The 57,671-nt window shown below is 62.7% G+C and carries 52 protein-coding genes, 1 tRNA gene and 1 other RNA gene (2 of these 54 only partly in view); 20 read left to right on the forward strand and 34 right to left on the reverse strand.

The window, feature by feature from the left end; all coding sequences use genetic code 11:
* The 7 genes from KYT97_RS25195 to KYT97_RS25225 all read right to left on the reverse strand — a co-directional run.
* Window positions 1-857, reverse strand: partial view of an alkane 1-monooxygenase gene (locus KYT97_RS25195; RefSeq protein ID WP_045067164.1) — the 5' portion only. The gene continues 304 nt to the left of window position 1, outside the view; the window shows 857 of its 1,161 coding nt (coding positions 1-857); the start codon lies at window positions 855-857; its stop codon lies beyond the left edge, outside the window.
* Between the two features lie 347 nt (window positions 858-1,204).
* A complete protein-coding gene (locus KYT97_RS25200; protein WP_092808550.1) occupies window positions 1,205-1,978 on the reverse strand; it encodes a fumarylacetoacetate hydrolase family protein in 774 nt (257 codons plus the stop codon).
* 100 nt (window positions 1,979-2,078) lie between these two features.
* The gene (locus KYT97_RS25205) at window positions 2,079-3,092 is read right to left on the reverse strand and encodes a 3-isopropylmalate dehydrogenase (RefSeq protein ID WP_033236585.1); all 1,014 of its coding nucleotides are present in this window, start codon (window positions 3,090-3,092) and stop codon (window positions 2,079-2,081) included.
* 72 nt (window positions 3,093-3,164) lie between these two features.
* Window positions 3,165-4,757, reverse strand: a complete 1,593-nt coding sequence (gene serA, locus KYT97_RS25210; RefSeq protein WP_033236586.1) for a phosphoglycerate dehydrogenase — start codon at window positions 4,755-4,757, stop codon at window positions 3,165-3,167.
* A gap of 250 nt (window positions 4,758-5,007) precedes the next feature.
* A complete protein-coding gene (ilvC, locus tag KYT97_RS25215; protein WP_172937779.1) occupies window positions 5,008-6,009 on the reverse strand; it encodes a ketol-acid reductoisomerase in 1,002 nt (333 codons plus the stop codon).
* A gap of 52 nt (window positions 6,010-6,061) precedes the next feature.
* Window positions 6,062-6,565: an acetolactate synthase small subunit gene (ilvN, locus tag KYT97_RS25220; RefSeq protein ID WP_033236588.1), complete on the reverse strand. Its 504-nt coding sequence runs from the start codon at window positions 6,563-6,565 to the stop codon at window positions 6,062-6,064.
* Window positions 6,562-8,502, reverse strand: coding sequence for an acetolactate synthase large subunit (locus tag KYT97_RS25225; protein ID WP_033236589.1), 1,941 nt, complete (start codon window positions 8,500-8,502; stop codon window positions 6,562-6,564). Before KYT97_RS25225 ends, ilvN begins: the two co-directional genes overlap by 4 nt.
* 267 nt (window positions 8,503-8,769) lie before the next feature.
* Between KYT97_RS25225 and KYT97_RS25230 the strand changes: the two genes are divergently transcribed.
* Window positions 8,770-9,297: a PH domain-containing protein gene (locus KYT97_RS25230; protein ID WP_045067163.1), complete on the forward strand. Its 528-nt coding sequence runs from the start codon at window positions 8,770-8,772 to the stop codon at window positions 9,295-9,297.
* Between the two features lie 114 nt (window positions 9,298-9,411).
* Window positions 9,412-11,253 carry a dihydroxy-acid dehydratase gene (ilvD, locus tag KYT97_RS25235; protein ID WP_033236590.1) on the forward strand — a complete coding sequence of 614 codons (1,842 nt, stop codon included), beginning with the start codon at window positions 9,412-9,414 and terminating at the stop codon, window positions 11,251-11,253.
* A 60-nt stretch (window positions 11,254-11,313) separates the two neighbouring features.
* On the opposite strand, the gene KYT97_RS25240 is transcribed toward ilvD, so the two are convergent.
* Genes KYT97_RS25240 through KYT97_RS25260 form a run of 5 tightly spaced genes read right to left on the reverse strand, consistent with a single transcriptional unit; the run spans window position 11,314 to window position 16,456 of the window.
* Window positions 11,314-12,210: an STM4011 family radical SAM protein gene (locus KYT97_RS25240; protein WP_219110930.1), complete on the reverse strand. Its 897-nt coding sequence runs from the start codon at window positions 12,208-12,210 to the stop codon at window positions 11,314-11,316.
* Window positions 12,207-13,547 (reverse strand): STM4012 family radical SAM protein, encoded by a 1,341-nt coding sequence (locus KYT97_RS25245; RefSeq protein ID WP_219110933.1) that lies wholly within the window; start codon window positions 13,545-13,547, stop codon window positions 12,207-12,209. Before KYT97_RS25245 ends, KYT97_RS25240 begins: the two co-directional genes overlap by 4 nt.
* Entirely contained in the window at window positions 13,544-14,398 is an 855-nt protein-coding gene (locus KYT97_RS25250) for an STM4013/SEN3800 family hydrolase (RefSeq protein ID WP_245005920.1), read from the reverse strand. Before KYT97_RS25250 ends, KYT97_RS25245 begins: the two co-directional genes overlap by 4 nt.
* The gene (locus KYT97_RS25255) at window positions 14,395-15,471 is read right to left on the reverse strand and encodes an STM4014 family protein (RefSeq protein ID WP_245005921.1); all 1,077 of its coding nucleotides are present in this window, start codon (window positions 15,469-15,471) and stop codon (window positions 14,395-14,397) included. Before KYT97_RS25255 ends, KYT97_RS25250 begins: the two co-directional genes overlap by 4 nt.
* Before the next feature lie 31 nt (window positions 15,472-15,502).
* On the reverse strand, window positions 15,503-16,456 hold the full coding sequence (locus KYT97_RS25260) for an STM4015 family protein (protein ID WP_219110935.1): 954 nt from the start codon (window positions 16,454-16,456) through the stop codon (window positions 15,503-15,505).
* Window positions 16,457-16,851: 395 nt separating this feature from the next.
* Here KYT97_RS25260 and KYT97_RS25265 point away from each other — a divergent pair, with 395 nt between their 5' ends.
* A complete protein-coding gene (locus KYT97_RS25265) occupies window positions 16,852-18,387 on the forward strand; it encodes an amino acid permease (RefSeq protein WP_092808555.1) in 1,536 nt (511 codons plus the stop codon).
* 74 nt (window positions 18,388-18,461) lie between these two features.
* On the opposite strand, the gene KYT97_RS25270 is transcribed toward KYT97_RS25265, so the two are convergent.
* The gene (locus tag KYT97_RS25270) at window positions 18,462-19,289 is read right to left on the reverse strand and encodes a DoxX family protein (RefSeq protein WP_033236595.1); all 828 of its coding nucleotides are present in this window, start codon (window positions 19,287-19,289) and stop codon (window positions 18,462-18,464) included.
* 89 nt (window positions 19,290-19,378) lie between these two features.
* On the opposite strand from KYT97_RS25270, the gene KYT97_RS25275 reads away from it, so the two are divergent.
* The 3 genes from KYT97_RS25275 (at window position 19,379) to KYT97_RS25285 (ending at window position 23,344) form a co-directional block, all read left to right on the forward strand.
* Window positions 19,379-20,539, forward strand: a complete 1,161-nt coding sequence (locus KYT97_RS25275) for a PQQ-dependent sugar dehydrogenase (protein ID WP_219110937.1) — start codon at window positions 19,379-19,381, stop codon at window positions 20,537-20,539.
* A 109-nt stretch (window positions 20,540-20,648) separates the two neighbouring features.
* A complete protein-coding gene (locus KYT97_RS25280) occupies window positions 20,649-22,172 on the forward strand; it encodes an HNH endonuclease signature motif containing protein (RefSeq protein WP_219110939.1) in 1,524 nt (507 codons plus the stop codon).
* A 125-nt stretch (window positions 22,173-22,297) separates the two neighbouring features.
* The gene (locus KYT97_RS25285; protein ID WP_219110941.1) at window positions 22,298-23,344 is read left to right on the forward strand and encodes an NAD(P)-dependent alcohol dehydrogenase; all 1,047 of its coding nucleotides are present in this window, start codon (window positions 22,298-22,300) and stop codon (window positions 23,342-23,344) included.
* 80 nt (window positions 23,345-23,424) lie between these two features.
* On the opposite strand, the gene gatB is transcribed toward KYT97_RS25285, so the two are convergent.
* From gatB to KYT97_RS25305, 4 genes are all read right to left on the reverse strand, one after another.
* Complete coding sequence (gatB, locus tag KYT97_RS25290; RefSeq protein ID WP_219110943.1) at window positions 23,425-24,936, reverse strand: Asp-tRNA(Asn)/Glu-tRNA(Gln) amidotransferase subunit GatB; 1,512 nt, start codon at window positions 24,934-24,936, stop codon at window positions 23,425-23,427.
* A gap of 25 nt (window positions 24,937-24,961) precedes the next feature.
* Window positions 24,962-25,993: an ATP-dependent 6-phosphofructokinase gene (locus KYT97_RS25295; RefSeq protein WP_033233152.1), complete on the reverse strand. Its 1,032-nt coding sequence runs from the start codon at window positions 25,991-25,993 to the stop codon at window positions 24,962-24,964.
* 107 nt (window positions 25,994-26,100) lie between these two features.
* The gene (locus KYT97_RS25300; RefSeq protein WP_219110945.1) at window positions 26,101-26,763 is read right to left on the reverse strand and encodes a response regulator; all 663 of its coding nucleotides are present in this window, start codon (window positions 26,761-26,763) and stop codon (window positions 26,101-26,103) included.
* A gap of 9 nt (window positions 26,764-26,772) precedes the next feature.
* The gene (locus KYT97_RS25305; protein ID WP_033233150.1) at window positions 26,773-27,981 is read right to left on the reverse strand and encodes a sensor histidine kinase; all 1,209 of its coding nucleotides are present in this window, start codon (window positions 27,979-27,981) and stop codon (window positions 26,773-26,775) included.
* 167 nt (window positions 27,982-28,148) lie between these two features.
* On the opposite strand from KYT97_RS25305, the gene KYT97_RS25310 reads away from it, so the two are divergent.
* The 3 genes from KYT97_RS25310 to KYT97_RS25320 are packed head-to-tail and all read left to right on the forward strand — an operon-like array spanning window position 28,149 to window position 30,989.
* On the forward strand, window positions 28,149-28,832 hold the full coding sequence (locus KYT97_RS25310; protein ID WP_245005922.1) for a hypothetical protein: 684 nt from the start codon (window positions 28,149-28,151) through the stop codon (window positions 28,830-28,832).
* The gene (locus tag KYT97_RS25315) at window positions 28,829-30,112 is read left to right on the forward strand and encodes an alpha/beta-hydrolase family protein (protein ID WP_172936665.1); all 1,284 of its coding nucleotides are present in this window, start codon (window positions 28,829-28,831) and stop codon (window positions 30,110-30,112) included. The genes KYT97_RS25310 and KYT97_RS25315 overlap by 4 nt, the downstream gene beginning before the upstream one ends.
* Window positions 30,113-30,137: 25 nt before the next feature.
* A complete protein-coding gene (locus tag KYT97_RS25320; RefSeq protein ID WP_033233197.1) occupies window positions 30,138-30,989 on the forward strand; it encodes a spermidine synthase in 852 nt (283 codons plus the stop codon).
* A gap of 8 nt (window positions 30,990-30,997) precedes the next feature.
* Here the strand turns inward: KYT97_RS25320 and KYT97_RS25325 are convergent, their stop codons facing one another.
* From KYT97_RS25325 to KYT97_RS25335, 3 genes are all read right to left on the reverse strand, one after another.
* Entirely contained in the window at window positions 30,998-34,009 is a 3,012-nt protein-coding gene (locus KYT97_RS25325; RefSeq protein WP_095885950.1) for a bifunctional [glutamine synthetase] adenylyltransferase/[glutamine synthetase]-adenylyl-L-tyrosine phosphorylase, read from the reverse strand.
* Window positions 34,009-35,349 (reverse strand): glutamine synthetase family protein, encoded by a 1,341-nt coding sequence (locus KYT97_RS25330; protein ID WP_033233146.1) that lies wholly within the window; start codon window positions 35,347-35,349, stop codon window positions 34,009-34,011. The genes KYT97_RS25325 and KYT97_RS25330 overlap by 1 nt, the downstream gene beginning before the upstream one ends.
* A gap of 107 nt (window positions 35,350-35,456) precedes the next feature.
* Window positions 35,457-37,040, reverse strand: coding sequence for an alpha/beta hydrolase (locus tag KYT97_RS25335; RefSeq protein WP_219110947.1), 1,584 nt, complete (start codon window positions 37,038-37,040; stop codon window positions 35,457-35,459).
* A gap of 196 nt (window positions 37,041-37,236) precedes the next feature.
* Here KYT97_RS25335 and panB point away from each other — a divergent pair, with 196 nt between their 5' ends.
* Genes panB through pip form a run of 3 tightly spaced genes read left to right on the forward strand, consistent with a single transcriptional unit; the run spans window position 37,237 to window position 39,539 of the window.
* Window positions 37,237-38,082 carry a 3-methyl-2-oxobutanoate hydroxymethyltransferase gene (panB, locus tag KYT97_RS25340; RefSeq protein WP_033233144.1) on the forward strand — a complete coding sequence of 282 codons (846 nt, stop codon included), beginning with the start codon at window positions 37,237-37,239 and terminating at the stop codon, window positions 38,080-38,082.
* Between the two features lie 54 nt (window positions 38,083-38,136).
* Entirely contained in the window at window positions 38,137-38,568 is a 432-nt protein-coding gene (locus tag KYT97_RS25345; RefSeq protein WP_033233135.1) for a lipoprotein, read from the forward strand.
* Window positions 38,568-39,539: a prolyl aminopeptidase gene (gene pip, locus KYT97_RS25350; RefSeq protein ID WP_219110949.1), complete on the forward strand. Its 972-nt coding sequence runs from the start codon at window positions 38,568-38,570 to the stop codon at window positions 39,537-39,539. Before KYT97_RS25345 ends, pip begins: the two co-directional genes overlap by 1 nt.
* Window positions 39,540-39,546: 7 nt before the next feature.
* Here the strand turns inward: pip and KYT97_RS25355 are convergent, their stop codons facing one another.
* The 3 genes from KYT97_RS25355 to rnpB all read right to left on the reverse strand — a co-directional run bounded on the left by KYT97_RS25355 (window position 39,547) and on the right by rnpB (window position 41,943).
* The gene (locus tag KYT97_RS25355) at window positions 39,547-40,998 is read right to left on the reverse strand and encodes an RNB domain-containing ribonuclease (RefSeq protein ID WP_219110951.1); all 1,452 of its coding nucleotides are present in this window, start codon (window positions 40,996-40,998) and stop codon (window positions 39,547-39,549) included.
* Between the two features lie 9 nt (window positions 40,999-41,007).
* Complete coding sequence (locus tag KYT97_RS25360) at window positions 41,008-41,193, reverse strand: hypothetical protein (RefSeq protein WP_033233133.1); 186 nt, start codon at window positions 41,191-41,193, stop codon at window positions 41,008-41,010.
* A 336-nt stretch (window positions 41,194-41,529) separates the two neighbouring features.
* Window positions 41,530-41,943, reverse strand: an RNA gene (gene rnpB / locus KYT97_RS25365) — RNase P RNA component class A.
* A 54-nt stretch (window positions 41,944-41,997) separates the two neighbouring features.
* On the opposite strand from rnpB, the gene KYT97_RS25370 reads away from it, so the two are divergent.
* Window positions 41,998-42,525 (forward strand): DUF1697 domain-containing protein, encoded by a 528-nt coding sequence (locus KYT97_RS25370; RefSeq protein WP_033233132.1) that lies wholly within the window; start codon window positions 41,998-42,000, stop codon window positions 42,523-42,525.
* A complete protein-coding gene (locus KYT97_RS25375; protein ID WP_219110953.1) occupies window positions 42,522-43,757 on the forward strand; it encodes an SLC13 family permease in 1,236 nt (411 codons plus the stop codon). Before KYT97_RS25370 ends, KYT97_RS25375 begins: the two co-directional genes overlap by 4 nt.
* On the opposite strand, the gene KYT97_RS25380 is transcribed toward KYT97_RS25375, so the two are convergent.
* The 4 genes from KYT97_RS25380 to cobC form a co-directional block, all read right to left on the reverse strand.
* The gene (locus KYT97_RS25380) at window positions 43,758-44,921 is read right to left on the reverse strand and encodes a bifunctional RNase H/acid phosphatase (RefSeq protein WP_033233129.1); all 1,164 of its coding nucleotides are present in this window, start codon (window positions 44,919-44,921) and stop codon (window positions 43,758-43,760) included.
* Window positions 44,918-45,655 carry a zinc ribbon domain-containing protein gene (locus KYT97_RS25385; RefSeq protein WP_219110955.1) on the reverse strand — a complete coding sequence of 246 codons (738 nt, stop codon included), beginning with the start codon at window positions 45,653-45,655 and terminating at the stop codon, window positions 44,918-44,920. The genes KYT97_RS25380 and KYT97_RS25385 overlap by 4 nt, the downstream gene beginning before the upstream one ends.
* An 80-nt stretch (window positions 45,656-45,735) precedes the next feature.
* A complete protein-coding gene (locus tag KYT97_RS25390) occupies window positions 45,736-46,866 on the reverse strand; it encodes a Nif3-like dinuclear metal center hexameric protein (protein WP_219110957.1) in 1,131 nt (376 codons plus the stop codon).
* Window positions 46,863-47,912 (reverse strand): Rv2231c family histidinol phosphate aminotransferase CobC, encoded by a 1,050-nt coding sequence (cobC, locus tag KYT97_RS25395; protein ID WP_219113129.1) that lies wholly within the window; start codon window positions 47,910-47,912, stop codon window positions 46,863-46,865. Before cobC ends, KYT97_RS25390 begins: the two co-directional genes overlap by 4 nt.
* A gap of 56 nt (window positions 47,913-47,968) precedes the next feature.
* On the opposite strand from cobC, the gene KYT97_RS25400 reads away from it, so the two are divergent.
* The 3 genes from KYT97_RS25400 to KYT97_RS25410 are packed head-to-tail and all read left to right on the forward strand — an operon-like array spanning window position 47,969 to window position 50,062.
* A complete protein-coding gene (locus KYT97_RS25400) occupies window positions 47,969-48,655 on the forward strand; it encodes an HAD-IA family hydrolase (RefSeq protein WP_219110959.1) in 687 nt (228 codons plus the stop codon).
* The gene (locus KYT97_RS25405; protein ID WP_116103072.1) at window positions 48,642-49,118 is read left to right on the forward strand and encodes a low molecular weight protein-tyrosine-phosphatase; all 477 of its coding nucleotides are present in this window, start codon (window positions 48,642-48,644) and stop codon (window positions 49,116-49,118) included. Before KYT97_RS25400 ends, KYT97_RS25405 begins: the two co-directional genes overlap by 14 nt.
* A 50-nt stretch (window positions 49,119-49,168) precedes the next feature.
* A complete protein-coding gene (locus KYT97_RS25410) occupies window positions 49,169-50,062 on the forward strand; it encodes an SURF1 family cytochrome oxidase biogenesis protein (protein ID WP_095885941.1) in 894 nt (297 codons plus the stop codon).
* On the opposite strand, the gene KYT97_RS25415 is transcribed toward KYT97_RS25410, so the two are convergent.
* Both KYT97_RS25415 and KYT97_RS25420 read right to left on the reverse strand, forming a co-directional pair.
* Window positions 50,003-51,007 carry a cobalamin biosynthesis protein gene (locus KYT97_RS25415; RefSeq protein ID WP_219110960.1) on the reverse strand — a complete coding sequence of 335 codons (1,005 nt, stop codon included), beginning with the start codon at window positions 51,005-51,007 and terminating at the stop codon, window positions 50,003-50,005. The two genes, KYT97_RS25410 and KYT97_RS25415, sit on opposite strands and share 60 nt — an antisense overlap.
* A 34-nt stretch (window positions 51,008-51,041) precedes the next feature.
* On the reverse strand, window positions 51,042-52,097 hold the full coding sequence (locus KYT97_RS25420) for a type III polyketide synthase (RefSeq protein ID WP_033233112.1): 1,056 nt from the start codon (window positions 52,095-52,097) through the stop codon (window positions 51,042-51,044).
* Window positions 52,098-52,248: 151 nt separating this feature from the next.
* Here KYT97_RS25420 and KYT97_RS25425 point away from each other — a divergent pair, with 151 nt between their 5' ends.
* Together KYT97_RS25425 and KYT97_RS25430 are read left to right on the forward strand one after the other, a co-directional pair.
* Window positions 52,249-53,562: a nucleotide disphospho-sugar-binding domain-containing protein gene (locus KYT97_RS25425; RefSeq protein ID WP_219110962.1), complete on the forward strand. Its 1,314-nt coding sequence runs from the start codon at window positions 52,249-52,251 to the stop codon at window positions 53,560-53,562.
* Window positions 53,563-53,573: 11 nt separating this feature from the next.
* Complete coding sequence (locus KYT97_RS25430) at window positions 53,574-54,251, forward strand: YceI family protein (protein ID WP_045067125.1); 678 nt, start codon at window positions 53,574-53,576, stop codon at window positions 54,249-54,251.
* On the opposite strand, the gene mhpA is transcribed toward KYT97_RS25430, so the two are convergent.
* Window positions 54,224-55,786, reverse strand: coding sequence for a bifunctional 3-(3-hydroxy-phenyl)propionate/3-hydroxycinnamic acid hydroxylase MhpA (gene mhpA / locus KYT97_RS25435; RefSeq protein ID WP_219110963.1), 1,563 nt, complete (start codon window positions 55,784-55,786; stop codon window positions 54,224-54,226). The two genes, KYT97_RS25430 and mhpA, sit on opposite strands and share 28 nt — an antisense overlap.
* Window positions 55,787-55,939: 153 nt before the next feature.
* Between mhpA and KYT97_RS25440 the strand changes: the two genes are divergently transcribed.
* Window positions 55,940-56,260 carry a hypothetical protein gene (locus tag KYT97_RS25440; RefSeq protein WP_219110964.1) on the forward strand — a complete coding sequence of 107 codons (321 nt, stop codon included), beginning with the start codon at window positions 55,940-55,942 and terminating at the stop codon, window positions 56,258-56,260.
* 54 nt (window positions 56,261-56,314) lie between these two features.
* Here KYT97_RS25440 and KYT97_RS25445 read toward each other — a convergent pair.
* The 4 genes from KYT97_RS25445 to KYT97_RS31030 form a co-directional block, all read right to left on the reverse strand.
* Window positions 56,315-56,386, reverse strand: a tRNA-Val gene (locus KYT97_RS25445).
* Window positions 56,387-56,418: 32 nt separating this feature from the next.
* Window positions 56,419-56,883, reverse strand: coding sequence for a peroxiredoxin (locus KYT97_RS25450; protein ID WP_033233192.1), 465 nt, complete (start codon window positions 56,881-56,883; stop codon window positions 56,419-56,421).
* Between the two features lie 104 nt (window positions 56,884-56,987).
* Entirely contained in the window at window positions 56,988-57,413 is a 426-nt protein-coding gene (locus tag KYT97_RS25455; protein ID WP_033233108.1) for a DUF3052 domain-containing protein, read from the reverse strand.
* A gap of 177 nt (window positions 57,414-57,590) precedes the next feature.
* Window positions 57,591-57,671 carry the end of a hypothetical protein gene (locus tag KYT97_RS31030; RefSeq protein ID WP_245005924.1) on the reverse strand. 489 nt of this gene lie beyond the right edge of the window, so the window shows 81 of its 570 coding nt (coding positions 490-570); its start codon lies beyond the right edge, outside the window; the stop codon is at window positions 57,591-57,593.

Below are 57,671 nucleotides of genomic sequence, written 5' to 3' on the forward strand. Positions count from 1 at the left end.
AGCAACCCGTAATGCTCGAGGTAGTTCGCTGTTTCCAGGAAGGTGAATCCGGCAATGGCCTGCACAACGAGCCACGGCGCGATCTCCCAGCCGAATACCGCGATGAGCGAGCCGAACAACACCACACTCATCGCCCATCCATTGAGGATGTTGTTCTTGTAACTCCAGGTACTCACTCCCGCACGTTCGAGGCGAGCGCGCTCGATCTGCCACCCGGAGCGCAGCCCCCCGATAACGCTCCGCGGCAAGAAGAACCAGAAATTCTCGCGGTACCGCGAACTTGCGGGATCTTCGGGTGTTGCAACCCGCACGTGGTGACCGTGATTGTGTTCGACAAAAAAGTGGCCGTAGAAAGACTGCGCCAGTGCGATTTTGGCCAACCACTTTTCGAGCTTCTCACTCTTGTGGCCCATTTCGTGCGCCGCGTTGATTCCAACGCCGGCAACGACTCCGACGGTCATCGCGAGCGCGAACTTCTCCCCCGACGCCATCGGCGAATTCACCCAGCACCAGCACGCAAACACGAGGCCGATGTATTGCAACGGCAGAAACAGGTACGTGCACCAGCGGTAGTAACGATCGGCCTGCAACTCCGGAATCTTCTCGTCCGGCGGACTGTTCCCGTCCTCACCGGCAAGCAGATCGACAAGCGGAATCACAATCACGATCAGCCAGGCCCCGACAGCCCAGAACAGACCCAGCGTCAGCTTCTCTACCAGGAACCATGCCGCGAACGGACTGAGCGGTACCAGTAGACCTAGCGGCCACAGATATCGCTTCTTGTCGCGCCACTTCGGTGCTGCGGACTCACTCGGCCCGATCGACCGAGTGCGCCGGTACGCAGTAAAGGCGCCCATGTGCCACAGCCTCCATTTTCCGAAATCTCATTAATACCCCACTGGCATCACACCAGTTATCGACCAGAATACGGATGAACGTTACATTGGCAAACCCAGGGTTATCATCTATACGATTTGCCCTTTTGGTCGTATTTGTTCCTATTCTGGCGATAAACATGCAGGTAAAAATACACATTCAGGAACTTCTCATTGCGCGTCCGTAACGCTGATTCGACGCAATTGTGATGATAACTACCTCATAACTATTTCACTCCTGCAAAGGCGGGACAGACAGTTATCAAACCGACAAGAAATCGAAAAGGGGCCTCACCCGTACGGATGAGACCCCTGATCGAACGTGATGGTCAGCGTTTTGCGATCACCGGGTTGGTGAGCGTGCCGATCCCGGACACCGTGACCGAGACGGAATCGCCGGCAACGATCGGACCGACCCCGGCCGGGGTGCCCGTGAGGATGACGTCGCCCGGGAGCAGAGTCATGACAGCCGAAATCCACTCGATGATCTTCGGAATGTCGTGCAGAAGGAAAGCAGTGCTGCTGTCCTGCTTGACTGCGCCGTTGACCTCGGTCTTGATGTCGACGTCCGACGGATCCAAAGCCGTTTCGATCCACGGACCGAGCGGGCAGAACGTGTCATGACCCTTTGCTCGGGTCCACTGACCGTCGTGGCGCTGGTGATCGCGCGCAGACACGTCATTGGCAACGGTGTATCCGAGAACAACACTCAGGGCCTTTGCGGCCGGAACGTCCTTGCACGGCTGCCCGATGACGATCGCGAGTTCACCCTCGAAATGCACTTCGGTTGAACTGGGCGGCAACACGATCGGCGCACCGGGGCCGACGATGGATGTGTTGGGCTTGAGGAAGATCACCGGATCTGCCGGCGCCTCGCCGCCCATCTCGGCAACATGATCCGCATAGTTCTTGCCGATGCAGATCACCTTGCTGGCAAGGATCGGCGCCAACAGGCGCACATCGGCTAGTGGCCAACTACGGCCGGTAAAGGTGGGGTTTCCGAACGGGTGCTCGGCAATTTCCTTGGCGACGAGGGCATCCTCTTCACCTTCGATACTGACAAACGCAACACCATCGGGACTGGCAATTCGACCAAGACGCATGTTGGCAAGTCTATCGGGATGCCGGAAACGACTGACGCGCGCAAGCCGTAAGGCTTACGCGCGTCAGAGCCGTGAGACGAATCTTACAGAGCGGCGGTGCTTACAGTGCTGCAGTAATGCGGTCGCCGATCTCGGTGGTGGAGATCGGGCCGTCGCCGCGGGTAGCCAGGTCAGCAGCGACCACAGCCTCGACGCGAGCGGCGTCGTCCTCGCGTCCGAGATGGCGAAGAAGCAGTGCGGCAGAGAGGATCGCGGCGGTGGGATCTGCGATTCCCTTGCCTGCGATGTCCGGGGCACTGCCGTGAACGGGCTCGAACATCGACGGGTTGGTACCGGACGCATCGATGTTTCCGCTTGCGGCCAAACCGATTCCGCCGGTCACCGCGCCGGCCAGGTCGGTGATGATGTCACCGAACAGGTTGTCCGTCACGATGACGTCGAAGCGCGACGGGTCGGTCACCATGTAGATGGTGGCAGCGTCGATGTGGCAGTACGCCGTCTCGACGTCCGGGAACTCCGCTCCGACGGTCTCGATCGCACGCGTCCAGATCGCTCCCGCGTTGGAAAGCACGTTGGTCTTGTGGATCAGCGTGAGGTGCTTGGAACGCGTCTGCGCCAACGCAAATGCGTAACGAACAACACGCTCGGCGCCGAACCAGGTGTTGATCGACACCTCGGTCGCGATCTCGTGATCGGTGCCGACGCGGATGGCGCCGCCGTTACCGGTGTACGGGCCCTCGGTGCCTTCACGAACCACGACGAAGTCGATCTCGGGCTGCGCCGCGAGCGGCGACGTGGCACCCGGGTACAGCTGCGCCGGACGGAGGTTGACGTGATGATCGAGCTGGAAACGCATGTTCAGCAGCAAACCGCGCTCGAGGATGCCCGGCGCAACGATCCGCGGATCGCCGATGGCGCCCAACAGGATTGCGTCGTGCTGACGGATCTGGTCCAGCTCGTCTGCAGGCAGCAGTTCACCGGTGGCGTTGTAGCGACGGGCACCGAGATCGTATTCGGTGGTTTCCAGATCGGGGACCAACTTGCCGAGCACCTTGAGTGCTTCAGCTGTGACCTCGACACCGATTCCGTCACCGGGAATGACCGCAAGCTTCATTGAATCCTCATTCGGTAGAACTGTGCGCCTTCATCAACCGCAAGGGTTGACAAAGGCGCACAGTGAAAACAATCAGGAAAGGTCGACCTGGGCAACGCGGGCGTCGAGCTGCGAGACGATTGCCTCGACATCGGCGTCGGAGACAACCTTGTCGACGCGCAGGATCGCCGTTGCGCCTTCGCCTTCGGCGTCCTGGCTCAGTGCTGCGGCGAGGATGTCGATGCCGGAGTTACCGAGGACGGTACCGAGCACACCGAGAACACCCGGGCGATCGCCGTAGTGGACAACGATGTTGTGACCCTCGGCGCGCAGGTCGAAGCTGCGGCCGTTGATGCTGACGATCTTCTCGACCTGCTGCAGGCCGGTGAGTGCGCCCGTGACGGAGGTGACGGTGCCGTCGGCGGCAACTGCACGAACCTCGACTGCGCTGCGGTGAGCGAGTGCCTCGGAGTGCTTTTCGACGGACACGGTGACGCCGCGCTGCTCGGCGAGTGCCGGAGCGTTGACGAACGTGACAGCCTCGTCGCTGCTTGCGGAGAACACGCCGCGCAGAGCAGCGAGGCCGAGGATGTCGACGGTTTCAGCGGACAGCTCGCCGGAGGCGACAACCTGGACCGTCTGAACAGCTTCGGGAGACAGCGTCGCAGCAAGGAGACCGAGCTTGCGGACGAGCTCGAGCCACGGAGCAACTTCTTCGCCGACCGGGCCACCGGAGACGTTGACTGCCTCGGGGACGAAGTCGCCGGCCAGAGCCAGGAGAACGCTCTTGGCGACGTCAATGCCTGCACGGTCCTGAGCTTCGGACGTCGAAGCACCGAGGTGCGGGGTGACGACGACGTTCTCGAGGCCGAAGAGCTTGGAGTCGGTGCAAGGCTCGGTGTTGAACACATCGAGACCGGCGCCGCGAACCTTGCCGGAGACCAGAGCGTCGTACAGCGCATCTTCGTCGATCAGTCCACCGCGAGCGGCGTTGACGATGATGACGCCGTCCTTGGCGCGGGAGAGACGCTCGGCGTTGATCAGGCCGGCCGTTTCCTTGGTCTTGGGGAGGTGAACGGAGATGAAGTCCGCACGCTCGACGAGCTCGTCGATGGTGACCAGTTCGATGCCGAGCTGCGCTGCGCGAGCTGCGGGCAAGTAGGGGTCGTACGCGATGATGGTGGTTTCGAACGCGGCGAGACGCTGTGCGAACAGCTGGCCGATGCGGCCGAGGCCGACAACGCCGACGGTCTTGCCGAGGATCTCGACGCCGTTGAACTTGCTGCGCTTCCAGGTGCTTTCGCGCAGGGTCTTGTCTGCGGCGGGGATCTGGCGAGCCGTCGACATGAGCAGAGCAACTGCGTGCTCGGCTGCCGAGTGGATGTTGGAGGTCGGTGCATTGACGACCATCACGCCGCGCTCGGTGGCTGCGGGGATCTCGACATTGTCCAGGCCGACACCGGCGCGGCCGATGATCTTCAGCTTGGTGCCTGCGGCCAGAACCTCGGCGTCGACGGTGGTGGCGGAGCGAACAAGAATCGCGTCGGCATCGGGCACAGCTGCGAGCAGGGCAGCGCGGTCGGGTCCGTCGACCCACCGCACCTCCACACCGTCGCCGAGTGCCTCGACTGTGGACGGCGCGAGCTTGTCTGCGATCAGAACAACGGGGCGGCCAGGCTGGCTCACGTGCAAACTCCCTGATTAGGTGGGTGTGGGGGTGGTTTAACCCCCAGTAGTTTAGTGCGCGCCGTCTCGGCGTCCACAACTCGGTAGGCAATACCACATAGTGGACACTTTTGCGGGCGAATTCTCAATGAGAATTACGGCGGGCTTCAGTTGGCCCGGCAAAGACCTCCGGCCCAATGCCACTCCGGTCCAAGATAATTGGACCGAAGCAGGCATCAGGCCGGAGTGAAGACAAGCTGAAACAGCTTGATTACGCCGTTTCGGTGATCGGACGATCGACCCAGCTCATCAGGTCGCGCAGCTTCTTGCCGGTGACCTCGATGGGGTGCTCGGCGTTAGCCTTGCGCAGGCCTTCGAGTTCGGTGTTGCCGTTCTCGACGTTGGCAACCAGACGACGGGTGAACTCGCCGGACTGGATGTCGGCCAGGATCGCCTTCATGCGCTCCTTGGTGCCTGCATCGATGACGCGCGGGCCGGACAGGTAGCCACCGAACTCAGCGGTGTCGGACACCGAGTAGTTCATGCGGGCGATGCCGCCTTCGTACATGAGGTCGACGATGAGCTTGAGCTCGTGCAGAACCTCGAAGTACGCCATCTCGGGTGCGTAGCCGGCCTCGACCATGACCTCGAAACCGGTCTTGACCAGTTCCTCGGTGCCACCGCAGAGCACAGCCTGCTCGCCGAAGAGGTCCGTCTCGGTCTCTTCCTTGAACGTGGTCTTGATGACGCCTGCGCGCGTTCCACCGATGCCCTTGGCGTAGGACAGAGCGAGAGCCTGGCCTTCACCCTTGGGGTCCTGGTCGATTGCGATGAGCGCGGGAACACCCTTGCCGTCGACGAACTGACGACGCACCAGGTGGCCGGGGCCCTTGGGCGCAACCATGCCGACGGTGACGAACTCCGGAGCCTTGATCAGGTCGAAGTGAATGTTCAGGCCGTGACCGAAGAACAGCGCGTCGCCGTCCTTGAGGTTGGGCTCGATGTCATTGGTGAAAATGCTTGCCTGGGCGGTATCCGGTGCGAGCACCATGATGACGTCGGCCCACTCGGAAACCTCTGCCGGCGTGCCGACCGTCAGGCCTGCTTCTTCAGCCTTGTCGCGGGACTTGGAGCCCTCCTTGAGGCCGATGCGGACCTCGACACCCGAGTCGCGCAGGCTCAGCGAATGGGCGTGGCCCTGGCTTCCGTAGCCGATCACAGCAACCTTGCGGCCCTGAATGATCGACAGATCGGCATCGTCGTCGTAGAACATCTCGACTGCCACAGTTCTCAACCTCTCCTTGGATTATTACGTGTCTAAAGTACTAGCGGGTGGCCGTGATCGACTTCGGCCCTCGACCGACTGCCACGACCCCGGACTGAACGATCTCCCGGATACCGTACGGATCAAGCATCCGCAGCAGTGCATCCAGCTTGGACCGGGTACCGGTCGCCTCGATGGTGACGGACTCCGGGGAGACGTCGATTACCTTGGCGCGGAACAGGTTCACCGTTTCGATGACCTGGGTGCGCACGCTTGCATCTGCGCGCACCTTGATGAGCACAAGCTCGCGAGCGACGGAAGCATCACCGTCTTGCTCGACGATCTTGATGACGTTGATCAGCTTGTTGAGCTGCTTCGTCACCTGCTCGAGGGGGAACTCGTCGACCGTGACGACGATGGTCATTCGAGAGATCTCGGGGATCTCGGTGCCGCCCACCGCGAGGGATTCGATGTTGAATCCACGGCGGGAGAACAGGGCGGAGACGCGAGCGAGCACGCCTGGCTTGTCCTCGACGAGAACGCTGAGGGTGTGGGTGGTGCTCACTGCTGGTCCTCCCCTGTGCCCGCGGCGGGTCCGGCTTGCTCGCGCGACATGGCTTCATGGATGACGGCGGGCTCGGCTACTGCCTCGTCGTCGTCGAACAGCGGCCGGATACCCCGAGCCGCCATGATCTCGTCATTGCTGGTTCCAGCGGCGACCATCGGCCACACCTGTGCGTCGGCGGTGACGATGAAGTCGATCACGACAGGCTTGTCGTTGATGGACTGCGCCTCACGGATCGCAGCTTCGACATCTTCTTCGCGCTCGACACGAATTCCGTGGCAGCCCAATGCTTCTGCGAGCTTGACGAAGTCCGGGATGCGGATGGCGCCGTGCGTTCCGAGGTTGGTGTTGGAGTAGCGCTCTTCGTAGAAGAGTGTCTGCCACTGACGAACCATGCCGAGGTTGCCGTTGTTGATGAGGGCGACCTTGATCGGGATACCCTCGAGCGCGCAGGTGGCCAGTTCCTGATTGGTCATCTGGAAGCAGCCGTCACCGTCGATGGCCCACACCTCGGTGTCCGGCATGCCCATCTTTGCGCCCATGGCAGCGGGAACCGCGTAGCCCATGGTGCCGAGTCCACCCGAGTTGAGCCACGTGCGCGGCTTCTCGTAGCTGACGAACTGGGCTGCCCACATCTGGTGCTGACCGACGCCGGCGCAATAGATGGCGTCCGGTCCGGCGAGCTTGCCGACGGTCGAGATGACGAACTCGGGGCTCAGCTGACCGTCGGTGGGACGGTCGTAGCTCAGCGGGTATGTACGCCGGATGTCGTTCAGGTACGCCCACCATTCGGTGAGTTCGAACGTGGTGCCCGTGGCCATGTCGGCACGGATGGCCTCGATGAGTTCGGTGATGACCTCTTTGCAGTCGCCCACGATCGGGACGTCGGCGTAACGGTTCTTGCCGATCTCGGCCGGGTCGATGTCGGCGTGGATGACCTTGGCATCGGGAGCAAAGGAATTCAGCTGACCGGTAACGCGGTCGTCGAAGCGGGCGCCGAGTGTGATCAGCAGGTCGCTACGCTGCAGTGCTGCCACTGCGGCAACAGTGCCGTGCATTCCGGGCATGCCGCAGTTGAGATCGTGGCTGTCCGGGAACGCGCCGCGGGCCATCAGCGTGGTGACCACGGGAATGCCCGTCAGCTCGGCGAGTTCGAGCAGCTCGGCAGAAGATTCGGACTTGATGACGCCGCCACCGACGTAGAGGACTGGAGACTTGGCGTCGGCGATCAGGCGCGCAGCTTCGCGGACCTGCTTGCCGTGCGGCTTGGTGACCGGACGGTATCCGGGCAGGCGCATCTCCGGCGGCCACGAGAACGTGGTCTGAGCCTGGAGGATGTCCTTGGGGATATCGACCAAGACCGCGCCGGGGCGACCGCTGGATGCGAGGTAGAAAGCCTCGGCCATGATGCGCGGGATGTCGATACCGTCGGTGATCAGGAAGTTGTGCTTCGTGATCGGCATGGTGATACCGGAGATGTCGGCTTCCTGGAAGCCGTCGGTACCGATCAGCGAACGCGCGACCTGTCCGGTGATGGCCACGATCGGAACGGAGTCCATTTGAGCGTCGGCCAGCGGCGTGACCAGGTTGGTTGCACCGGGACCCGAAGTGGCCATGCAGACGCCGACCTTGCCGGTGGCCTGCGCGTAACCCGTGGCGGCGTGGCCGGCACCCTGCTCGTGGCGCACAAGTACGTGACGGACCTTGACCGAATCGAAGAGCGGATCGTACACAGGCAGCACGGCACCGCCGGGGATGCCGAATACCGTGTCGACCTCGAGCTCTTCGAGGGCGCGAACGACAGACTGCGCGCCCGTTACCCGCTCCGGGGGGAGCTGGCGACGGGTAGCCGTCTGCGATGCGGCAGCCGCGGTAGTCGGGCTCGGTGTCCCTGACTTGCGCGGCGTGGGTTGAGGCCGTGCTGTTGGTGCGCTCACTGGGAAATCCTCTGATTTGGCTCCGGGCAACAAAAAACCCCCGTCAGCATCTGCTGAGCGAGGGTGGCGCGTCGTTATCTGGTGAGTTGAAAATTATCGACTCAGGCGACGACGCGCCGGTCGATTACGAGCAACTCATTCTGTTTCACGCACTCGACAGTAGAGGCGCTAGTCGCGAACGGCAAACTTGGTGAGTCAACCGTCCCAGAATCTGAGATACATCGGCTGCAATGCGAAGATGTAGAGGTGTCAACTTCGCAGCAGCCCGTGCCACCGGTTCAATCATCCCACACGCCGAAACCACTTCGGCACGTCATCCGCATTTCGCAGCTCGCCTACATGGCGTGCGCCTTCCTGCTCTTCGCGGTCAGCTTCCCGATCTTCGGCTGGCCCGCAGCATTCAGCTGGTTGCTGATCCTGCCGATCATCGCCGTCTACTTCGTCGCCCGGGTCCGCACCACCGTCAGCCCCGACGGCCTCGAGGTTCGTTCGATGTTCTCCAGCCGCACGCTGAGCTGGGACGAGGTCAAGGGCTTCCGTTTCCCGAAGCGCAGCTGGGCCCGCGCCGAACTCACCGACGGAACCGAGGTGACACTGCCGGCCGTCAGCTTTGTCCGGCTCCCCGAAATTGCGATCGCCAGCGGTGGTCGCATCACCGATCCCTACGCGGCAGCGGCAGACGCCTTCGACGCCGAAGAAGCGGAACGGGCCGAACAGTCCGCAAGCGGCAGCGCCCCTGAGCCCGAATCCGAATCCGAGCCGTCGAACGACCAGCCCGAATCAGAACAGAAGTAGCACGCGAGTAGCGTTGAATCGCCCTCGCTTCAATTCTTTTCGCCGCGTAAGCACACAGCCCTGTTGTTCGCGCAGCAGAAGTAGATCAGCAACGATCACATAAGGAACACGCCCATGCCCCCGTTGAGGTCACGCACCACCACCGTCGGACGTAATGCTGCCGGAGCCCGATCCCTGTGGCGCGCCACAGGAATGACGGATTCCGACTTCGGTAAGCCGATCGTCGCCGTAGCGAACTCGTACACCCAGTTCGTACCCGGCCACGTGCATCTCAAGAACGTGGGCGAGATCGTTGCCGAGGCCATTCGTGAGGCCGGCGGCGTCGCTCGTGAGTTCCACACCATCGCCGTCGACGACGGTATCGCCATGGGCCACGGCGGAATGCTCTACTCACTCCCGAGCCGCGAGATCATCGCCGACTCGGTCGAGTACATGGCAAACGCCCACACGGCCGACGCATTGGTGTGTATCTCCAACTGCGACAAGATCACTCCCGGCATGCTCAACGCCGCGATGCGTCTGAACATCCCGACGGTCTTCGTGTCCGGCGGACCGATGGAGGCCGGTAAGGCAGTGGTTGTCGGCGGCGTGGCCCAGGCCCCCACCGACCTCATCACCGCAATTTCCGCCTCCGCCAACGACGCCGTGTCGGAAGAAGGCCTCGACGAGGTCGAGCGCAGTGCGTGCCCGACATGTGGATCCTGCTCGGGCATGTTCACGGCCAACTCCATGAACTGCCTCACCGAGGCCCTCGGCCTCGCACTGCCGGGCAACGGCTCCACGCTGGCAACCCACAAGGCTCGTCACGCACTCTTCTCTCGCGCAGGCACCACCGTGGTCGAAGCTGCCCTGAAGTACTACCGCGACGGCGACGAGTCGGTTCTGCCGCGCAACATCGCGACCCCGGCAGCGTTCCGCAACGCGATGGCTCTCGACGTCGCCATGGGCGGTTCCACCAACACCGTCCTGCACACGCTGGCAGCGGCACAGGAAGGCGAGGTCGACTTCGACCTCGACACCATCGACGCGATCAGCCGCAAGGTGCCGTGCCTGTCCAAGGTCTCCCCCAACTCGGACTACCACATGGAAGACGTCCACCGCGCCGGGGGAATCCCGGCGCTGCTCGGTGAGCTTCGCCGCGGCGGACTCCTCGAAACCGACGTCTCGACCGTGCACACCAAGAGCTTCGACCAGTGGCTCGACGACTGGGACATCCGCTCCGGCAAGGCAACAGACGAAGCGATCGAACTGTTCCATGCTGCTCCCGGCGGCGTGCGCACCATCGAACCGTTCTCGACGGACAACCGGTGGTCTGCCCTCGACACCGATGCTGCCGGTGGCTGCATCCGCGACGTCGAGAACGCCTACACCGTGGAAGGCGGCCTGGTCGTCCTGCGCGGCAACATCGCCGTCGACGGCGCAATCCTCAAGACGGCCGGCATCGACGAGGAACTGTTCTCGTTCCAGGGCCCGGCTCTGGTCGTCGAGTCGCAGGAAGAAGCCGTCTCGGTGATCCTGCAGAAGAAGATCAAGGCCGGCGACGTCCTGGTCGTGCGTTACGAAGGACCAAAGGGCGGACCGGGCATGCAGGAAATGCTGCACCCCACCGCTTTCCTCAAGGGCGCAGGCCTCGGCAAGGAATGCGCGTTGATCACCGACGGCCGCTTCTCCGGTGGCACATCCGGTCTGTCCATCGGCCACATCTCCCCCGAGGCTGCTGCCGGCGGAGTTATCGGCCTGGTGCAGAACGGCGATCAGGTTCGCATCGACGTCGCGTCCCGCACGCTCGAGATCCTGGTCGACGACGACGTCCTCGCCGAGCGTCGCGCCAAGATGGAAGCCTCGGAGCGTCCGTGGCACCCCGTTGACCGTCAGCGCACCGTCACCACCGCCCTGCGCGCCTACGCTGCGCTGGCAACGTCGGCTGACAAGGGCGCGGTTCGGTACGTCCCGTAGATAGCAGAAGCTAGCGAAGATCCCTGGCAGCGTTGATAACGCGGCCGGGGATCTTCTGTTTCACCGCACTACGTGCAGGGGTAACTGCCTGCTCACACGCGCACTCGTCAGCGTGGCCGGTATGCGCTCGAGCACTCCCCCGGCGAAAGCGTCGTAGAGCGGCAGCGATTCGAGATGCACGTAGCCGATGTGACAGTCACACATCGTTTTTGGACATTCTCGTGCGGTCAGTGTTTGCTCGAGGCTGCCGTCGTACAGATTCCCGATCACCTCGGGGACAAAATGGCACCGCCGAATGGTGCCGTCACCGTCGACGGAGATGACGGATTCTCCGGTTCTGCAAGCCTTTCCGACGCTCGGATGCGGATTCCGGCTGTAGGGAAATAGCGGGTCCAGTTCGGTCCAGACCTGCGCTTCATCGTCCGAATACACTCGCCCCTCGGCCGCATTCACCCACAGGTAGACATTCTCGGGCAGTTTCTGCCGCAGCTCACGGGCAAGATCGAGATGCTCCGGGAATCCGACGACCCCCACCGAATAGCGGATGCCACCTCCGTCGAGTTCCCGGCATTTCACAACAAATTTCTCGAGCGAGATCTGCCCCGGATGAAATGTGCACCACAGCGCCAGCGTCGACGGGTCTGCGTCGGCAAGCCACGTGGTGCGAGCGCTGAGATTGGTTTGTATCGCAACCCGTTCGACGTGAGGCAACCAACTCAGTTCCGCGAGAGTGCGCCGATACCAGGACCGCACCAGCGCCTCACCCCACGGTGTGAACAGCACCGACAACCGTAGATCCGTCCGCTCGGCCACCCAAGCTGCAAACCGTTCCAATGATGCTCTGTCCGAACGTAAATCGGCTGGCGGATCACGGCGTTTCGCGAACGGGCAGTACGGGCAGTCGTAATTACAACTCGCCAACGGACCGCGGTAGAGAATCGACAACGAGGAGTTCATTTGGCCTCGTACTCTGCCATGTCCCGGTGGACACTCGCTGAGAACAACGCCGGGCCGATCGCGTCGGAGTGCGCCAGACCTTCGGGCGAGAGTTTCAGTCGATCGGACTGTAGATCACCCGCCAACCACCCGGCCGCTTCGAAGGCCTTCAATTCCTCCGGAAAGTCGTCGGTAGGTAGTGTTCCGAACCGCGCGAGATAGTCGGACAGATCCATCCCTTCGGCCTGAAGCACCGACTGCACGAGATGCCTGCGACGCGTCTCATCGGGAGTCATGAATCGACCGACTTCCGCGTAGGCGAACTCGCCGGCCGGCCGGGCGATGAACGTGTCGATGATCCCGCGGATCTCCCGCATGTCCACCGCATAATCGAACGAATAGTGAAGGTCAGCGGTGTACGAGCGTGCGCCGCACCCCAATCCGATCATGCCGTCGGTCTGGCACGCGTAGTCGGCCGCCCCGTCGATGACCGCGCCCTCGCGCTGGAACATACGCATCGAGACCTGCCGATACCCGGCCTGCTCTAGGTAGTCGCGGCCGAACCGATACAAGCGCAGACGCCGCTGGTCCCACTCGGCATCGGATTCCGTGACCGCTGTTTTCTTGCCCAAACCCGTGAGCGCTCGAACGTAGAGCGGATACAGATACAGCTCCTCCGGTTCCCACGCCAACGCCGCGTCGAGGGATTGCCGCCAGGTCTGCTCGGTCTGACCGTCGATGCCGTAGATGAGATCGATGTTGAGCACGGGAATTCGAGCGTCCCGGATCCGCCCGAGCGCGGCGTCGACATCGGCCCGCTTCTGCGGCCGCGCTGCCGCCCTCGCCTCGGAGTCGATGAAGCTCTGTACTCCCAGACTCAGGCGAGTAGTTCCGCGGGATGCCAGCACGGACATCCGGTCGGCGGTTACCGTCGACGGCGACGCCTCTACCGAGAACGGAACAGATGAAAGATCGGCGCCCATGCGGAGTTCCGCGATGTCGCACAATCTGTCGAGTTCGGCGGCGTCGAGAAAGGTCGGGGTGCCGCCGCCGAAGGCCACGGCGTCGTAGTGAGTTCCGTCGCCGACAGCGTCCGACACAACACGTGCTTGGCGCTCGAGTGCGTCGAGGTATGCGGTGGTCATCTCACCCGGCGCGCCGATACGAGTGAACAAATTGCAGAATCCGCAGCGAACCTCGCAGAACGGAATATGTAGGTACAGCGACAGTGCGTCTTTCGGCTCTGACGCCCACAATTTCTGCAACGACCGGCGAGGCTGTAGCGGCCGGTACGCCGTCTTGTGCGGATACGCATAAACGTAATTTTGGTACGGACGTACCGTAACTGCGAGACTCATTGCTGTGGACCTTCCACGAAGAAATGTGCATAGGGAACTGTCCACACGCTGTCGTGACCCAGCCGGTGCCCGGTCCAACCGTCGTCGCCGTACGCTGTGCCGTGATCGGAACAGACGATGGCAAAGCACCGCCGCCGTGAACTCATGGCCTGCAGCAGTCGTGCGATATGCCGGTCGATGTATTCGAGTGCGGCAGCATGGGACTGGAGGGTGTCTCCCGACTCGGCGCTCGCACCTGCAAGGTGGAACCAATTAGGTTGATGCAGCGCAGCGGCATTGACGAACAGGAAAAGCTTTTCGTCGGGTTCCAGACCGGCCACCACCGCCTCGGCACACTCGACTTGCGCTTCGAAGGATTCCGGAGACGTCACACCGAAGCGCGATTCCCAATAGCTCTCGTCGAACATCGAGGGCATCACCGAACCTAGGGGCGCGGCTTTGTTGAAGAACCCGACCCCGCCGATACACACAGTGCGGTAGCCGACCTGCCGCAGACCGTCCACCACATTGGGGCCCTCGAACACAAACGTTCCGTCTGCGGTGGATTCACTCCCGGCGAATCGTGCGGCAAACAGTCGCGGATGCGGACCCTGGCTGGCCGGGGTCGGGAGAAAGCCGGCAAAAATCGCCTGATGAGAGGCGTAGGTGAAACTTCCCGGGGCATGGCGCTTTTCCCACCGTCCCCCGGGGAGGTACGACGCGAGAGTGGGAATGCGGCCACTCGACGCCAACTCGCGCGCTACGTCGTAGCGGAGCGTGTCCAACGTGAGCAACAAGATGTCGTCCTGACCTACAACCTCATTCATGTCGGGGTAGCTCATGTCGACGTCGTTCATGTCACGGTTGTTCACCGGGCATACTCCATGTTTTCCGATTTCTGTAGCGAATCTACTTGTGCTTGATACGTAGTCATTCCCTCGGCGGGGCTTCCGGGCAGACCGGTAAGCCCCGGCAGGAGATCTCCGAACGCATTGACCTCTCCCACCGTGAAGCGTCGCCACCCGACGCCGGGCAAGACGTCGATTCCGACATGGGGTGCCGCCGGAAAACACGCTGCTGCCCGCTCACTCAATTCCAGGAGCTGTGACCAATTCTCACCTGCAACAGTCATCGCGTCGACGAGTGCGCCGCGGGTACCGCCAAGATGCAGATTGGTAAGCGGAGAAGCGCTGGTCCGCACTACCGCATGGGTGGCAACACCCCCGACAACCACCACACGAACGTCGGCGGTGCGTCCGCCGAGCGATGCTTTGGGTATCCACGCTTCGACATGAAGTTCGTCGGGCGCGAGCCGATCGACAATTGACGCGATGGCTGCCCTCGTTCGATATGTGTGCACTCGGAGAGAGTTGTGCAGCGCACCATCAGCACCCACCTCAACAGAGGTGACAGCCCGGACCTGCCCACGCGGACCCCATTGCAGCGCAATCACTCCCGACGCCGACGAGCCGTGAGCAAGCTTGACGAACACTCGTGGCATGTGTGCGTCGGCTGCTAGTTGCTCGAGTTCGGCGTAGCTTCGGGGCGCAGTCTCCAACGCCGCGGGGACCCGTACCCCGGCAGCGTCGAGGTGGCGATGGCAGCGCCGTTTGTCGAACATCACCGCGATCTCGTTCGCATCACCGAGAACCCGAGCACCGACGCGATCTGCTCGATCGGTAATCTCGCGAATCTCGGTAGTGAATCGTCGATACCACTTGCCGGTGCCCTCAACCCGTGTCGACTCGTCCGTACCGCGAAGGTATCGGTCCACCACGGAATCTTCTCCGGGCGAATCGATTCGAACGATCTCGCCAGCGTCGAAACCATAATCTCGACCGATAATCTCACGCCAACCCAGAACACGCGGAGTCGGCAATCCCGCTGCCGTGACCGCGTCGACAAACCCGGAAACTCGACGATTGCCCGGAACCCCGATAACCACGAACCTCGAATGGAAAGGCGGCAACGAGGGATTACTCGGAGACTGCAACATATCGACAGATCTCGTCGTCGTACTCATCCGCGTCGGTCTGCTCGGACAGATCGACCCGAACTCCCAATTCGGCGCAATGCCGGGTCAATTCCGTGATCGCGGCATCACTGAGAAAATGGTAGTGCAGGTCGAGAAACTCGAGACCCTTGAAAGAACTGGTGTCGAGAAGCGCTTGTGCACCGTCATCCGAGAGCGTGCCCATCGAAAGATCCACCGTGGTGAGCTGCCCGAGAATCGGGGCGGTAACAATCGCCTTGGCGATATCGTCCTGAATCTCGCTGTTACGCAGGCCCAGGTGCCGCAACGACGGCAATTTCGTACCGCCGAGAATGACAGCCAGATCCTCGATTGTCGCGTCTCCGCCGTAATTGTCCGTCCCGAGCCACAGATCGAGAAACTCGAGCGCCGGGAAGTTACTCGACGACACTCCGTGGACAACTGCGGCGGGCAGTCCACCCGACTCGATGGTCAATCGTCGCAAAGCGGCGTGGCCTGTTTCCGGGAACTGCAATTCCGTGCCACCACGAATGCCGAACTCGACCAACTCCGGAAACGCCCCGAGGACAGGGGTGACGTCGGATTGCTGAATCCAGGAAATCTCCTGTTGCTCCTGTGTGATGTCCGCGAGAAATAGCGCCCGCAGCGACGTCAACCGGCGACGTTGCTCAACAACCAGTTCCACGATCGACGACGAGTTGACCTCGTAAGACTCACCCCACTGGCCGATGATCAGAGCCTGCACCGCCGACAGGTCCACCTTCTCGACAAACCGTGCCCAGGCCTCGGAAAACTCTTCCGAGTCATCCGAATACGGTTCCACCGAGATGCGCCACGCCACAGCACCCGCAGCGGGCAGTGCCGAATCAGTCGCCCCCGCAGCTGGGAAGTCGAAAGCCGGAAGCCCGTGCAACGCGTCGAGATGGGCCTGGATCATCACGATCTCCTTCAAGTCGGGTACCGCGAGCGTCGCGGTTGATCGCTTATTGATAGCAAGACCGACCGACAGGTACTGAAATGGCGCGACGCGACGCGCGGAGAGACTGACCGGAATGCGCTGCTGCTGCGGACAATTCGGACGCATTAGTACGAAATGTGCGTGATCGAATTCACTTCCCGTAGTGTGCACGGAGCCAGCTGATCAAAACAGATATGTACGGGGGGTTGATGGCGAGTGAAGTGATCATTTTATTCAGTTCAGTGGCCGCGACTTGCGCACTGCGCTCACCAATGGTTCCCTCATCTAGTCGATGAGACCCACATCACATTCGACAACTGTCAGCCACCTCCCGTCCCCCACAAGGTCGCCGGGAATCAATCAAGGAGCAATACATGCCCGGAGTCGGCATATGGCGCACCAAATCCGTCGAGCAATCGATCGCGGACACCGACGAGCCTGAAACCAAGCTCAAAAAGGAACTGACCGCGAAGGACCTCACGGTCTTCGGCGTCGCCGTTGTCATCGGCGCAGGTATCTTCACCCTCACCGCCAGAACAGCCGGCAACGTAGCGGGCCCCTCGATCTCACTGGCCTTTGTTCTTGCAGCCATCGCGTGTGCACTTGCAGCTCTCTGTTACGCAGAGTTTGCCTCGACGGTCCCCGTCGCCGGCAGTGCGTACACGTTCTCGTATGCAACCTTCGGCGAATTCGCAGCCTGGATCATCGGCTGGGACCTGATCCTCGAATTTGCGCTTGCCTCCGCCGTAGTCGGCAAGGGGTGGTCGCTCTATCTCGGCAATGTGATCGGGGCGAGCGGAAGCACCACAGCTCACATCGGATCCATCAGCTTCGACTGGGGCGCACTGCTCATCATCGGAGCGATCACACTCATTCTCGCGATCGGCACCAAGGTTTCGTCCCGAGTCTCTGCCGTCATCACCGCGATCAAGATCGCAGTTGTTCTCCTTGTCATCGTCGTCGGTGCGTTCTACATCAAAAAGGAGAACTACTCGCCCTTCATCCCGCCCGCCGAAGGCGCCGAGAGCACGGCTAGCGGAATTCACCAGACGCTGTTCTCCTGGCTGACCGGAGCCGGCGGAAGCAGTTACGGCGCATACGGTCTCCTTGCCGCTGCCAGCCTGGTCTTCTTTGCCTTCATCGGGTTCGACGTCGTCGCTACCACCGCCGAAGAGACGAAGAACCCCCAGAAGTCACTGCCGCGCGGAATCTTCGGCTCGCTCGCGATCGTGACCGTCCTGTACGTCGCTGTCACCCTGGTTCTGACCGGCATGGTCAAGTACACCGAACTCAAGGACGGTAGCCCACTCGTCGGCGACTCGAGTGCCACGCTCGCCACCGCCTTCGAAGCCAACGGAATCGGATGGGCACAAACTGCCATCAACTTCGGCGGCCTCGCCGGCCTGACCACTGTTGTCATGGTCATGATGCTCGGCCAGACCCGCGTCCTGTTTGCCATGTCACGTGACGGCCTGATGCCGAGGAAGCTTGCCAAGACCACCAGCAAGGGCATCCCACTGCGCATCACGCTGATCGTCGGCGGCATCGTCGCAGTGCTCGCTGCCTTCTTCCCCATGGGAACTCTCGAAGAGATGGTCAACATCGGCACGCTGTTCGCCTTTGTGCTCGTCTGCGTCGGCGTGATCGTGCTTCGCCGCACCCGTCCCGATCTGCCGCGCGGATTCCGCGTGCCGTGGGTGCCGTTCGTTCCGATTCTCGCGGTTCTCGCCTGCGGTTGGCTCATGCTCAACCTGTCGGTCGAAACCTGGATTCGATTTGTGGTCTGGATGGCGATCGGCGTTGTCGTGTACTTCGCGTACGGTCACCGCAAATCGGTACTCGGTCGCAAGCTGAAGGACGGCACGGCGATCCCGGCCGCCAATGCCGCACCGGTGCTCGTCAAGGATTGATCAACCCAGATCGACAAACAGCAGCCGCCCGCCTTCCCTTTCGGAGAGGCGGGCGGCTGTTTTTCTACATCCGATCAGATGAGCGGGTTTGCCCCGTTCAGGAAGATCCACGTGCACACGCCGGCACCGATACCCAGAATCAGCACAACCAACGAACCGATGAAGGGCCGCTTCGCCCAGCCTCGGCGGCCGTCCAGCGCGATTCGCCCTGGTCCCGTGAGGATGATCACACCAGCGCAGATCCCCAAGAGCATCTCGTACTCGGTTCCGTTTGGCGCAAAGTACTCGAGACCGGGCTCAGCCAACTGACGAAGCGCCCATGCATTGATCATCACGGCCAGCACCGACGCCGCGGCAATCGGAGTCAACAGACCCAAAATCAGCAGTGCGCCACCAGCCACCTCGCCGACCGCACCCAAAATTGCCAACAACTTGGCCTGTTCGAATCCCGCTTCGGCCAACATCGTTTCGAAGCCGCCCAGCCCCGGGCCGTTCCACAAACCCGTCAGCTTCTGTAATCCGTGTACCAACGCGGTGCCGCCCACCGCCAACCGGAGCGCCAAAAGACCGAGATCCAGTGTTCCTCGGCTCGGCCGCGGATCTTCGGCCACCGGAATCGGGTCTGCGACCGCGACCGGATCGGCCGGCATCTCGTACGCGGTATCGCGTGTGAGCACCTCAGTCGGTTTATCAAGTAACCCCGGACGATATGCCGGGATTTGTTCGGTCACGGAATTTGCTTGCGCTGAACCGAAATCGAGATCGTCGTCGGTTCGCGGCAACGAATTGCGGGCATTCACCGGAGGAAACTGCTCCGTCGGTGAGTCGTAAGGACTGGACACTTTGCCCGTCGCCACGCCGGGTTCCGACAGTTCGCTGGGGTCTTTTCGCTCGTCAGTCACGTAGGAGAGCCTAAAGCGGTGACGCGACGAGGTCGGGGAACCTACTCCGGCGTGGCGGCGCAGGGCATCGGTTACGTAACGTCTTCACCATGACTACGGGTGGACGCAACACGTCGCGCAGAACACGACGCGCCGCATCGGCAACCTTGGCACTCGCCTTCGCTGCGTCCGTCCTTTCCGGTTGCGCCGACTTCGACGAATCGACGGCAAGCCCGTTCACTCCGGAACCGACCATCCAATCGAACGCGGAAGTTGCGCCGCAGAACCCGCAACCCTCGACAACTACCGCTCCGCCCATAGCACCGCGCGGCCCCCTCGGTCCGTGTGTGGATGCCGACCCGGCGGTCATCGCAACGTGCCTCGACACCACCGGTGGACTGCTCACCCTGCCAGACGGAAACTCAGGTCTGGTTGCCGAACGCCGGACCGGCCGGATCCTGCAGGTCGCTCCCGGCCAAATCCCCGTCGAGGTCGCCAAGATCGACGTCGACGGAAGTGCTGACGGCGGACTACTCGATATTGCCCTGTCCCCTACCTTCGTCGAAGACAACCTGATCTACGCGTACGTCACGACGGGCTCAGACAATCGTGTGGTCCGCATTGCGCCGGGCGACACCGCAAAGGTAGTCCTCGGAGGAATTCCTCGGGGCGCCAACGGGAACCGAGGTTCCCTCGAGTTTGCCGCACCCGATCAACTCATGGTCCTGACCGGAGATGCCGGAAATCCAGCTGCTGCAAACGATCCCGCATCACTGGCCGGTAAGCTGCTTCGTGTTCGATCCCTCACCCCCAATGCCGCTCCCCCGCGCCCCGACGTTGTCCTGTCAGGTATCGGTAACGGCGGTGGCGTGTGCGTGGAACCCGGCATCGCGACGTGGGTCACCGATCGCACCGCACTGGAGGATCGCCTCCAGCGGGTAGGTGCAGACGGTACCGTGACCGCTCCGGCTTGGACGTGGCCCGACCGCCCGGGAGTGGGCGGCTGCGTGGCAGTACAAGGCGTTGTTGCAGTGGCTTTGGGCGCGGGTAAAGCCGTGGCTTCACTGGCAACCGACCCCGGTACCGGCGCCATCACCACACCGCCGGGCGCTGTTGCCAAGGATACTTACGGTCAACTCGAAGGCCTGGCCTTGGGCGCGGACGGATTGCTGTGGGTCAGCACCGTCAACAAGTCGGCGGGCGAACCTGGCCCGAATGACGACAAGGTAGTGAAGATTCCCATGCCCAGCGGCGGCGGCGGAGTCGACTGATACTCGCCAAAAGCCAAGCCGCCCTGAAGTTTCCAGTCGATATTCAGACTTTTCCGACCGGTTTCGAATAGCTGTTCTATTCGAACAGGATTTCGATTAGGGTGAGAGCATGTTCGATCCGGGGGTGGGAAGTTTCGGTATCTCAGCACTGCTGAGTGGTACCGAAACCGATTGCGCCCTCGTCGATTTGATGGCCCAGTTGCATTCATGTGAAGCGATGTTGGTCGAGCGGAAACTGGCCGTGGTGGCGGAGTTCTTCACCCGCCGCAGCGCCCAACATGTCGACGGTGGTACCTGGACGTCGTCGGCGCACGAGTTGGCCGAATCCGAGGTCGGCGCGGTCCTGACGATGGGGCATGCCGCTGCCGGGAAGCTCATCGGGTTGGGTTTTGCGTTGAAGACGCGGTTGCATCGCACGCGGGCGGCGATGGCCCGCGGTGAACTCGATTTCTACCGTGTCTCGTTGATCGAGTCCGCGACCGCGAATGTCGGTGACGAGTTGATCGACGAGGTCGAACGCTTGTTGCTCGAGCAGGTGTTGGCTCCACCCGTGGACGGTGGGACGGGGTTGACGGGTCGGCGGTTGACGGCGGCGATCGACCGGATTGTCGCCCGGGTCGATCCGGAGGGGATGCGGGAACGACGACGCCGCGCGCTCGCCGATCGGTTTGTGGGAGTCAGTGCCGCCGAGGACGGGATGGCCCGCATCCTGGGCAGTATCCCAGCGGAGCAGGCCCGCGCGTTCGACGGCAGGTTGCGGGAATTGGCGATGTCGGTGTGCCGCCACGATTCCCGTACGTACGAGCAGCGCCGAGCCGATGCCTTGGGCGCTTTGGTGAGCGGTTCAACGGTGTTGGTATGCGACTGCGACCGCGCCGATTGCCCGCAGGACCGTAGTGGTTTGGTGATCATGCGCCGGCCGTTGGTACATGTCGTAGTACACGATTCCACCCTGAGCCCAGGATCGAACGAACCTGCACATCTCGACGGCTTTGGCGTCATCAGCGCCGAACATGCCCGCGACATCGCAAAAGACGCAGACGTTCGAGAAGTACGAGTACCGGAAACACCTGATCCCGCCTCGGCATCGGTGTACCGCCCCGGCGCGGCACTCGATCGGTGGCTGCGGGTCATCGCGGGCAGCTGCCAGTGGCCGCACTGCGATGTCCCGGCCTGGAACTGCGACCTCGACCACAACGACCCGTTCAACCACACCAACCCCGCGAGCGGCGGGAAGACGGTTGCGTCGAATCTGAGTGCGTTCTGCCGTAACCATCACCGCCTCAAGCATTCCGGGAAGTGGCTGCTCGCCCCGAATCCGGATCGCAGCGTCACCCTGACCTCGCAGACAGGCCATTGCTACCGCACCAGAGCTGCCGGACTACTCGCCGGGATACAGGAACCGCCGCCACCGGAAGGCGGCACCAGACGACGGACACGACTGGAGAACAAAGCTGCCCGCATCCGAAGTGAACGCCAACACCGGCGCGTCAAGATTCAGCACCGCACAGCACAACACGCGGAACGCAAACGCCGCCAAACCTTCCCGATCTCCACACCCCGACAGCATGTGCCCCGAAAGCGCACACCTAGCAAACACATCGACTACGGCAACGACCCACCACCGTTCTGAACAGACTCACCGATCCCGTGACCGAACATGCGCTGACGCGTACCCTTTTGTTAGCGGGACTAATCACCACGCTGCCAGGGCCCGTTGACCAACCACGACAGCGCAGTCGGGACAAAGGAGTCGAAATGAAGGCAATCCAGTACACGAGAATCGGCGCTGAACCCGAACTCACGGAGATTCCCAAACCCGAACCTGGTCCAGGTGAAGTGCTCCTGGAAGTGACCGCAGCCGGCGTCTGCCACTCGGACGACTTCATCATGAGCCTGCCGGAAGAGCAGTACAGTTACGGCCTGCCGCTCACTCTCGGCCACGAAGGTGCCGGCCGTGTCGCAGCGGTTGGCGACGGCGTCGAAGGTCTCGACATCGGAACCAACGTCGTGGTCTACGGCCCGTGGGGCTGCGGAAATTGCTGGCACTGCTCACAGGGACTCGAAAACTACTGTTCTCGCGCAGAGGAACTCGGCATTCACCCTCCCGGACTGGGCGCCCCCGGCGCGCTGGCCGAGTTCATGATCGTCGACTCTCCTCGCCACCTTGTCCCGATCGGTGACCTCGACCCGGTCAAGACGGTCCCGCTGACCGACGCTGGCTTGACGCCGTATCACGCGATCAAGCGTTCTCTGCCAAAACTTCGCGGAGGCTCGTACGCCGTTGTCATCGGATCCGGCGGCCTCGGCCACGTTGCCATTCAACTCCTCCGCCACCTCTCGGCGGCTACCGTTATCGCACTGGACGTGAGCGCGGACAAGCTCGAACTGGCAACCAAGGTGGGCGCTCACGAAGTTGTCTTATCCGACAAGAACGCGGCCGAGAACGTCCGCAAGATCACCGGAAGTCAGGGCGCCGCACTGGTTCTCGACTTCGTCGGCTATCAGCCCACTATCGACACCGCGATGGCGGTTGCCGGCGTCGGATCGGACGTCACGATCGTCGGGATCGGCGACAGCCAGGCGCACGCCAAAGTTGGATTCTTCCAAAGTCCTTACGAGGCTTCGGTGACAGTTCCGTACTGGGGCGCCCGCAACGAGTTGATCGAATTGATCGACCTCGCGCACGCCGGCATTTTCGACATCGCGGTCGAGACCTTCAGTCTCGACAACGGAGCGGAAGCGTATCGACGCTTGGCCGCCGGAACGCTCAGCGGCCGCGCGGTTGTGGTCCCTGGCTTGTAGATCGACAGCGGTAAACCACTGATGCCCAGCCGAATTCGATTCGGCTGGGCATCAGTGCTCAGTACTGAGTGTGCGACAGACTAGCTGCACGCCTCCAGAACAAGTTCCTTCACCCGTGCGGCGTCAGCCTGGCCGCGGGTGGCCTTCATGACGTCGCCGACAATCTTTCCAGCGGCCTGCACCTTGCCGCTGCGGATCTTGTCTGCGATATCGGGGTTGGCAGCGAGTGCCTCGTCGACAGCAGCCTTGAGCTTGGTCTCGTCACGCTCGACAACCAATTCGGGATGTGCCGCCAGAACCTGCTCGGGATCACCCTCACCGTCGAGGACGTGGTCCACAACCTGACGGGCGACCTTGTTGTTGAGCTTGCCGCTGTCGATGAGAGCAACAACCTGCGCGACCTGGGACGGCGTGATCGGCAGCGCGCCGAGTTCAACTCCGCGAGTGTTGGCCTGCTGTGACAGGTACGACAACCACCAGGATCGGGCGGCTTCTGGCGAAGCGCCGGCTTCGGCGGTGGCGATGACCAGGTCGATGGCACCGGCGTTGACGAGGTCGCGCATGACCTCGTCGGAGATTCCCCAGTCCTTCTGGATCCGCGCACGGCGGATCCAGGGCAGCTCGGGCAAAGTGGTTCGCAGTTCTTCGACCCACTCGGCGCTGGGGGCAACGGGTTCGAGGTCGGGTTCCGGGAAGTAGCGGTAGTCTTCCGCGGTTTCCTTACGTCGACCAGCAGAGGTGGTGCCGTCGGCTTCCTGGAAGTGACGCGTCTCCTGGATGACCTCGATACCGGCGTCGAGCACTGCCGCCTGACGACGCATCTCGTAGCGGACTGCGACCTCGACGCTCTTGAGGGAGTTGACGTTCTTGGTCTCGGTGCGGGTACCCAGTTCGGTGGAACCGATCGGCATCAGCGAGATGTTGGCGTCGCAGCGCATCGAACCCTGGTCCATGCGGACGTCGGAGACGTCGAGAGACTTCAGCAGATCACGAAGCGCCGTGACGTACGCGCGAGCGACCTCGGGGGCGCGCTCACCGGCACCGTGGATGGTCTTGGTGACGATCTCCACCAAGGGAACACCCGCACGGTTGTAGTCGAGCAGCGAATGGCTGGCACCGTGGATACGACCGGTAGCGCCACCCACGTGGAGGGACTTACCGGTGTCCTCTTCCATGTGGGCGCGCTCGATCTCGACGCGCCACGTAGTGCCGTCGTCGAGGACCACGTCGAGGTAGCCCTCGGTTGCGATCGGCTCGTCGTACTGGGAGATCTGGTAGTTCTTGGGCTGATCCGGGTAGAAGTAGTTCTTGCGCGCGAATCGACCCCACGGTGTGATGGAGCAGTTGAGCGCAAGACCGATCCGGATCGCGGATTCGACAGCAGCAGCGTTCACCACTGGCAATGAACCTGGCAGGCCCAGACAGACCGGGCATACCTGGGTATTGGGTTCGGCACCGAACTCGGTGGGGCACGGGCAGAACATCTTGGTAGCGGTGCCGAGTTCTACGTGCACCTCCATACCCATCACAGGCTCGTACTTGGTCAGCACTTCGTCGTAATCGAGGATGTCGGGCGCATCGACAGCAGTCATGGTGACTAGTTTATGCGCCGGACGCTCAGCCGAAGAATGCGGCTGCCTCCTCGTAACGCTCCTTGGGCACGGTCTTGAGCTTGCGGGTTGCCTCGGCGAGAGGAACCAGGTCGATGGACGTACCGTGCAGGGCCACCATCTGGCCGAAATCACCACGATGAGCTGCGTCGGTGGCGTGGACGCCGAAGCGGGTGGCGAGGATCCGGTCGTGCGGCGTCGGGGTGCCACCACGCTGGATATGGCCGAGAACGGTCGTACGGACTTCCTTACCGATACGGCGCTCGATTTCGTTGCCCAACTGCTGAGCGACGCCGGTGAAGATCTTGTGTCCGAACTCGTCGATGCCGCCTTCACGCAAGGTCATGGAAGCGGGATCGGGCATCGCGCCTTCGGCGACAACGCAGATGAAGTGAGAATCACCACGCTGGAAACGCTTCTTGACCATGGCGCACACTTCGTCGACGTCGAACGGCTGCTCCGGAACCAACGTCAGATGAGCACCGGACGCCAATCCGGCCTGCAGTGCGATCCAGCCGGCATGTCGACCCATGACCTCGACGAGCATGACGCGCTGGTGCGATTCCGCTGTGGTGTGGAGGCGGTCGATCGCGTCGGTGGCAACGGCCAGCGCTGTGTCGAAACCGAATGTGACGTCGGTGCAGTCGATGTCGTTGTCGATGGTCTTGGGCACTCCGATCACCGGAACACCGCTCTCCGCGAGCCAACTGGCCGCGGTGAGTGTGCCTTCACCGCCGATCGGGATCAGGACATCGATTCCGTTGTCGTCGAGAGTTTGTTTGATCTGATCGAGTCCGGCCCGCAGTTTGTCGGGGTTGACGCGTGCGGTTCCCAGAATGGTTCCGCCGCGCGTGAGGATGCGATTGATCCGGTCGTCGGCCGCGAGGGGAACCTTGCGATCTTCGAGCAGACCACGCCAGCCGTCGCGGAAGCCGACGACAGTACTGCCGTACCGCCCGTCCGACGTGCGAACCACCGCACGGATAACCGCGTTCAACCCTGGGCAATCGCCGCCACCTGTGAGGACTCCGATTCGCATTGTAAAAAGCACCTCTCAACAGTTGGGTGATTGCAGGATCTGCTGTCCATCTTCCCTCAGCAGGCGCGGTGGCGCAGGATTGTCACTTTTCAGATCAAGCCCGGTAATCATCCCGGTGTGACAAGTCCACTTTCGTATGCAACGACAACCGCTTGTGCTCGATCTCGCAGGTCCAGTTTCGAGAGAACCTTGCCGACGTGTGTCTTCACCGTCTGTTCCGCGACAAACAGGTGCTCGGCAATTTCGATGTTCGACAGCCCTCGTGCGATCAGTTCCAGCACTTCACGCTCGCGTGGGGTCAACATGTCGAGAGCGCTGGAACGAACCCGGGTGGGTGTTCTCCTACTCGTCACTTCCTCGATCAACCGCCGTGTCACGGTCGGAGCCAGCAATGCATGTCCTTCGGAGACGACGCGCACCGCCCGAATCAGTTCCTCGGCGGGGGCGTCCTTGAGCATGAAACCACTCGCACCGATCCGCAGAGCCTCGTAGACGTAGTCATCGATGTCGAAAGTCGTGAGCATGAGGACCCGAACCGGTGGCTCCCCACCCGTTGCCAGAATCTGGCGCGCTGCATCGAGGCCGTTCATCTCCGGCATCCGCACGTCCATCAACACGACGTCAGGGCGCAGGCGCGCTACTTCGGCAACCGCAACCCTGCCGTCGGGGGCATCTCCGATGACGCTGATATCGGGTTGCGCGGCGAGCAGGGCTCCGAATCCCTGTCTGACCATTGCCTGATCGTCGGCGATGAATACTGTGATGGGCACTCCGACAGCCTAGGCGGCGACCGTCGGCAATATAGCGCGGACCTCGAACCCGCCGCCCGCCAGCAGTTGCGTGTCAACCATTCCGCCGACGGCTGACGCACGCTCGACCATCCCGCGGATTCCATTGCCACCGGCGGTATCCGAAGACTTGGCGACACTGGAAGTCGGGACACCGCCACCCGCCGGCGGTCCGTTCACCACCCGAACCTGCGTGGACGCTTGGCCGAACTCGACGGACACCTCGATGGGGCTACCCGGTGCATGCCGGACGGCATTGGTGATCGATTCCTGCACGATGCGATACACGACAAGACCGGTGGACGCCGACACGCGTGTTCGATCACCATCCACGTTCCATACCAACGGAATTCCCGCGCGGGCGCTGCCTGCCAGTAGCTCGTCGAGTTGCAGCGCTCCCGGTTGCGGTGCGACCTGGGTGGCTTCGGCGTCGCTGCGCAGTACACCCAGCAACCCGCGAATCTCGTTGAGCGCAGCGCGCCCCGTGTCACCGATCGAATCGAACTCGGCGCGGATCTCGGGCGTCACGTCGCCGAGTCGGTACGGCGCACTCTGCGCCTGCACCACCACCATCGACATGTGGTGGGCGACAATGTCGTGCAGCTCGCGGGCTATCCTGGCCTTCTCTTCCAACACGGTTCGGCGGGCACGTTCGACTTCATTTACCTCTTCCTGCTTCGCCAACGCACGACGTGAAAGAACAAGCCACCGAATCAGGAAGCAAAAAACCACCAGCGCGGTCAGACCCACCGCCCACCCGGCACCGTCCTGGCCCGGCGTCTCGGCAAAGAACAACAGGACCGTCGAGATCCACGCAACCCCCACCACCGGTACCGCAGCAGTGAGACTGACCGCGGCAAGCAGAGCCATGATCACCATGATGTGAACGACCTGCCAGGGATATTCGTACCCGGGCACGAGATCGAATACGTGTGGAATCACCAACGCCGAGATCGCGGAAACAGCCCATCCCAGAGCGGGATTGATTCGGATCAGGACAAAGGGAAACGCGGCCAACGCAGCCACGAACGGCTGAATCGGCGGTGACACCGCATGCGTCAGGTGCAACGTCGGCCAGGCGACCGTAAAGAGAATCAACGTCACGACAACTACAGCTACGTTCGCGAACTGATCACCGGTCAACCGCCGCGACGCGCGGGTCACACTCGCCTGCGCCACTTTCATCTTTCCTGCCTTCATCACCTGTCCAGCCTAGAAAGCGAACCCTCGAAAGTCGTCATACTGCGGAGTGAGAAACCCCTAACTCCGCAGTATCAGTGGTCCAGGGTTCCTCTCACCCCAAAGCACAGACAAACCACTCTGCGGAGCGATGCTCAGGTGCACCCGCCGTTCATAGCGTCAACTGCATGCGAATCACACGAGCAACGACGCTGCCCCAGCGCAGCGCTATCTGGGCGACACAGCGTAGCGCAACCTGGGCAGCACTGAGTGTTGTCGCAGCGGCGACGGTCACCATCAGTGCCGCGCCTCGCGACGTGCAAGCGGCAGCGCCGGAGAATCACCTTGCCGCACAGGCCGTTGCAGCGGTCACCAGCTCTGATGCCGCACCAAACGTGCCGCGCGACTTTGCCGCGTTCTCAGGCTACGAACCCGTCATCGTCGCCGGTCACCTCGCCAATCCGAACGGTGCCTGCTCGTCCCCCGTTCCCCTTCCCAACGAGTTCGACTCCGCCTGCAAGGCCCACGATCTTGGCTACGACCTGCTCCGCTACGCACAGTTCCACGGCGACGAGCTCGGCCCATGGGCACGGCAAGCGCTCGACGGCCAACTCGACCAGCGAATGCACGATGCCTGTGACACGAGGAAATCCCCGGCGTCGCGGTCCTACTGCTTTGCCATGGCCGACATCGCAACCACTGCCGTGAACGGGAATTCGTGGCGTCAGAACTACCTGACGCCGGTTCAGGAATCCGGGTTCGGATACGCCGCCGCTGGTGTGCTCGGCCTCTCCGCACTTGGACTCACCTTCCTTCGGCCACGGCGACCTCCCGCGGCCGGCGCCTACTCGCAGAAAGCCGTTGCAGCATGAGCGTTCTCGATACCGTCCAACCGTCAGTGCTCTCCCGGATCGCAGCGGTCCCGCTCCCCCGCATCTCGGCAACGGTAGCCACGAGCTCGATGGCCGCAGTGTCTCTGGCACCCGGCCTGTTGCCGAGAACCGCCGTACTGCAAGGACTCTTCAGCGGTGTGCTCATGGCGGTGGGAATCTTTGTTGCCTGGGCACTGACGACTGCATGGCACGCACTGCCGCTGCGGACACCATCGGAACGGTTCGACACTCGATCCTGGCGCACCCGAACTGCGATCGTTGCCACCGCCGTTGTTGCGCTGTTCGCTACGTCTGCCAACGGCTGGCAGAACTCACTCCGCGTTGCAATGGGGGCGCCGCCGGTCGGAATTCGCCACTGGATCGAAGTCATCTGCATCGCTGCACTGACCGTACTGATCCTGACCACAGTGGCATCCGGCATTCGGAAAGTACTGCACCGCCTGGGTTTTGCCCGCACCATCGGCATAGCAGCGATCTGCGCCTTCGGACTTCAGCTGACCTTCGGCAGCATCGCCACCGCGTCGGCGCAGTCAGTGGAAGGGCAGAAGTTCCTTGCCGCCGGGACCGATTCGGTGCGTGTCTATGCCGATCTCGACTCCGGACCGGACGCAGGATCGCGGGCCGACCACGCGGTGGCCGAACTCGACCGCGTCGGCGGATTTGCTCGTAGCGCCGTCGTTGTGGCCGTCCCCACCGGTTCGGGGTGGATCGACACTCGGGCCGTCGACGGTATCGAGCAGCGATTCGGCAGTGACGTCGCGATCGTCGGTCAGCAGTACTCCGCTGCACCGAGTTGGGCTGCATTTCTGTTCCAACGCTCCGATGCCGAGGAATCGGCGCAGGCAATGCTGACCGCGGTCGCCACCCGCATCGCGGAACTTCCCGCCACCGAACGCCCCGACCTCTATCTCTACGGCCAGAGTCTTGGCGCCGTGGGCGGCAGCGCTGCCCTGGCCGAGGCCCTTCCGACGCAGTTGTGCGCCGTCCTCTGGGCCGGACCGCCCGCCGGCGCTACCCGAGTGGACGGGACAACCGTTCTGGCCAACACCTCCGATCCTGTGGTGTGGTGGTCGCCGGCCCTCGCGACGACGCCACCAGACCTGAGCCGCGCGGTCCAGGACGCCCCGATGCCGCAGTGGATTCCGGTGGTCAGTTTCCTTCAGACCAGCGTCGACATGCTCGCCTCCCTCGACGTCCCCGCGGGTCACGGTCACCGATACGGCACCGAGCAGGGCACGCAACTCGGAACCTGCCACTAGAACACAAGCGCCTAGAGTGGGTGCAGTGGCCAAAGGAACGCGCAAGACCAAGACTCGCAGCACCACCCCCGACCGCCGAGACGACGGACCTGTTCCCGGCGTCTTCCCTATCGACACCGGCACGTGTGAACTTGTTCGTGATCAGTACTCGGACACGGGGTGGATTCTGCAGATCAACGGTGTTCCCAGCTCACACATCGATCTGGCCGACCCGAAGACCTTGGACTTCGAGTACATGCGCTGGATCGCCCACCTGGTCGATTCGGAACGCGATCCGAAAGAGCGTCTGCGCGTCCTGCACCTCGGCGGCGGCGCCTGTTCGATGGCTCGGTACATCTGCGCGACGTACCCCGACGCCCGTCAGGTTGTTGTCGAAATCGACGGCGCATTAGCCGAATTGGTTCGCGACTGGTTCGATCTGCCGCGTGCACCACTGCTCCGCATCCGCGTCGGCGAAGCGCGCGCGGTCACGGAAACTCTCACCGATTCGACGCGGGACATCATCATCCGAGATGTCTTTGCGGGCAGCACAACTCCGGTTCCACTGACCACGGCGCAGTTCACCACACACGTACGACGCGTCCTTGCGCCGGGCGGGATTTACCTCGTCAACTGCGGCGACACCCCGGACTTGCAGGGGGCGCGCGCCGAAGCTGCAACCATCGGTGCGCAGTTCGAGCACCTGGCCATCATCGCCGATCCCGCAATGCTCAAGGGCAGGCGCTACGGAAATATGATCATCGCGGGTAGCGACGTTCCGATCGCACAGTCGCCTGCCCTTGCCCGTGAACTCCTGGGCGGCGGAGTTCCCGCACATGTGTGGGGAGACGCCGAGGTCCGCAAGTTTGCAGCCTCGGCATCCGTCCGAGAAGACTGAAGTCGGCGTTACTCTCCGCCGAACACCCGTTCCACCACCGCTTTTGCCCGTCGCGTGATGCGGAGATAGTTGTCGAGGAACTCCCCCGAGTCATCTCCGTATCCCGCAACCTGCGCCACGGCGGACAGGACGCGTCCCGGTCCTGGCAGTTGATCGGTCGGCTTTCCGCGAACCAGCACAAGGCAATTGCGGGCCTTGGTCGCCGTGATCCACGCATCGCGCAGCAACTCCACGTCGGATTCACTGAGCAACTCGGCTGCACCGATCGCGTCCAGCGTTTCCAGCGTCGATGTGTTGTGCAATGACGCGATCTTGTCGGCGTGACGCAGCTGGATCAGCTGCACGGTCCACTCGATATCGGCCAGTCCGCCGCGACCCAGCTTGGTGTGTGTCGCGGGGTCGGCTCCACGAGGGAGACGTTCGGAATCGACGCGAGCCTTGATTCGGCGAATCTCGCGAACCGCCGTTTCGCTGACGCCGCCCTCTGGATAACGGGTCTTGTCGATCATGTGCAGGAACCGCAGTCCCAGATCGGGATCACCGGCTACCGGGTGGGCGCGAAGCAGTGCCTGAATCTCCCACGCCTGCGCCCATTTTGCGTAGTAGGCGTCGTACGATTCGAGGGTGCGGACCATCGGGCCGTTGCGTCCCTCGGGGCGCAGTCCCGTATCCACCTCGAGCGGCGGATCCGTGCTCGGTGCACCGAGAAGCTTGCGCACCTTGTCCGCAATGCTGTTGGCCCACTTGACCGCAACGGTCTCGTCGACGCCCTCGACGGGCTCGCACACGAACAGAACGTCGGCGTCGGAGCCGTATCCCAGTTCGCCGCCGCCGAGTCGGCCCATGCCGATCACGGAGAACGCCGCAGGGGCGGGCGTTCCCAGTTCGGCAACACTGGCCTTGATCACGGCGGACAGCGACGCGTTGAGTACCGCGGCCCACACCGACGACAGTGCCTTGCACACCGCCGGAACGTCGAGCATTCCCAGAATGTCGGCCGACGCGATGCGCGCCAACTCGTGGCGACGCAACGAACGTGCCGCTGCGACAGCGCGATTGGGGTCACTGTGCCGCGCTGAGGCGGTGAGAATACCGCGCGAGACGTCCTCGGGTACCGGTTCGATCAGACGCGGGCCACTCGGCGAATCCGCATACAGGCGAATGACGTCTGGTGCCTTGATCAGCAGATCCGGCAAGTACGCGGAAGAGCCAAGCACCGTCATCAGACGTTCGGCGACGGCAGCCTCGTCGCGAAGCAACCGAAGGAACCAGGTCTGATCGACCAGTGCGTCGGACAAGCGTCGGTACGCCAACAGTCCGGCGTCGGGATCCGGTGTGTCGGCAAGACATTCGAGTAGCGTCGGCAAGAGCAGCGCCTGGATCCGCCCCTTGCGGGACGCTCCCGCAGTCAAGGCCGTGAGGTGACCGAGCGCATTCTCGGGGGCGGTGTATCCCAACGCCGCCAACTGGCGAACGGCAGCTTCCGGCCCGAGAGCCAACGATTCCTTGTCCATCCGCGCCACGGACTCGAGCAGCGGACGGTAGAACAGCTTGGCGTGCAACCGGCGGATTCGATGGGAGTTCCGTTTGATCTCGGCGCGCAACACCCCGAGCGCGTCGAGGCGGCCGTCGGGACGCATGTGCGCGGCGCGGGCCAGCCAGCGCAACGCCTCGTCGTCGTCCGGCGGCGGCAACGTGTGGGTGCGCTTGAGCTTCTGCAACTGCAGACGATGCTCGAGGAGACGCAGGAATTCATAGGACGCCGTGAGGTTCGCGGCGTCGTCTCGACCGACGTAGCCACCGGCGGCCAGCGCTGTCAGCGCATCGACTGTGCTCTGCACGTGCAGAGTGTCATCGGCGCGGCCGTGCACCAATTGCAGGAGCTGGACGGCAAATTCGACGTCTCGCAAACTTCCGCGACCGAGTTTGAGCTCGCGCTCTCGCATCTCGGGCGGAACCATTTCCTCGACGCGTCGGCGCATGGCCTGCACTTCGGGAACGAAGTCCTCACGTTCGGACGCCGTCCAGACCATTGGGCTCATAGCCTCGGCGTACTGACGCCCGAGTTCCATGTCCCCCGTCATCGGACGGGCCTTCAGAAGAGCCTGGAACTCCCACGTCTTGGCCCACCGCTTGTAGTACGCGATGTGGGAATCGAGTGAGCGCACCAGTTCGCCGCGCTTACCCTCGGGGCGGAGTGCAGCGTCCACTTCGAAGAACGCGGACGTGCCGATCCTCATCAACTCGCCCGCTACGCGAGAGGCAGTGGCGTCGGCCGGTTCGGCAACAAACACGACGTCGACGTCGGACACGTAGTTCAGTTCGCGCGCACCACATTTGCCCATCGCGATAACCGCAAGGCGGATGGGGCACGTGCCTTCGGGGCACACGGTGGCGATCGCTACCGACAGAGCCGCAGTCAGTGCCGCGTCGGCCAGATCCGAGAGCTGATGCCCGATGGTCTGATAAGGAACCACGGGTTCGTTTTCGACGGTGGCCGCCAAATCGCACGCGGCCAGCAACATCAGCTGATCCTTGTACGACTTCCGAAGCGCAACAACTGCGTCCGGACCGGTCATCGCAGCACGGTACGTCTGCGAGCCTCGGGTTGCGCCCTCGTCCAACGTTGCGCCGACGGCCCCGAGCAGCGCCGTGGTGGCGGCGGCCTTGGTAGGCAGCGATGCGCCGTCAAGAATGCGCCACGCGGACGGATCGGCAACGATGTGATCACCGAATGCCGCCGACGCTCCGATCAGCCCGAGCAGCCGTCCGCGCAGGCTCTTGTCCTTACGCAGCGCGTCGTCGAGGTCACTCCATCCGTCGCCCAGCGAATCCTTGATGCGCACCAATGTGCGCAACGCAAGATCGGCGTTGGCGGAACGCGAGAGTGACCACAGGAGTTCGATGCTCTCCGAGTCCACCCAGCCGAGTTGGCGAAGCTCGTCGGCTGCGGTGTTCTCGACCAACCCGAGCCGGCCCGGCCCGGGTACCACGGATCGTGCGGACGGCGGCTTGACCATCACAGGCCGAGGTAGGTCTTGAGCTCGAACGGCGTCACGTGGCTGCGGTATTCCTCCCATTCACGCCGCTTGTTCCGCAGGAAGAAGTCGAAAACGTGCTCGCCGAGAGCCTCGGCAACCAACTCCGACTTCTCCATCTCGCGCAGAGCACCGTCGAGGTTGCTCGGCAATTCCTTGTACCCCATGGCGCGACGCTCGGCGGAGGTCAACGACCACACGTCGTCCTCGGCCTCGGGAGGCAGGGTATAGCCCTTCTCGATGCCGCGCAGACCGGCCGCGAGCAGCACCGCAAACGTCAGGTACGGGTTGCATGCCGAATCTGGGCTGCGGATCTCGACACGACGCGACGACGCCTTGTTCGGCGTGTACATCGGCACGCGGATCAGCGCCGAGCGGTTGGACGGTCCCCACGACGCTGCCGTCGGAGCCTCGCCGCCGTGGACCAGGCGCTTGTAGGAGTTGACCCACTGGTTCGTGACGGCACTGATCTCGTTGGCGTGCTCGAGAATGCCGGCGATGAATGCCTTGCCGGTCTCCGAGAGCTGCATCGGATCGTCCGGGTTGTGGAACGCGTTCGTGTCACCTTCGAACAAGCTCATGTGCGTGTGCATCGCAGAACCGGCCTGATCGCTGAACGGCTTGGGCATGAAGCTCGCCCGCACGCCTTCGCCGATCGCAACCTCTTTGACGACGTATCGGAACGTCATCACGTTGTCGGCCATGGACAACGCGTCGGCGTAGCGGAGATCGATCTCCTGCTGCCCTGGAGCGGCCTCGTGATGACTGAACTCGACCGAGATCCCCATGGACTCGAGAGCGTCGATCGCGTGACGACGGAAGTTGGGAGCCGAATCGTGCACGGCCTGATCGAAGTAGCCACCGGAATCGGCCGGGATCGGCGGAGTGCCGTCCAACGGACCGTTCTCGAGGAGGAAGAACTCGATCTCGGGATGCACGTAGCAACTGAAGCCCAGGTCGCTGGCCTTGCTCAGCTGACGACGCAGCACGTGCCTTGGGTCAGCCCACGAGGGCGAACCGTCCGGGTTGGTGATGTCGCAGAACATGCGAGCCGAATGCTGCGCGCCGTCCTTGTGCGCCCACGGCAGGATCTGGAAAGTCGACGCATCAGGGCGGGCAACGGTGTCCGCTTCGGACACTCGGGCGAATCCCTCGATGGCGGAACCGTCGAATCCGATTCCCTCTTCGAAGGCACCTTCGAGTTCCGCGGGGGCGATCGCCACCGATTTGAGGTAACCGAGAACGTCGGTGAACCACAAGCGGACGAACCGAATGTCGCGCTCTTCCAGGGTACGAAGCACGAATTCTTTTTGGCGATCCATGCACGCGAGAGTAAGCAAGCCACGTTAAATCTGTGTTACATCAGCGGCACGAGTTACCCGAGTGATGCGTCACTCTCACATAGCCCCTGCATGCGGGCCTACAGGCGCTAACATGTCAGGCCGTCCTCCGGGACCTTCAGGTAGACGAGGTAGTTGACAACCGCGTCGTCGACGCACGGTTCGCCGTCCAGAACAACGGTGTGCTGTGTTCCCTCGAACGTGATGAGCGCGGCCCCGAGTTGCTTCGCGAGATCCACGCCGGCCTGATACGGAGTGGCCGGATCCTGCGTCGTCGACACGACGACCAGCGTCGGGAGGCCGGCATCGGCCAGAGCCTGCGGATCGAGCTCATGCGGACTGCCCGTCGCCGGGACCGGCCAGAACGCACACAGATCCAGCGGCGCCTGACCGGTGCCCCGGCCGTCGTCGAGGAACGGTGCGGCCTCGCGATACCGCGTGTCGGCCTCACCGGCTTCTGCCCGATCGGTTGTAGCCGGGTCGTCGACGCACCGGATGGCATTGAACGCATCGTTGATATTGGAATACGTGCCGTCGTCGTTTCGCCCCTCGTACTGGTCGGCCAAACTCAACAGCGCATCACCCCGGCCGTCCGCCAGGCCGGACAGCCCCATCCGCAACGTGGTCCACAACTGCTGTGAATACAGCGCCTGCTGCACACCGGTGATCGCGTCCCCGTAGCTGAGTCCGCGCGGATCCGTGGTGTCGGCAGGGTTGTCGATCAGGGGTTCCAGCAACGCCTGCAAGCGCTCGCGCGCCTGCGCCGGATCACTTCCGAGCGGGCAGTCCCGCTGCGACGCGCAGTCGGCGACAAAGGCGTCGAACGCGACCTGGAAGCCCTCTCCTTGCAGTACAACTTCGTCGACGACATCCTGATTCGGATCCAACGCGCCGTCGAGCACCATCGCCCGAACGTTCTGCGGGAAGGTTTCGGCGTAGGTCGAACCGATTCGCGTCCCGTACGAGAACCCGAGGAAGTTCAACTCGGAATCACCGAGCGCACCGCGGATCACGTCCATATCGCGCACGACTTCATACGTGCCGACGTGGGCGAGGAAGTCGGTTCCGGTGTTCGCCACGCACGCGGCGGCATAGTCCTTGCTGTCCTGCTCCGCGTCGGCAATCCCTTCGGGCGTCATGTCGATATCGACATCCGCGCGCTCGGCATCGAACTCCGCCGGCGTCAGGCAGCGCACCTGAGGCGTCGACGCACCCACGCCCCGCGGATCGAACCCGATCCGGTCGAAGCGCTCGGCGAGCTGTGTTCTGGAGCCCTGGGTTGCCATCGCCAGCCCCGATGCACCCGGTCCACCTGGGTTGATCAGCAGCGATCCGATTCGATCCCCCGTCGCTGCCGCTCGCGAGATGACAACCTGCGCCGTGTCTCCGGTCGGATTCGCATAGTCGACGGGAACCGTCACCGCGGCGCAGTCGACCGAACTACTGAGCGGCGAATCACCTGGCGTGGCAAATCGTTCGCACGAACCCCAGTCGAGGGTCTGCTCGTAGAACTTCTCCAACCCTGCCGGGACCGAAGCGGGTGCCGCGGACGTTGCAGACCCCGAAGAATCGGTGGAGGGATTGTCGCCGTCGGCAACAGTGCAACCGGCAACGAACAGGAGAGCAGCGACGCTTGCGGCACACACACCGGAGAGGCGAACTAACTTCGACATACCGTCGATGGTGCCAGGAAATAGCGGTTACCAGCCATTCGCTACTTCGGATGGCCGCTCGCCGATGTGACCCATCGCACCAGGTTTTGCTATTCGCACCGACGGTTTCCGGTGGCAGACTGATCGTGTCATCACCCACACCCGGGGACCCGACGGCAATCAACGCCTAAGGCCTCGAGGCACGAAAGGGACAACGATGTCCGAGACTCCTCTGTACGGTTCTGCAGCTGCTACCCCGGCTGCTCCTATGCGCAAGACCCGCGTCCATCACCTCGCCGAGATGAAGCAGAACGGCGAACGTTGGTCGATGCTCACGGCCTACGACTACTCGACGGCCCGAATCTTCGAAGAAGCCGGCATTCCGGTTCTCCTCGTCGGTGATTCCGCCGCCAATGTCGTGTACGGCTACGACACGACGGTGCCGATCACCGTCGACGAACTTCTCCCGCTGGTTCGCGGTGTAGTTCGCGGCGCGCCCCACGCACTTGTTGTTGCCGACCTCCCGTTCGGCACCTACGAAGCCTCCGCCGAACAGGCTCTGGCAACTGCCACCCGCTTCATGAAAGAGGGCCTCGCCCACGCCGTGAAGCTCGAGGGCGGCGAGCGGATGACCAAGCAGATTGCCGCTATCACTGCTGCCGGTATTCCCGTCATGGCGCACGTCGGCTTCACCCCGCAGAGCGTCAACTCGCTCGGCGGATTCCGCGTCCAAGGCCGCGGCGACGGTGCCGACCAACTTGTGGCGGACGCCATTGCCGTGCAGGAAGCCGGCGCTTTCTCGGTGGTCATGGAAATGGTTCCGGCTGACATCGCGGGCCAGGTCACACGCAAATTGACCATCCCCACCGTCGGCATCGGGGCGGGCAACGAATGCGACGCCCAGGTCCTCGTCTGGCAGGACATGGCCGGCTACACGAGCGGTAAGACAGCCAAGTTCGTCAAGCGTTTCGGTAACGTCGGTGACGAACTGCGCTCCGCGGCCGCAGCCTATGCATCAGAAGTTCGCACAGGCGCCTTCCCGGCCGTCGAGCACAGTTTCTGATCCGAGACCGGCGAACGCCGCCTGTCTCTCGAAAAGAAATTCAGGGGTGCGTTCATGATCGGTAACCGTCGTCATTTCACAGCTGCCGTTGTTGGTTCGGCTGCTCTCGTGACGGTTCTGAGCGGATGCGCGGGAGGGACCACAACCTCTCCCGCGCCCAGCTCGGCAACACCGACCACATCGGCCGCGGCAACCACGACCGCTGCCGCGGCGGGCACGTTCACCGAAGCGCAGGTGCAGCAGCTGTGCTCGGACATGGAAGCCGAACTGCAGAATTGGCGAACAGTCACCCCGACGCTCGGCAAGGGCGCGCTCAACCTCTTGGTCGGGTCCTGGGCGAGCCAGAACGGCATCAATCTGATCGACCTTGCTGCGCATCGTGATCGCGTCGACACGGCGATGGCGGCCACGTGCCCGGAAATCCGGGATGGCGCGCTGTACGCGCTGGAGATCCCCGACCTCGCTTCGGGCATGGTCGGTTTCTGATGACCGAAACCGGTGAACTCCGCGAACTCTATCCCCCGATCGAGCCACACACGTCGGGCTTTCTCGACGTCGGCGACGGCCAACGCATGTACTGGGAGATCAGCGGAAACCCCGACGGCAAACCCGTCGTATTCCTGCACGGCGGCCCCGGCGGTGGGACACACCCGTCGCTGCGGCAGTTCTTCGATCCCGACGCATACCGGATCATCCTTCTCGACCAGCGCGGATGCGGTCGGTCGACGCCGCACGTCGCCGACGGCGCCGATCTGTCGGTCAACACCACCGACAAATTGCTGCACGACATCGAAGCCCTGCGTGAGCATCTCGGAATCGAGAAGTGGATGGTGTTCGGCGGGTCGTGGGGTTCGACTCTCGCACTCGCCTATGCCGAAACCTTCCCGACTCGGGTCACCGAACTCGTGCTGCGCGGGATATTCCTCCTGCGCCGAAGCGAAATCGATTGGTACTACAACGGCGGAGCGGGTCATATGTTCCCCGAACGCTGGGCCAAGTTCCTCGAACCGGTACCCGAGAACGAGCGCGGCGATGATCTGGTTGCGGTCTACCACCGCCTCCTGCATTCCGACGACGCGGATGTGGCAGAGCGCGCCGCTGTCGCCTGGTCCGCATGGGAGGGTTCGACAAGCTTCCTGATCCCGAAACCGGAGAAGGTCGAGGAGAATTCAGAAATACGCTTCGCCCTGGCTTTCGCGCGGATCGAGAACCACTACTTCGTCAATGCCGGCTTCATCGACGAAGCTCAACTGCTGACCAAGAGTTCGGCCCTGCACGGCATTCCCGGAACAATCGTGCAAGGCCGCTACGACGTCGTCTGCCCCGCCACCAGCGCCTGGGACCTCCATAATGCCTGGCCGGAGTCGAAGCTCGTCATCGTCGACGACGCCGGCCATTCCGCGATGGAACATGGCATCACCCATCACCTGCTCGAGGCAACAGACTCCTACCGGTAATTCGGCTCTATGCCGGGAAACTGAACTCCACAGTCCGCTTAGCTGTGTCGACGGCGGTGAGTCGCACCTTCACCCGCTCACCGTCGTCGGGAGTGCCGACGCACTTGGCGATCACGGTCACCGACGGTATGAACACCTCGGCAGCGCGCTTGCCGTCCTTGGATCGCATCACCACAGCATCGAATACCTCGCCGACGCGGCCCTCGAGCAACGTCACCTCGGTCAGATCGATGCATGCGCGATCCACCTTGTTCGCGACGGAATCCGATCCGCTCATGATCGGCGGCAATTCAGGCAACGCGGTCCGCACCCAATCCGGTACGGGCGTACCAGCACTGATCGCCAGACATATCTCGGTACTGAATCGATCGGACAGCCGGCGCAGCGGAGCAGTCACGTGAGCGTAGGGCGCGCCGATGCCCGCATGCACTGTCAGATCGGGCAATTGGCCGTCGAACGCCGCATAGTCGGCGCCGCGCAGCAAAGACGGCGCTACCGACATCAAGGCCATCGTGGACGGCTCCTGCGCGTCGAGTCCGGCAAGAATCTGCCCCACCGTCTTGCCCGGCGGCCACGTAATACCCAGCGCAACCGCAGTTCTCCGCAACGTGTCCACTGCCGATTGCTCGGCCGGCGGCAACGTCCGCAACAATCCGACACCTGCGTCGATCATCATCCGGCCGGCGCACATCCCGGTCAACAGAGACACTTCGGCATTCCAGTCGTCGGCTTCCGTCCGCGGTTCCAACACAATTCGCCACCGACCGGATTGATCCGGTCCGGCCTCTTCCCGCACCACGGACTGCTCCGGCAACTTCAACTCGATGGCACCGCGGGCTACCGCCGAGTCACCGCGGAGACGGCCGAATTCCGGTAGCGCCGCGATCGACGGGTGCAAGGTACCGGCATCAGCGTCGGCCTGAACCGTCGAATAGTCCAGACGCGCCACGGATTTCACGAGTGCTCGGGTTACGGACCACGACGTCGGCTCGGCGTTGACGTCGAGTTCGATTCGCCAGAGCGCTGCCGGACGAACCACGTCCGGCAGGAGGCTGGCCGAATCTTCCGACAACACACGCGGATGCAGGGGTACGGAACCGTCCGGGAGATAAAAGGTTTGGCCCCGCCTCCGGGTTTCGATATCGAGCGCGGCGCCCGGAACCACCACCGCGGCAACGTCCGCGATGGCGTAGTGGACGACAAAGCCGTCTGCTGACTTCTCCAGATGCACTGCCTGATCGAGATCCATCGATCCGGGTGGATCGATGGTGACGAACTCGATGTGCGTAGCGTCCAGTCGGCCGTCCGCATGGCGATCTCGGGCATTCTCGGCCTCGACCATCGCCGCACTGCCGAACGCGTCTGGCAACGAAAACTCAGCCCGAATCGTCCCGAAGTCGATTCCCTGCACCGTTATTCGACCTAGGGGCACGCGTCCTCCACCTTCGATTCGGCGCATAGACCGAACTCAGTTGTTCCAGTCGTCGTCGGCCCGATCAGCGGCTTTGTTGCGTTCCGCGGCGATCTGCAGTGCATGCTCTGCCGACTCCCGATCAGGGTACGGCCCCATTCTCGTCAAAGATGAGGGACCCTTGCCTTGGGAGACAGAACCATCGGACACATCGAAGTACCAGAGTCGATCTTCATCAGTCATGAATACAGTGTGGCATTTCAGTGGGAGTCAGGCTTGTAGATCGCTGTGAGACTGCTATTCTTTCGACTTGGCCTGGCAGGTGAAAACCGGACAATCGAACGGTGAGTTCTGCTTGATCGCCCTCGACAAGCTACGAACAGAAATTGGAGCGCGCAATGTCCGCAATTCTTTACGATTACCTTCTCCCGCTCATGGGCCATGACGCGGCAACCTACTGGGCGACCCTGTTGGTCATCAAGCCCATCTGATAACCGCCACACGAACTACGACATACAACCCCCGTCGGCCATGCCGGCGGGGGTTGTATGCGCTTGCGAAGCCTTGAAAAAGTCAGGGCGAACGAGTTGGCGTATAAGCCGGATCCTGTCCTCGACACCGAAGTGACGAGTGGCGACCATCCATCTGGACACACCGTCGCCGGGTGCCTCACGCGGTTCACCCGCAAGCTCGGGCGAGCAGCCCTCGAACACTTGCGCAGCCGCACCGCACGCGATGCGACCTTCAACCTTGCTCCGGGCGGGGTTTACCTAGCCACCCCGGTCACCCGGGGTGCTGGTGCGCTCTTACCGCACCGTTTCACCCTTACCTGCCCCGAAAGGCAGGCGGTCTGTTTTCTGTGGCACTGTCCCGCGAGTTGCCTCGGGTTGCCGTTAACAACCGCCCTGCTCTGTGGAGTCCGGACTTTCCTCGACTCGGGGCCTGTGCGCATTACGCGCTGGTTCCCTGATCCGCGGCCGCCCGGCCAACTCGTCCGCCCCAGTAGGTTACCGGGTGGCTGTCGGTGACCCGAACTATGGTCGCTGTATGACTCGGTACGTGGCCCTGCTACGCGGCATCAATGTCGGCGGTATCAACATCAAGATGGTGGACCTTGCGCGCGTCTTCACAGAACTCGGATTCGAGCGTGTGAAAACGGTCCTGGCGTCAGGCAATGTCCTCTTCGACAGCACCAGCGCCGATGTGCCCGCGCTGAAGAAAACCATCGAAACCGCCCTCAACCGCGAATTCGGGTACGAAGCCTGGGTGTTCGTGCTCGACACCGCAGCGCTGCAGGCCATCGTCGACGGATATCCCTTCGACCCCGGCCGCGAAGGGTGGCACGCATACGCGATGATCGCGTCGGAGCCGTCGGTGCTCGCAGAGCTCGCCGAATCGGCCGCGGGGCTCGACCCGGCAGTCGAACAGGTAGCACCGGGTGAGGGCGTTTTGTACTGGGAGGTCGAGAAAGGTATGACCGTCAAGAGCACCTTCGGCAAGAACACCGGTAAACCGAAATTCAAGGCGTACACCACCACCCGCAATCTGAACACACTCCACAAACTTCTGAAGTGAGTCTGCTTCCGATCATTCTGGTCGGCGTTGTGCTCGTGTTCGCGATCGTTCGCCCACGCGGGCTGCCCGAGATCGTGGTAGCCGGCCCCGCCGCGATTGCCGTGGTTCTCGCCGGCGCGGTCACTGTCGGTGAAGCCCGCGATGAAGTGACAGCGATGGCACCGACCGTCGTGTTCTTGGTTGCGGTGCTGATCCTCGCTCATGCCGCCGACGCTCTCGGTGTCTTTCACTGGGTGAGTCAGGTTCTGCGGCAAGGCTCGCGCCGCGATCCGCGCCGCCTACTCACGTACGTCTTCGGCGCAGCGGCCCTGACAACCGCGGTACTGAGCCTCGATGCAACGGTTGTGCTGCTCACCCCGGCCGTGATCGTTGCCGCCCGATCCATCAACGTCAGCCCACAGCCGAACTCGTATGCCGCTGCGCACCTCTCGAATTCGGCGTCTACCCTGCTGCCCGTCTCCAATCTGACCAATCTCATTGCGTTTTCGGCAACCGGACTGACCTTCCTGCACTTCACCGCCCTGATGGCGCTGCCGTGGATCGTGACGATCGTGATCGAGTACGTGATCTTTCGATGGTTCTTCCGATCGGAGCTGCGCGCGGACACAACCGACGGACCGGTTCCGGAAATCCGTCACTCCCCCGCACCCGTGCTGCCGTTGTCGATCATCGGCGCAACGCTGTTCGGCTTTGCCGCTTCGGGATTCGTCGGCATCGAACCGGCGTGGGTGGCCGTCGCCGGTGCGGCAGTGCTGTCTGCGATCGCTCTCCGTCGCCGCAGAACCGACCTGAAGCGCATCGTGTACGCGGCCGATCTGTGGTTCTGCGCATTTGTGCTGGTGCTCGGCGTTGTGGTGGCAGGCGTCGCACACGGTCCCGTCGGGGACGCTGTTGCGCGGATACTGCCGTCGGATACCGGCTATGTCTCGCTGCTCGTGGTGGCAGCGGTCGCGGCGATCGCGTCGAACCTCGTGAACAACCTGCCGGCCACCTTGCTGATGATCGCGGCCCTTGGCCCCTCGGCCCCGACCGGCCTGGTACTGGCCATGCTGATCGGGGTGAACCTCGGCCCTAATCTGACCTACGTCGGCTCACTCGCAACAATGCTGTGGCGGCGAGTGGCCACCAGCGTGGACGCTGCGCCCACGCTGGCAACCTTCACACTGCTCGGTCTAGCTACGACGCCACTGACCCTTCTCGGTGCAGTCAGCGCGCTCTGGTTAGTTCTGTAGTCAGCGCAGGTGCGACGTGTCGTTCACGAGTCGCACCGATGCTCCACCGTCGGGGTAGAACTCGGCGATGCTCAGCGACGCCAAATCCAGGTGCAGGCGATACAGCAACGACGGACCAGCGTCGAGCGCCAATTGCACCAGGGTCTTGATCGGTGTCACATGAGAGACGACGAGCAGTGTCGACCCGCCGTACGTTGCGATCAGATCGTCACGCGCGGCAATAACACGCTCGCGAACCTCGTCGAAGCTCTCACCGCCGGGCGGCTTCACGGACGTGTCGGACAACCATGCCGTGTGCAGTTCCGGATCACGCTGCGCCGCTTCACGAAACGTGAGCCCGTCCCAGTCGCCGAAATCGGTTTCGATCAGACCTTTGTGCTCGATCACCGGCAGGCCGAGAACCCGCGCCGACTCCTCAGCTGTCTCGCGCGTGCGGCCGAGCGGAGACGAGACAATGGCGTCGATGCCACCGCGACTGCCGAAACGTGCTGCTGCGCCGGCGGCCTGAGCGCGCCCCAGTGCCGTGAGGATCGGATTACCCCGGCCCGAATAACGGCGATCGACCGACATCGCTGTCTGACCGTGACGCAGCAACAACATCCGCGTCGGCTTGCCCACGCTGGCCGTCCACCCAGGCGAACCGGCGATCTGCGGTTCGGACGAGGTCTCGGCGGGCGCAGTTCTCGGTGTGGACACCGGGACGGGTTCGCTTGCGGTCTCGATACCTGCAGAGTCAAGGCCGGCAGTTTCCATTCCGGCTGCCGCGTCCATCGCCTCGTTTGCCAGCCGATCCGCATGCGAATTCTCCGCGCGGGGAATCCAGGTGTACGTCACGCTCGCGAACTGCGCCGCCACCTCTGCGGCCTTGCGCTGGAGCGGAATCATGTCCGGGTGCTTGACCTTCCAGCGACCGGACATCTGCTCGACAACCAGTTTGGAATCCATCCGGACATCAACGTCGGAGGCGCCGAGTTCACCGGCAGCGGTCAATCCCGCAATGAGCCCGCGATACTCCGCAACATTGTTGGTGGCGGTGCCGATGCTTTCCTTGCGTTCGGCCAGCACCGTGCGAGAGCTGTCGAACACGACAGCGCCGTACCCCGCCGGACCTGGGTTTCCCCGCGATCCACCGTCGGCCTCGACGATGACTCGTGACAAACTCACAGACCGGACTCCTTGGTACGCACCATGATTGCGCCGCACTCGGGGCAACGGACCACAACGTCGGACGGCGTGCCGGCAATGCGCGAGATCTCGCCGCGGTCGATTTCGATCCGGCAGGCACCGCAGCGGCGAGCCTGAAGCAAGGCCGCGCCCGGTCCACCGAGAGTGCGCTGCTTTTCGTAGACTGCCAGGAAATCGGCGGGGAACTCGCCGACCAGACGCTCACGGTCCGCGACGCAGCGCTCCTGCGCCTTGTTCAGATCGGCCATAGCGTCGTCGCGACGACGCTTGGCGTCGATCAGTTCCTCTTCTGCCTGCGACAGCTGCGCGCCGGCGTGATCGTAATCTGCCTGCAGCGCCTCACGCTGTTCCATGACCTCGAGCAACTCGTCTTCGAGCAGCCCCTGCCTACGCACAAGGCTGCCGAGTTCGTGTTCGAGTTCGGTGAGCTGCTTGGCAGCTACGTTGCCGCTCTGCAAGAGAGTGCGGTCTTTGTCTTCGCGCTGACGGACAGCGTCGATCTCACCTTCGAGCTTGCGGATATCGCGATCGATGTCGTCGATCTGGATTTCGACGCCGACGGACGCGTCCTTGCGGCTGATGCGCTCAGCCTCGAGACGGTCCACTTCCTGCTGCTCGGGAAGCGCACCGCGTCGATGTGCGATCCGGGTGAGCTCCGCATCCACGCCGGCGAGGTCGAGAAGCTTGGCTTGCACCTGTGGTTGGACGTTCACGCTGTGTAACTCCTGCTGTATGTCCGGTGACGGGTCTGCTGTTGAAATGTTCGTGCAACCGTACCTTGATCGGTGGCCACCTACGACGCACTCAGGCACCACGGATCGGTGCGGATGGTGCTGACTCGACTGTGCCACTCGGGAACGGACCCGAATGCTGCGTCGACCACTGACTTCGCCTGGGCACACCACGGATATTCACTGGCCCAGTGCGCAACGTCGACGAGCGCCGGTCCACGGGCCCGCAGATGCTCGTCCGCCGGATGATGCCGCAGGTCGGACGTCACGTACGCGTCGACGCCCAGCGCGGACACCACACCTAGATACGAATCGCCGGAACCGCCGCAGACCGCGACGGTACGCACCATCGCGTCGGGGTCGCCGGCCGCGCGAACGCCCCATTCCGTCGACGGCAGTGCTCCTGCGACTCGCGCCGTGAACTCACGCAGCGTTTCGGCGTGCGGAAGCTCACCGATGCGGCCGAGGCCCCGAGAACTCGGGAAGGTGGCCAGCTCGAACACGTCGAAGGCCGGTTCTTCGTAGGGGTGTGCGGTGCGCAGAGCGTCGAGTACCGCCGCGCGTTTGGTGCGCGGCGCGATGACCTCGATCCGATCTTCCGAGACCTGCTCGAGCGCGCCGACGCTTCCGATTGCGGGAGTTGCCTTGTCGCCGGGAAGGAATTGCCCGGTGCCCGTGACCGTCCAGCTGCACTCGCTGTAGTCGCCGATGCGGCCGGCTCCGGCCTCGAAGAGTGCGCCCTGCACTGCGTCGGTGCGGTCGATCGGCACCATGACCACCCACTTGTCCAGGGGCTGTGAAGGCTTCGGCTCGATCGGGCGCAGCACTGTCAGACCCAAGGCGTCCGCCAGAGCGTCGGAGACACCGGGGTCGGCTGAATCGGCGTTGGTGTGCGCCGAGAACAAGGCACACCCCGCTTTGATCAGCTTGTGTACCAGGGCACCCTTCGGCGTGTGCGCGCCGACGGTGTCCACTCCGCGCAGCAACAACGGATGGTGCACAACCAGCAGGTCCGCGCCGGAGGCAATTGCGTCGTCGACCACGGATTCGGTGGAATCCACGGCAAAAACGACGCGGCTCACCGAATCGGCCGGGTCCCCGCACACCAATCCGACGGAGTCCCACGACTCGGCCAATGCCGGTGGGTACGCGGCCTCGAGTACAGCTATGACGTCGGCGAGGGTTGTGCTCACAAGATCTCCTTCATCGCGTCGATCAGGATCGACACCTGATGCGGCGGGCGGACTGCCAACCGCAGATGATTCGGGCCGAGTCCGGGGAACGTATCGCACCGTCGAACAGCGATGCCGCGCTCGCGCAGATGCAGACGCATCGCTTCGCCGTCGGCAAGTTCGAGCAGAACAAAGGGCCCTACCGCAGGTTCGTGGACCGAAATACCGTTGGCCGAAAAGCTGAGGGCGCGGAGCTCACGGCACAACGACTCCCGATCACGGGCGATCGCAGTTGCCTTCTCCTGCGACTGCGCCACCGCCGACGGTTCACAACAGGCCCTGATCGCTTCGATCTGCAAACTTCCGAGTGGCCAATGTGCCCGGCCTTCGGTGAGCCGCGTCAGCACGTCGGGTGCTCCGAGCGCGTAGCCGCATCGCAAACCAGCCAGCGCCCATGTCTTTGTCAGACTGCGCAGCACCAGCACGTCCGGCAGAGACTGATCAGCGACACTCTCGATTTCACCAGGCACCGCGTCGCCGAAGGCCTCGTCCACGACCAGAATTCGGCCCGGCCGACGCAGTGCAAGCACATCGACTTTCGGATGCAACACCGACGTCGGATTAGTGGGGTTACCCAGAACCACCAGATCTGCCGATTCGGGGACGGCTGCGTCACGCAACAGATACGGCGGTTCCAGGATCACCTGCGTCACGGGCACACCGGCTTCCCGCAGAGCCAATTCCGGTTCCGTGAACGAGGGATGGATCAACGCAGCCGATGTCGAGCCGAGCCGGGGCAGCATCGCAAATCCCTCGGCCCCACCGGAGAGCAACAGCACTTCGTCGGGCCGTCGGCCATGGCGCGCAGCGACGGTTTCCCTGGCCCGCAGTTCCGCGGCCGCAGAAGGATACGAACCGAGGCTCGACAGCTCGCGCGCCAGACGCTCCCGAAGCCACTCCGGAGGCCCGTCTCCTTGGACGTTGACGGCAAAATCGAGAAGCCCCGGCTGCGCGTCGACGTCCCCGTGGTGACGCAAACTGTCCAGGTTGTCCGCTGCGATACTCACGATGACGAGACTACGGGCGCGGACAAGGCTCCCCACGTGCGGGATAATGAGCTTCTGTGAGCTCACTTCCCCTCGATAGTTTTCCCGTTGTCCTCTTCGACCTCGACGGAACCATCACCGATTCGGCCCCCGGAATCCATCGCGGGTTCCGTCATGCGCTGGCAACCGTCGGCCGGCCCGAACCCACCGAAGAGATGCTCGCCGCAGTCATCGGCCCGCCCATGATCGACACGTTCCGCTCGATGGATATGCCCGCCGACGAGGTCGAGGCGGCGATCGGCGCGTACATCGAGCGCTACGACGCCGTCGGCTGGAGTGAAAACTCGGTCTTCGACGGTATGGACGATGTACTCGCCCGGGCCAGCGCGCACGGCACCCGCTTGGCGGTCGCGACGTCGAAGTCGGAACGGTTTGCGATTCGTATCCTCGAGCACTTCGGCCTCGCCCACTATTTCGAGTTCATCGGCGGCGCCAGCGACGACGGTTCCCGGCGGGCCAAGCCGGATGTCATCGCGCATTCGTTGACCGAACTCGGGCTGACCCCGGTGGCCGCAACCGACGGCGGCACCGCGGATGTGATCATGGTGGGCGATCGCGATCACGACGTTCTGGGAGCAGCCAAGTTCGGAATTCCCGCGCTGTTCGTCGAATGGGGTTACGGTCACGCATCCGAAGCGGACGGCGCCCGTCACTCGGTTGCGTCGACCACCGAACTGGGAGGACTACTCGATGGCCGGCACTGAGTCAGTACTGCACGTGACGTTTGTCTGCACCGGCAATATCTGCCGGTCGCCGATGGCAGAGAAAATCCTGCTCGGCCATCTGCAACGCGAAGGTCTCGACGATCAGGTTCGGGTGACCAGCGCCGGTATCGACGGCTGGCACAGCGGCGAGGAAGCCGACTCACGAACCAACAAGATTCTCCTCGCGGCCAACTACCCGACCGGCCACAGCGCAGCTCAGGTCAACGACGACCACCTGTCGGCGGACCTCGTCGTACCCCTCGACACCGGCCACGATCGTGAGCTCGCTCACCTTGGCGTTCCGACGGAACGACGTCGGCTGCTGCGTTCCTTCGACCCCGATGCCGACGGGGACTCGGTGCCGGACCCCTACTACGGTGACTTCTCCGATTTCGAACTGGTCCAGGATCAGATCGAAGCGGCAATTCCGGACATCCTGGTCTGGATCCGCGAACGACTGTAGGACGCGGAGCTGAATTCACTCAGTTCGGAAGAACGGATACCGTAGTAGTCGTGCGGAGACTCAAATTCTTGTTGCGGCCCGGTTGGTTGGTACTGGCAGCTGTGGTCGGCATCTTCGCCTACATGTGCTTCACCGTGCTGGCGCCGTGGCAGCTCGGAAAGAACACGTCCACCGAGTACCGCAACGATCTGATCTCCAATTCCATCAACGCGGAGACAGTGCCCATCGGCAATGTCATCGCCGACGGCACCATCGCGCCGGCCGACGAGTGGCGAAACATCACAGCCACCGGGTCCTATGTCCCCGATGCCGACATACTCGTCCGCCTTCAGTCCGTCGAGGGTGCACCGGCCTACGAGGTCTTGACTCCGTTCGCCCTCGACGACGGCCGAACCATCCTCGTCAATCGCGGCTTCGTGCGGCCGATCACGGGTGCGGAAGCGCCTCCGATTGCCGCGCCGCCCACCGATCCCGTCACCTTGAACGGCCGGGTTCGCTTGTCGGAGGGCACGGCCCCCGGCCGAGTTCCGATGTTCGAAGACGGCGCGAAGCAGGTCTACTCCATCGACGCGGGCCCGATCGGCGAGTTCATCGGCACCGATCTTGTCAACGCGTACATCCAGCTCGAGCCCGACCAGCCAGGCGGACTCGGCACCATTGCGCTCCCCCAACTCGACGCCGGCCCGTATCTCTCGTACGGATTCCAGTGGCTCGCATTCGGCATCATGGCACCACTCGGACTGGCGTACTTCATCCGTGCGGAATGGCGGGAGCGACGCAAGGAGAAGGAAGAGTCTGCCGATACAGCTGGCGACGACTCGACTCCAGCGCCGACTCCGACCCCGGCACGCACTATCGGGCGTCGCAAAAAGCCGGAGCCCGAGTCAGTTCCGCGAACGGCGAAGGAAGTCAAACTTGCCGACCGCTACGGCAACAGCCGCTGACGTTATCGCGGCTCCGATCTGAACTATCGAGGACAGCCTCGACGCCCGGCGCAAATCCGTCGGCGTCGGGGCTGGTCCGTTTCCGAGCACGGGACGCATTTCTACGCCGTACGAGTACTGCGTGCGTCCTCCGAGCGAGATACCCAATGCTCCCGCAGCGGTGGCCTCGGCCACGCCCGCATTGGGACTCGGATGCGCCGACGCGTCACGACGCCACGCGGATAGAGACTCACGCGGCGAACCGCCGACCAACGGTGCCGATGCGGCGGTGATCACACCGGTCAATCGGGCGGGCACAAGATTGACCAGATCGTCGAACCTGGCTGCGGCCCATCCGAAGTTGCGGTACTTCTCGGAGCGGTAGCCGATCATCGCGTCCAATGTGTTTGCGGCGCGGTAGACGTACAAGCCCGGGATACCGAGCACGGCACCCCACAGCAGCGCGCCCACGGTCGCGTCGGACGTATTCTCGGCCACCGATTCCAGGGCCGCTCGGGTGAGGCCTTCCTCGTCGAGGACCGACGGATCGCGACCGCACAGCGACGGAAGTAGGTCGCGTGCATCGGTGAGGTCCCCACTTCGCCTGGATTCCTCGAGCCGCACCGCCATGTCGTGTCCGGTCCGCGCGAGCGACGTCCCGCCGAGCACCGCCCACGTGGCCGCGGCCATAACACCGGCGTGTGCGAGCCACCCGCCGCGTCGAGCAACGCTTTCGGAGACCAGTCCGAGTGCCCCCACTCCGGTCAACAACACCGTTACGTGCACGGTGCCCGCAACCTTGCTGTCGGAGTAGGAAACCCGCTGCAGAGCAATCGCACTCGTACCGAAACCGGCGACGGGATGAAACCTTGCGGGGTCGGCAAAGTAGCGGTCGGCAGCAAAGCCGAGGAGCAGGCCGGCGGCGCGAGCAGTGACAGGGTGACGGTTCTTGGACGCGTTGAGCACAGAACAGTTCTACCCGCGCCCGCTGCCGTCAGGTTCAGACGGCCTGGAACCGCATGGTTTCCGCGGTCAGTCCCGGACCGAATGCCATCGCACAACCGGCCTTTCCACTGTGCTCGCCGTTCTTGTTCTGCTCCATCATCTCTGCCAGCACGAAGAGCACGGTGGCCGATGACATGTTTCCGTAGTCGTTGAGGATCTTTCGTGATGCGGCCAGATCGGTCGGCGCCAACTCCAAAGAGGTTTCGACGGCATCGAGTACGGACCGACCGCCGGGGTGCACAGCCCACAAGCCGATGTCACTCTTGTCCGCACCGGCAAGAATCAGCTTCATGCTTTCATCGTCCAAAGCGCGCGACAGGGTCCCGGGAACCTTGCCGGACAACACCATGTCGAAGCCGAGCTCACCGATTCTCCACGTGATCAGTTCCGCGGAATCGGGAACCATCACTGCCTGGAAGGAATTCATCGCCAGCCCTTCGGACTCGGCGGAGATCAGGACGGCGGCACAACCGTCGCCGAACACGAGGAACGAGAGCATCGTCTCGAGATCCTCGGACTTCTGCAGATGCAGCGAGCAGAGTTCCGTGCTGACCACGAGGACCCGCGCATTGGGCTCCGAACGAACGATGTGATGCGCCAGCTTGAGTCCGTTGATGCCGGCGAAGCAGCCCATGAACCCGATCTGCGTGCGCTCGACGGACGGGCTGATCCCACACTGTTTGATGATCTCGAAGTCGATTCCGGGAGAATAGAATCCGGTACACGTGATGACGATCAGGTGGGTGACCTCGGAGGCACGGTCACCGAGATTCAGACCGTTCACGGCGCGCACGGCCAGTGCCGGTGCGGTGCGTTCGAACTCGATCATGCGCGTTTCGGTGTTGATTCCGTTGGGGTCGCCGCTGTAAAAGTCGTCAACCGAGCTGATTCCGGAGTATCGGTGCGAAATCTGCGCCCGATCGGCCATACGGCGGAACAGCAACTGCTTGCGCCGAAGAGTGAAGGAATTGTCTGCGAACTCCACGAAGGCATCGTGTATGTCATGCTCTGGCACGACCGTCGAGATCTTGTTGATGTAGGCGGTAGTCATGTCGAGCCTCCGAGGCACTTGGTTGAAGCTTCTACAGTGTGCAGAATTCAGATGAAATCACATCGGAGAACAAAACGGGGACCTACGTCGTTTGGCGGACTGTCCAGTCTCACAATGCATCCGAGACCGATACACAGAAACAAGGAGACCGGTGAGTTCGATACTGCTCTGCAGCGCACCGCTGACAGGCCACGTTGTTCCGATGCTCGCTGTCGGAAAAGCTCTGATCGAAACGGGTCACTCCGTATCGATACTGACCGGCAACAAGTTCGCGCAGCGCGCCGACTCAGCGGGAATCACACACATCCCCCTTCCCCCCGAATCCGATTTCGACGAGCACAACATGGAAGCCGCGTTCCCCGGACGGTCACGTCGGCCGGGACCACTTCGTTCCCGATTCGACCTCGAGAGAATCTTTGTCGCATCAATGTCCGCGCAGTACAGGGCAGTTGAGCGCATCATCGAATCCACATCCGTCGATGCCGTCGCCGCCGAGAATTTGTTCATGGGATTGATCCCGCTGCTGAGCGGATCACCCGCTTCCCGACCGCGTGTATTCGCGATCTGCACATCACCTCTCATGTGCACGAGCATCGATACCGCACCGTTCGGACCGGGGTTTCCACCGTCGTCGACCCGCGCCGGACGCATCCGCAACCAGGCGCTCAACAGCGCTTTCGAGTACGGAATTCTGCGCGCCGCACAGTCGTCCGCCGACCGCCAACACCAACAACTGACCGGCACACCGATCCCGGATTTTGTTCTGAACTGGCCCATACTCGCCGATGAAACATTTGTGCTGACCACCGAATCGTTCGAGTATCCGCGCAGCGATCGCGACCACCGATTGACGTTCAGCGGCCCGATCCTCTCGACATCGAGCAGCGATTTCACGCCACCCACATGGTGGAACGACCTCGACGGAGACCGACCAGTGGTGCTCGTCACACAAGGGACCCTCGACAACGGTGACCTGAATCGATTGATGGAACCCACAATTCGCGGCCTGGCCGATCAGGACGTACTTGTGGTCGCCACTACGGGGGGCCGCCCGATCTCCGACGTGTCGGCCACCGCCGAGAACCTCCGCGTCGCGGAGTTCCTCCCCTACGATCAACTTCTTCCCAAGGTCGATGTCATGGTCACCAACGGAGGCTGGGGCGGCGTGCACTACGCCCTCGCACACGGCGTCCCCTTGGTCGTTGCCGGAACCACCGAGGACAAAGCCGAAATCTGCCGCCGGGTGGAAATCTCCGGCACCGGCATCAACTTGCGACGCGGCACCCCACGTGCGCGTTCCATCGCCACCGCCGTCCGACGTGTCCTCGACGACAAAGCGTTCCGCACACGCGCTCAGGAATTGCAACGAGACCTCTCCGAGCTATCAGCCAGCGCAACCATCGCGGCAACCATTGCGGGGGCGCCTGAAAACGTAACTCCCCCATCTGGTTCACAATTGCACTAATCTTCGCCCTCATGAACAAACGATGGTGGTGGGTGATCGGCTCCGCGGTGGCCGTAGTGCTGGCAGTCGTACTTGCCGGACCCTGGGTGTACGCAAATTTCATTCACGGTGATCAGCCGGACGCGCTCGGACTGAGCGACGACGCCGCTCCCGCCGACGCGTCGGCAGAAATCGACGGTACGTGGACCGTCGGGCCCGGATCGAAGGCCGGCTACGAAGTGTGGGAAACGCTCCAGGGACAACGGGTCTTCGTCCGCGGACAGACCGAGAAAGTCAGCGGCACCGCGACCGTCGAATCCGAGAAGCTGACCGAGGGAACCGTCGAGGTCGCCGTTGCCACCATCGCAACCGACGACGGCCGACGCGACTTCCAGTTCAGCAACTCCGTGATGAACGCCAGCAAGTTCCCCAAGGCGACATTCACCATCACCGAACCCGTTGACCTGAGCACAGTCCCCGCCGACGGCACCATAACCACCATCCCGATCACCGGCGAGCTCACTCTCAAGGGCGAAACCCGTCCGGTGACAACTGATTTCGATATCCGTAGGTCGGCTGCCGGAATCGAAGCCGCCGGCGCCATCGATGTCACGTGGACCGATTACAAGATCGACAAGCCCACCATGTTCGCCAACATCATCGTCGAGGATGCCGGCCAGATTCAGTTCTCGATCATCCTGTCCAAGTAGTTCGCCGCGACTCGGGAACCGACCAGCGCACGCGCCCACGTGGATTCGCGCGCAGGCCCGTTCCCGAGTTTTGCATAATCCGCCACCACCCGATCCGGGCGCACGAGAACTGCGCGGGCGCGGTGTCGATCCATCCACGACGACACCGCGCGACCGGTTTCGTCACTACCGACGAGCACTTCCACAGCTCCGAGCGCCGACGCGAGAACCCTGAGATGGGTGTCCATCTCACCGCGATACACCAGAGAAAAACCAGTGCCAAGACGATCGTCGTCCCCGGCATGTGGCTGTGGAAACATCAATCCGACAGGGTTTCTCTCCAACACGGGGCGCCTCGCCAACAGCCCTGCCCGCAGCCTCGGAGAAATCGACTTCATCGCCGGTCCACTGAACCCCGGCACTCGGCACACCGCTGTCAGGATGGATTGACGCGCCTGCGAGATGAAGCCCTTTCCGCCGGCCATCACCCAGCCGATCGCCACAGCAGCTCGAACAATCTGCGTCACATGCGGTTTCCGTTCCTCCTGATAGCTGTCGAGGATCGACCGTTCAGCAGTGCCGTCCACCACCGCCGCCAGCTTCCACGCCAGATTGGCCGCGTCACGCAACCCTGCACCCATGCCTTGCCCGATGAAGGGTGGCGTCAAGTGCGCGGCATCGCCGAGCAGGAAGACGCCGTCGCGCCCCCACACGTCGGCCACAGCGGCACGGAATGTGTATCCGGTATGACGCAGCACTTCCGCTGCCTCCCAGGGCACCTCGCGGAACCACGGCGCCAGTAATGCGCGTAAAGAATCCTCTGACGCGAGGTCGTCGACGCTCTCCCCGGGATTGATCCGGAACTCCCACCGGTAACGGTCGGGGCCGATCTGCATGAACGTCGACGGGCGCGACGGGTCGCACACTTGGTAGACGCCATCCCACACGTCGAGGGAGACGCCGCACCGCACATCGACAACCAACCAGAGTTCTTCGAAATGGAGATCACGCATCGTCGTGCCGAGGAACTCGCGGGTCCGACTGTTCGCGCCGTCGCATCCGAGCACAAAGTCAGCAGTGACTGTGCGCCTCGCTCCGGAATCTTGTTCCACCAGTTCAACTTCGACAACCGATCCCACGCTACGAGTCACAGTCGCCTCCACCCCGGTGACTACGGTGGCCGCGGGAAAGCCCGCAAGATTGCGCCTGAGCAGGTTTTCGAGGTCAGGCTGATCGAACATATTCGCCTGGGGCCAGCCGTGTTCTCCGACGCCTTCACGGCGTAACTCCAGCAGGGTTTCCAAACTGCCGTCCACCAACCGCATCCCTCTGGCGGATTTGCTGATTGCAGCGAATTCGTCAGCTACACCTAGTTTTTGGAGTATCCGGTGAACCTCGTCGTCGAGGTGCACCGCACGGGGCAGCGGGTAGATGCCGCGGTGGCGTTCGACGACCATGGTCTCGACACCACGTTGGGCGAGCAACGTCGCGGCGGCAATACCAGTCGGCCCAGCTCCGATGATCAGTACAGCTACATGTTGGGCGTGCGTTGGCACCGATGCTCCAGAGTTTCGACGTGCAAGAGTTCGATCATCTGTGGGCGGGCACGCTACGTCAAGGGGTTCGTCGGCCGACTCACCGCAGCCGTGCGCGATAAAGCACCGAAATATCAGGCGCGCAGATCACCATCCCTATGACACTCTCGTCTCATGAATACCGAGAATCGTGAGCCGACGGGTGACAGCCGTCCAACCGCCGAGGACGGGCCGTTCACCCTGACGGTTGACGGGGAGACCTTCATTGTGAAGCCGCGTCCAGGAAACCCAGGTACCTACGATTACGACTGGGAATCCGGGCCGAACGAGGGCTATGGATTTTCCAGCTCTCGACACGTCGCCTTTTACAGCGTTCTGGATCGCGCCGAGACGCCATCCACCCCGCCCGAGCCAAACACGGTTGACGAGCATCACGAGTCGATCCGCGATTTCCTCAGCCAGATCAATCCGGAGACCGGATACATCGGAGACTAGAGATAAACAAAACCCTGACCGCGCCGGAGCGCAGATCAGGGTTTTGTGATTCGGTGGGCGCGGAGGGTTTCGAACCCCCGACCGCTGGTGTGTAAAACCAGAGCTCTACCACTGAGCTACACGCCCGAACTCCCGGCGAGAACCTCACCGGGAGTGCTCTAAGACTCTAGCGCGGCAATCGCATTTGCCCAAAGCGCGTGGTCACGGGCCTCTCCGGGGCCATTCATCTCGGCAAAACGAATGATTCCATCCTTGTCGATGACAAAGGTTCCACGGTTAGCGAAGCCCAGCTTGTCGTTGAACACGCCGTACTTCTGCGCAACCTCACCGTGCGGCCAGAAATCGGAGAGCAACGGGAAGGTGTAGCCCTGCTCGGCGGACCAGATCTTGTGTGTCGGCGAAGCGCCGACGGAGATGGCCAGGATTGCCGTGTCGTCGTTTTCGAACGTCGGAAGCTCGTCGCGGACCTTGCAGAGTTCGCCCTGGCATGTTCCGGTGAAAGCCAACGGGTAGAAGACGAGCAGAACGTTCTTCTTACCGCGGAAGTCTGCGAGCGAGACTTCCTGGTTGTTCTGATCCTTCAACGTGAATTCCGGTGCCTGAGCACCAACTTCGAGAGGCATGGATTTCATCCTTCACTGACGATAGGAAAAGTTTCGGAAATACGACAGTGCATCGGACGTCGCACTTGCGTCATCCGATGCACTGTTGCTTGATGCAGGCTTGATCAGCGCTTACCTGCCGGGCGAGCCTTCGGCTGAACGAGTCGGCTTGCCGACCAGTCACCGAGGTTCGCAGCAGACGTCTGAGTCAGTCCTGCTGTAGGGGCAGATTCAGCGATCTCGCTGGGCTCGACGTGTCCGTCGCGCCCTGTCTTAGGTGTGAGAACCCAGACAAAACCTTCGTCTGCGAGAGGACCGATGGCATCCATCAGAGCGTCGACAAGGTCTCCGTCTTCGTCGCGCCACCACAGCAGCACGACGTCAATGACTTCGTCCGAATCCTCGTCGAGCATTTCCCCGCCGATGGTTTCCTCAACCGCGGCACGAATGCCGTCGTCGGTATCCTCATCCCAGCCCAGTTCCTGCACCACCATATCGGCAGTAATCCCGAGTTTCTGAGCGTAGTTCTGGGCATCCGCCGCGGCGACCACGGTGGGGTCCTCCTTTTGTTGATGGTGCACGGAGTCCCCGCGCACCGACCGTTTAACGTTCGATTAGGGAAAGCGAACATGGTCGAAGGCGTTAGCGCAAGCCGACCACGCCGAAAACTTTTCCGGATTTGTGTCCGCAGACACGCCCGGAACCCTACGCCTTCGAAAATCTGCAGGTCACAGCGCTCCGCATTCGGTGCGGATCGAATCCCGAATTGAATTGGTTGTATCGGTGATCGAATTGATTTCGTCCGGCGA

This window comes from Rhodococcus globerulus (assembly GCF_019334125.1).
GTDB classification, from domain to species: domain Bacteria; phylum Actinomycetota; class Actinomycetes; order Mycobacteriales; family Mycobacteriaceae; genus Rhodococcus_F; species Rhodococcus_F globerula.

Excerpts from the sequence above, each read along its gene's own strand:
- KYT97_RS25345 (WP_033233135.1), top strand. The coding sequence starts at position 38,137 with ATGATCGGTAACCGTCGTCATTTCACAGCTGCCGTTGTTGGTTCGGCT.
- KYT97_RS25240 (WP_219110930.1), bottom strand. The coding sequence starts at position 12,210 with ATGAACTCCTCGTTGTCGATTCTCTACCGCGGTCCGTTGGCGAGTTGT.
- KYT97_RS25440 (WP_219110964.1), top strand. The coding sequence starts at position 55,940 with ATGAATACCGAGAATCGTGAGCCGACGGGTGACAGCCGTCCAACCGCC.
- KYT97_RS25275 (WP_219110937.1), top strand. The coding sequence starts at position 19,379 with ATGACTACGGGTGGACGCAACACGTCGCGCAGAACACGACGCGCCGCA.
- KYT97_RS25265 (WP_092808555.1), top strand. The coding sequence starts at position 16,852 with ATGCCCGGAGTCGGCATATGGCGCACCAAATCCGTCGAGCAATCGATC.
- KYT97_RS25450 (WP_033233192.1), bottom strand. The coding sequence starts at position 56,883 with ATGCCTCTCGAAGTTGGTGCTCAGGCACCGGAATTCACGTTGAAGGAT.
- KYT97_RS25315 (WP_172936665.1), top strand. The coding sequence starts at position 28,829 with ATGAGCGTTCTCGATACCGTCCAACCGTCAGTGCTCTCCCGGATCGCA.
- KYT97_RS25420 (WP_033233112.1), bottom strand. The coding sequence starts at position 52,097 with ATGACTACCGCCTACATCAACAAGATCTCGACGGTCGTGCCAGAGCAT.
- KYT97_RS25325 (WP_095885950.1), bottom strand. The coding sequence starts at position 34,009 with ATGGTCAAGCCGCCGTCCGCACGATCCGTGGTACCCGGGCCGGGCCGG.
- KYT97_RS25335 (WP_219110947.1), bottom strand. The coding sequence starts at position 37,040 with ATGTCGAAGTTAGTTCGCCTCTCCGGTGTGTGTGCCGCAAGCGTCGCT.
- KYT97_RS25430 (WP_045067125.1), top strand. The coding sequence starts at position 53,574 with ATGAACAAACGATGGTGGTGGGTGATCGGCTCCGCGGTGGCCGTAGTG.
- ilvC (WP_172937779.1), bottom strand. The coding sequence starts at position 6,009 with ATGTTCTACGACGACGATGCCGATCTGTCGATCATTCAGGGCCGCAAG.
- KYT97_RS25310 (WP_245005922.1), top strand. The coding sequence starts at position 28,149 with ATGCGAATCACACGAGCAACGACGCTGCCCCAGCGCAGCGCTATCTGG.
- KYT97_RS25305 (WP_033233150.1), bottom strand. The coding sequence starts at position 27,981 with ATGAAGGCAGGAAAGATGAAAGTGGCGCAGGCGAGTGTGACCCGCGCG.
- KYT97_RS25280 (WP_219110939.1), top strand. The coding sequence starts at position 20,649 with ATGTTCGATCCGGGGGTGGGAAGTTTCGGTATCTCAGCACTGCTGAGT.
- KYT97_RS25355 (WP_219110951.1), bottom strand. The coding sequence starts at position 40,998 with ATGCGCCGAATCGAAGGTGGAGGACGCGTGCCCCTAGGTCGAATAACG.
- KYT97_RS25245 (WP_219110933.1), bottom strand. The coding sequence starts at position 13,547 with ATGAGTCTCGCAGTTACGGTACGTCCGTACCAAAATTACGTTTATGCG.
- KYT97_RS25370 (WP_033233132.1), top strand. The coding sequence starts at position 41,998 with ATGACTCGGTACGTGGCCCTGCTACGCGGCATCAATGTCGGCGGTATC.
- KYT97_RS25405 (WP_116103072.1), top strand. The coding sequence starts at position 48,642 with ATGGCCGGCACTGAGTCAGTACTGCACGTGACGTTTGTCTGCACCGGC.
- KYT97_RS25205 (WP_033236585.1), bottom strand. The coding sequence starts at position 3,092 with ATGAAGCTTGCGGTCATTCCCGGTGACGGAATCGGTGTCGAGGTCACA.
- KYT97_RS25330 (WP_033233146.1), bottom strand. The coding sequence starts at position 35,349 with ATGGATCGCCAAAAAGAATTCGTGCTTCGTACCCTGGAAGAGCGCGAC.
- pip (WP_219110949.1), top strand. The coding sequence starts at position 38,568 with ATGACCGAAACCGGTGAACTCCGCGAACTCTATCCCCCGATCGAGCCA.
- KYT97_RS25360 (WP_033233133.1), bottom strand. The coding sequence starts at position 41,193 with ATGACTGATGAAGATCGACTCTGGTACTTCGATGTGTCCGATGGTTCT.
- KYT97_RS25260 (WP_219110935.1), bottom strand. The coding sequence starts at position 16,456 with ATGATCCAGGCCCATCTCGACGCGTTGCACGGGCTTCCGGCTTTCGAC.
- KYT97_RS25295 (WP_033233152.1), bottom strand. The coding sequence starts at position 25,993 with ATGCGAATCGGAGTCCTCACAGGTGGCGGCGATTGCCCAGGGTTGAAC.
- panB (WP_033233144.1), top strand. The coding sequence starts at position 37,237 with ATGTCCGAGACTCCTCTGTACGGTTCTGCAGCTGCTACCCCGGCTGCT.
- gatB (WP_219110943.1), bottom strand. The coding sequence starts at position 24,936 with ATGACTGCTGTCGATGCGCCCGACATCCTCGATTACGACGAAGTGCTG.
- KYT97_RS25285 (WP_219110941.1), top strand. The coding sequence starts at position 22,298 with ATGAAGGCAATCCAGTACACGAGAATCGGCGCTGAACCCGAACTCACG.
- KYT97_RS25200 (WP_092808550.1), bottom strand. The coding sequence starts at position 1,978 with ATGCGTCTTGGTCGAATTGCCAGTCCCGATGGTGTTGCGTTTGTCAGT.
- ilvD (WP_033236590.1), top strand. The coding sequence starts at position 9,412 with ATGCCCCCGTTGAGGTCACGCACCACCACCGTCGGACGTAATGCTGCC.